Raw genomic sequence first — 57,671 nt, 5'->3', positions numbered from 1 at the left:
TGTGCGCCAAGGAGAGCGGTTCGCTGGCGTATTTGCCGTCCGAGGACGAGCTTTATCTTGCGGCCTATTATGCGGGGGACCGCGAGGCGCTGGCCGGCTGCCTCGACCGGCTCGCCGCGTCGATGGCGGGCACCCGGTCTTACGCGGAGCTGGCCCGGTGGATCGAGCCGCTGCTGGCGGCGATCCGCGCGGGGCGGACCTGGGATGCCGAGGCGGATATTCGAACGAAATGGCGGGTAAGCCGATAGACTTGCGGGAGCGCTCCAAGAGGGGGCGCTTTTCTGCTATAATGGAGCTCTGGTGTTTAACGCACGATTAATCGATATAGGAGGGGCCGCATGACTGCATACACCCCCATGATCCAACAATATTTGGCCATCAAGGAAGGCGCGCGGGACGCGATTCTCTTCTTCCGGCTCGGCGATTTCTACGAAATGTTCTTCGATGACGCCATCAACGCGTCCCGCGAGCTGGAGATTACGCTGACCGGCCGCGAGGGCGGCGGCGAGAAGAAAATTCCGATGTGCGGCGTGCCGTACCATTCGGCTGAAGGATACATAGCAAGATTGATAGAGAAAGGTTTCAAGGTGGCGATATGCGAGCAGGTCGAGGACCCGTCCGCGGCCAAAGGCGTCGTTCGCCGCGAAATCATCCGCGTCGTGACGCCGGGCACCGTCATGGAATCGAAGTCGCTCGCGGAGAAAGCGAACAATTTCATCGTCTCCGTGTCGGAGCTGGGCGACAATTACGGCGTCGCCGCCTGCGACCTGACGACCGGCGAGCTGTACGTGACTTCCTTTGCCGCGGCGGCGGAATCGCTGGCGGACGAGATCAACGTGTACCATCCGTCGGAGATCGTCGGCGATGCCGCCGTCCTCGAACGGCTGCGCGCGGCGGCTTCGGGCTGGAACCGGCCCGTGCTGTTCACGGACCGCGAGCCGATGGACGACGACCTGCTTCGGCGGCAATTCGGCCAGCTGGAGCTGGAGTCCCTGGCACCGGCCAGGCACCGGGCGGTCAGCCTGCTCACGGGCTACCTCGACGAGACGCAGAAGCGTTCGCTCGGCCATGTACGCCGGATTTCGGTCTACGAGCCGAATCAGTTCATGATCTTGGATCCGTTCACGCGCCGCAACCTGGAATTGACGGAAACGGTGCGCGACCGCAGCAAGAAGGGCTCGCTGCTGTGGCTGCTCGACCGCACGCGCACGTCGATGGGCGCGCGCTTGCTTCGCAGGTGGATCGACAAGCCGCTGCTGTCCAAAGCGCAGATCGACGAACGGCTGGAAGCAGTCGAGCAGCTGTACCTCAGCTTCATTCTTCGGGACGAGCTGCGCGGCGAGCTGAGCGAAATCTACGATCTGGAGCGTCTCGTGGGCAGAGTCGCGTACGGCAGCGCCAACGGGCGCGACCTCAATGCGCTGAAGACGTCGCTGCAGCACGTCCCGGCGCTGACGGCGCTGTGCGCGGAATCGGATTCGGCCACGCTGCGCAAGCTGGTCGCCGGCTTGGACGACTGCTCCGACCTGGCGGGGATGATCGGGACGGTCATCGTGGACGAGCCGCCGGTTTCCGTGCGCGAGGGCGGGTTGATCCGGGCGGGCTACGATGCGTATCTCGATGAGCTGCGCGAAGCCAGCGTCAACGGGAAGAAATGGCTGGCCGAGCTGGAGCGCAAGGAACGGGAAGCGACCGGGATCAAGTCGCTCAAGATCGGGTACAACAAAGTGTTCGGCTATTACCTGGAAGTGTCCAAGGCGAACATCGGCAGCTTGCCCGAGGGCCGTTACGAACGGAAGCAGACGCTTACGAACGCGGAACGTTACGTCACGCCGGAGCTCAAGGAGAAGGAGACGCTCATCCTGGAAGCCGAGGACAAGATGGTCGATCTGGAATACGCCAAGTTCGTCGAGCTGCGCGATCATCTGACCGCGCATCTGCACCGGCTGCAGAAGCTGGCCGAGGTGATCGCCGCGCTGGACGTGTACCAATCGCTCGCCACGGTGAGCGGGGAGCGGCGCTACGTGAAGCCGATTGTGACGGAAGGCTACGATTTCGTCGCCGCGGAAGGCCGCCATCCCGTCGTGGAAGCGGTCATGGACGGCGCGGCCTTTATCGCGAACGAGACGAAGCTGGTGAAGGAAGGTTCCTCCATGCTGCTGATCACCGGACCGAACATGGCCGGCAAAAGCACGTACATGCGCCAGGTGGCGCTGATCAGCATCATGGCGCAGATCGGCTGCTTCGTTCCGGCCAAGCAGGCGGAAGTGCCGCTCGTCGACCGGATCTTCACGCGCATCGGCGCCGCGGACGACCTGATCGGCGGGCAGAGCACGTTCATGGTGGAGATGAAGGACATCCAGGTCATGACGGAGAAAGCGACCGCGCAAAGCCTGGTCATCATCGACGAGCTCGGCCGGGGAACGTCGACGGGCGAGGGGATGGCGATCGCGCAGGCGGTCATCGAATATGTTCATCACGAAGTGGGCTGCAAGGCGCTCGTCTCGACGCATTTCCACGAGCTGGCGCATCTCGGCGACACGCTGCCGCATCTTGCGAACGCATGCATGGCGGTACAGGAGACGGGCGACAATGTCACGTTCCTGCGCAAACTGGTGCCGGGCGCGGCGGGCAGCAGCTACGGCATCTACTGCGCGCAGCTTGCCGGGCTGCCGGGAAGCATCATCGAGCGCGCCTATTCGCTGCTCGACTTGCATGAACAGCACGAGACCGCCGCGGCCACGGCAGAACTGCCGTATATGCGTGCTGCGCTTGAATCCGGAGCAGCAGCCGCGTTCAACGGCGGCGGGAAGGCGGCGGGCCGCACGGGAGATTTGGCACAGCTGGCCAGTGCAACCGCCGGCGCTGCCGAGACGGCGGCCGCCTATGGCGCCCCGGCAATCGAGAAGGTGACGTCCGCGCCGCCCGCCGCAGCCGGCGTCGTGCAGCTCTCGATCTTCGAGGAGCCGGCACCGGCAGCCGCGGCCGCGGAGACCGGCAAAGCGCGCAAGGCCAGCCCGCGCGCGGAGCAGCTGGCCGACCAGCTGCGCAAGCTCGATCTGTTCAACCTGACGCCGATGCAGGCGATGCAGTGGCTGAACGAGATGAAGCTGAAACTAAACGAATAGCGGCAGGTCGAACCGGGTCATGCATGCTTGCGTGCTTGCCCGTTCTAATGCCGGCAACATATCGATCAAGAAAGTAAGGAGGGTTCGGCTACATGAGCAAAATCCGCATATTGGACGAGCAGCTGGCCAACCAGATCGCCGCGGGCGAGGTCGTGGAGCGGCCATCCTCCGTCGTCAAGGAGCTGGTCGAGAACGCCGTGGACGCCGGCAGCTCCACGATCGACATCGTCATCGAGGAAGGCGGCTTGTCGCTGATCCGCGTCACGGATAACGGCAGCGGCATCGACGGGGACGATATCGAGACGGCGTTTTATCGCCACGCGACAAGCAAGATAGCATCGAGCAAGGATTTGTTTCGCATCGCCAGCCTCGGCTTCCGCGGCGAAGCGCTGCCGAGCATCGCGGCGGTCGCCAAGGTAACGTGCATCTCCGCGCCGGACAACGGCGGCCTCGGCCGCAGGCTGGTCATCGAGGGCGGCACGATCGCGGCGAACGAAGAGACGAATGCGCCCCAAGGCACGGACGTCACCGTGCGGGAGCTTTTCTATAACACCCCCGCGCGACTTAAGTACATGAAGACCATTCAAACGGAGACCGGCCATATCGCCGATTACGTGAACCGTCTGGCGCTGGCGCATCCCGGCATCGCCTTCACGCTCAAGCATAACGGCAGCACGCTGCTGCGCACGCTCGGCAGCGGCGACCGGCTTCAGACGTTCGCCGCCATTTACGGCTCGGCGACTGCGAAAGCGATGCTGCCCGTGGAGGGCGAGCATCCGGACTACGAGCTGCGCGGCTGCATCTCGAAGCCGGAGCAGACGCGCTCCAACCGCAATGGCATCACCATCGTCGTGAATGGACGCTATATCAAGAGCTTCGTCCTGAACCAGGCGATGATGCAGGCTTACCATACGCTGCTGCCGATCAACCGGTTTCCGCTTGCGGTGCTGGAGCTCGGCATGCATCCGTCCTTGCTGGACGTAAACGTGCATCCGTCCAAGATGGAGGTTCGCTTCAGCAAAGAGGCGGAGCTGCGCGAATTCGTCGAGGACGCGATCCGGCGCGCGCTCGGCAAGCAGCGCCATATTCCGGGCCCCGCCGAGCCTGCCGAACGGTCGAAACCGGCGTTCGTCCAGGACCGGATCTCGTTCCATCAGCCGGAGCCGGTGCAGGGACCGGGCATGGAGATGTCCGCGGCGAGACGGATGCTTCAAGAAGAAACGGGGATCAATCGCGGTCGGACCGAGTCCAGTCAACCGTCCGGCGGTACGTTCGGCTCGGGTCAAGCCGCTCCCGGACGGGGCTTGTCCGCCTCGGAAGTGGCCGCCGCGCTGGACAAAGCGGAGCAGAGCTTCGGCGGCCATGCAGCGGCTAAGCCGTGGGAGAACGCGCCGCGCAGCTCGAACTCCCCTGCTTCGGCATGGTCCAATGCCGAGAAGACGGCCATTCCGCGGGATGCGACGGAACGGCTGTACGCGCCGCCTTCTTCGCAGCGGGAGCCGTGGCGCGATGCGGATCGCGCGGGTAGCGGCGCTGTATCATCCGCGCATTCGGACGACGCGGAGCGAGATGCCGCCGGCGGTTTATCGGCTGCAGGGGAGATGCAGGCAAGCAACGGTAGTTCTGTGATTTCGGATGAGCCCATGAAATCTGATGCACAGGCATCGGCAGCGGGTCTCTTCAGAGAGCCCGAAGCCGAGTACCGGACAGACGCCGCCGCGAGGACGTCCGGCGGCGCGTCCGCTTCCGAGACCCATTCGCCGGTTCCGGCGACTCCGGCTTTCCCCGAGCTATATTGGATCGGGCAGCTGCACGGCACGTACATCGTCGCCCAGAACGAGGAGGGGCTCTTCCTCATCGACCAGCATGCGGCCCACGAACGGATCAACTACGAGTATTATTTGGATAAATTCGGCCGTCCGGAGCAGGCGAGCCAGCAGCTGCTCGTGCCGCTGACGCTGGAATTCACGGCGACCGAGGCCGGGGCCTTGCGGGGCAAGCTGCATCTGCTGGAGGAAGCGGGCGTCGAGCTGGAGCCGTTCGGCGCCAATACGTTCCTCGTGAGAGCTTATCCGGAATGGCTGCCCGCGGGCGAGGAAGGGGACGTCATCGAAGAGATGGCGGAGTGGCTGCTGCAGGAGCGCGGCTCCGTCGATATCGGCAAGCTGCGGGAGAAGTCGGCGATCATGTGCTCGTGCAAGGCGTCGATCAAAGCGAACGATAGGCTGACCCGCGAAGAAGGCGAAGGCCTGCTGCGCCGGCTCGGATCGTGCTCGCAGCCCTATACTTGCCCGCACGGCCGGCCGATCGTCGTCCATATGACGACGTACCAGTTGGAGAAAATGTTCAAGCGGGTGATGTCATGATCGTCACCACGCCGCAGAAGCCAACGTCCGGGCAGACGGCATACGCGGAGGCGATCGCGGAAGAGCTCGGCGGCCGCTTCGTGCCGCGGAAGCAGGATTCCCTCCAGCTGCTGCGGCACAAATACGCGGACGCCCGCCTCCTTGTTGCAGACGATCGTGGACTGCGCTATTATGAGGAATCGGAGGAGCCGTTGTATTTTCATCCCAGCATGGCTTACGTCCGCGTGAAGCGGATGCGCAAAGGAGAACGCGATCCGTTGATCGCGCTCGCCGACTGCCGCCCGGGCGACTCGGTGGTCGACTGCACCGCCGGCCTGGGATCGGACGCCCTCGTATTCTCTTATGCGGTCGGGCCAGAAGGCACGGTCACCGCGCTGGAGAGCGAGCGCATGCTGTACACGGTCGTACGCGAAGGGTTGCGAACGTACCATACGGAGCACGAGGACGTGAACGACGCGCTGCGCCGCATCCGGATGCGGTGCGCCGATCATCTCGCGTATCTGCGCGCTCAGCCCGACAAGAGCGTCGACATCGTGTATTTCGACCCCATGTTCCGCCATCCGCTTCACGACTCGTCGGCTCTCGCGCCTTTGAGAGGACTGGCCAACGGCTCGGCGCTCGGGGAGGAATCGGTCCGCCAAGCGGTCCGCGTCGCCCGCAAACGCGTCGTGCTCAAGGAGCACGGCGGCAGCGGCGAATTCGAACGGCTCGGCTTCGAGCGCCGGCACCGCAACAAAATCGCATACGGAGTGATTATTCCATCATGAGTCCAGCATTCCAAGCGCCCGCGAAACCGAAGCTGCTCGTGCTGGTCGGGCCGACCGCGGTCGGCAAGACGCGGATGAGCCTGGACATCGCCAAAGCCTGGAACGCCGAGATCATCTCCGGCGATTCCATACAAGTGTACAAGGGCATGGACATCGGCACGGCCAAGATCAAGCCGGAGGAGCAAGAAGGCGTTCCTCATCATCTGATCGATATTAGCGATCCCCTGCATCCTTTCAGCGTCGCGGAGTTCCAAGATCGCTGCGCGGCGCTGATCCCGGAGATCGGGCGGCGCGGCAAGCTGCCGTTCATCGTCGGCGGGACCGGTCTGTACGTGGAGTCCGTGGCTTACGGCTACGACTTCGCCGAAGTCGGATCCGACGATGCGTTCCGCGAAGAAATGGCCCGGTACGCGCTGGATAACGGCGCGGAGGCGCTCCATGACAAGCTGCGAGCGGTCGACCCGGAAGCCGCGGAGCGCCTCCATCCGAACGATCAACGGCGCGTCATCCGGGCGCTCGAGGTGCATCGCCTGACGGGCATGACCTTCACCGAGCAGCAGGAAGGACAGAAAAAAACGTCGCCGTTCGAACTGTGTATTATCGGTTTGACGATGGACCGCGCCGTGCTCTACGCCCGCATCAACGAGCGGGTCGACAAGATGATCGAGGAAGGGCTCGTCGAGGAAGTTCGCGGGCTGCTGGACCGAGGCATCCCGGCCGACGCCGTTTCCATGCACGGCTTGGGCTACAAGGAGATCGCGCTATACGTGCAGGGGCATCTTACGCTAGCCGAGGCGATCGAGCTCCTGAAGCGCGATACGCGTCATTTTGCCAAGCGGCAGCTGTCCTGGTTCAGGCATATGAAAGACATTATTTGGATCGATGCAGGTGAAAATTTTAACAAGAATTTGCAAGCAATACATGCTATAATAGCAGGAAAGTTTAGGATAGAACTTGAATATACTTTTAACCAACCTTTTGACGATGGGGGTAACGCGCAATGAACAAATCTATCAACATTCAGGATACGTTTCTGAATCAACTTCGCAAAGACAGCGTGCCGGTGACCGTGTACCTGACGAACGGTTTCCAGATCCGCGGTGTCATTAAGGCATTCGACAACTTTACGATCGTCATCGATAGCGAAGGCCGCCAACAAATGGTGTACAAGCATGCCATCTCGACGTTTACCCCGCAGCGCAACGTATCGCTTATGCAGGTTCAGGACAACGAAGCTTAAGGAGTCGGCTGGGATGTTTTGAAACCTTTTCCTTACACGCATCGTTTAATTGGATATCGGCACGAAAGAGCAGCCTTGCGCACGTGCGGGGCTGCTCTTTAATTTGAAGGATTTTCAAGTTTCAGTCCATCCGTTGCCGTTTACACATATAGGGTATAAATAGAGAGAAGCGGCTGACTCGCGATTCGAATTGGAGGGGAACCTGGCTCATGGCAGAAGGACCACGCAGCAAGAAAGGCAGCACGAAAGAGAAGAAAGGGAAGGTAAAAAAGAAACGCAACAAGCGCAAACTCGCGGTCTGGTTGTTCTTTACCGCGGCCATCGCCGTCGTTTGCGGCATCATCGGATATATGCTGATCATACTGAACGGGGAGCGGATACTCGCCGACAATCAAGATAAATTCATTCTTCCCGAAGCCTCCACGATCTACGACGACAAAGGGAAAGAGGTCGTGAAGCTCGGCGCGAACCGCGAGAACGTGGATTTCGCCGACATCCCCGAGCAGATGCGGGATGCCGTCATCGCGACGGAGGACCAGCGGTTCGAGAAGCATTCCGGCATCGATCTCTGGTCGATCGGCCGCGCGCTCGCCAAGGACGTCGTCGCCCGCAGCGCCGTCGAGGGCGGAAGCACGATCACGCAGCAGCTCGCCAAGAACTTATTCCTCACGCAGGACAAGACGTTTTTCCGGAAAGCGACGGAAGCCTCCATCGCCGTCGCGATCGAGCACAAAATGACCAAAGACGAGATTATCACGATGTACCTGAACCGGATTTATTTCGGCAAGGGCGCCTACGGGGTGAAAGCCGCCGCGGACTATTATTTTAACGCCGAACTGAAAGATTTGAAGCTCTGGCAGGTCGCGACGCTCGCGGCGATTCCCAAAGCGCCGTCCACCTACAATCCGATCAACAATCCGGACAAATCGAAGGAACGGCGATCCGTCGTGCTGCAGCTGATGTTCGATCAGGGCTACATCACGAAGGAAGAGATGGATCAAGCCAAAGCCGTCGATTACAAGCCGGTGGAGCATTCCAAATCGACCGAGACGTACCAGGCTTTCGTGGATTACGTCATCGACGAGGCCGAGAAGGTCAGCGGCATCACGGAAGAGCAGCTCCGCATCGCCGGCTACAAGATCTACACGACGCTGAACACGCAGGCGCAATCGGTGATGGAGAAGGAATTCGAAGACGACGGCAACTTCGAGAAAAGCGTCGACGAACAGAAGGAACAAGCCGCGATGATCATCGTGGATCACAGGAACGGCGAGATCCAAGGTCTCGTCGGCGGCCGGGATTACGTGAACAAAGGCTTGAACCGCGTGTTGGTGCCGCGGCAGCCGGGCTCGTCGTTCAAGCCGATCGCGGTCTACGGGCCTGCGATCGATTCCGGGGATTGGTTCCCGTGGTCGACGCTGCAGGACGTGAAGACGTGTTACGGTTCGTACTGCCCGTCCGACTCCAACAAGGTCAAATACATCGGACCCGTCAGCATGCGGCAATCGATCAAGGAATCCCGCAACGCCTCGGCCGTGTGGCTGCTGAATCAGATCGGGGTGAAGGCAGGCCTGGATTTCGCCAAGGACCTCGGCTTCGAGCTGGACAGCGCGAAAGACCGTAACCTTGCGATCGGACTCGGCGGTCTGACGTACGGCGTAACGCCGTTCCAGATGGCGAAAGCCTATAGCGCCTTCGCGAACGGCGGGAAAACCGTCGATCCCCATGCGCTGGTCAAAATCACCGACCAAGCGGATGAGCCGGTCTATACCTATAGCGCGCCCGCAGCCGAGCAGGTGATGAAGCCTGCGACGGCCGCTTACTTGACGGACGTCCTGCAGGGCGTGTTGGAGAAGGGCGGCACCGGAGTCAATGCGCGCATCGACCGTCCGGTCGCCGGCAAAACCGGAACGACGCAGAACGGGATTAAGGGCCTAAGCAACGGCTATAACCGCGATGCTTGGTTCGCGGGCTATACGCCCGAATGGACAGCCGTCGTCTGGATGGGGTATGATCGTACCGATAAGGATCACATGATCAAGAAAAGCAGCGAGCAGTCCGCCGCGATGTTCGGGAAGGTCATGGGCGAAGCGATGAAGGGCGTGGCGAAGGGCAGCTTCACGAAACCGGCCGAGGAGCACGAAGAGAAACCGCCGGTCGGCATCGCGAACTTCAGCGCCGTTTATAACGAGCAGAAGGCCGCCGTTCAGCTGGCATGGTCGCCGGTCGATGGCCAAGGCATGCAGTACCGCATCTACCGCAAAGCGACGGGCGAAGCGGAGTTTGCGAAGGCATTCGACTCCTTGACGACGACGGGCGTGGACGATATGGCGATCGCGCCGGGTTTAAGTTACGAATATTACGTGACGGCATACGATCCGGCGAAAGAAATGGAAGGTACGCCGTCAAGCACCGTGAAGGTCGATATTCCCGAAGCCGAGTTGGATCCCGCGGATCCCTCGAATCCGGATAACGGGGGTACGCCGGGTGACGAAAACGGCAACGACGGCGGCGATAACGGCGGAGGCGACGAGAACCCGCCGGACGACGGACCGGGCGGACCGGACAATGGGGGAACGCCGCCGGACGATGGCGGAACACCGCCGGACGATGGCGGCGGCACGCCGGACGATGGCGGCGGCACGCCGGATAACGGCGGGCAGACGCCGGGAGATGGCGGTCAAACGCCAGGCAACGGCGATCAATCGCCGGGCAACGGCAATCAAACGCCGGGCAACGGCAGTCAAACGCCGGCTAACGGCGGTCAAACGCCGGACAACGGCGGGCAAACGCCGGGCAACGGCGTTACCGCGCCTCCTGACGGCGATAACGGCGCAGGAACCGGCGACGGCACGAGCGCCGGGGATAACGCTGATGGAACGAATACGGGTTCCGGCAACGGATCCGGCGGCAATAACGGAAACAACGTTTTGCCGCTGAATTCCGGCGTTCCCGATTCGAATCCTTGAGGCGGCCGACCCGTATAAGATAAGAAGGCTTTTCGCGCCGCGGCTAGGCAGGCTGCAGCCAGATGCAACAAACAACAGATTGCGGAGGTATTATCGAAGATGAATATGAAGAATCGGACAGCGCTGACCGTTGTCCTGTCCGCCATGCTGCTCGTAGCGGCCGCATGCGGAAACAAACCAGACGATACGGCAAACAATAACGCAGTCAATCAAGGGACGCAGACCGAAACGACGGCCGGCGGCGGATCGAACGGCTCCGGCGGCTCGGGCAATGCCGGCAACGATGCGGGAGCGCCGAAACAATGGACCGAGAAACCGAAGATGTCTATCGACACGGGCAAATCGTACAGCGCCACGTTCAGCACGAACAAAGGCGATTTTACCGTCGAGCTGTACGCCAAGGATGCGCCGGAAACCGTCAACAACTTCGTCTTCCTGTCCAAGGAGAAGTTCTATGACGGCGTCAAATTCCATCGGATCATCCAGAGCTTCATGATTCAAAGCGGCGATCCGACCGGCACGGGAGCCGGAGGACCGGGCTACAACATTCCGGATGAGCTGGGCAAAGGCTACAAGTACGACGAGGGCGTCATCGCGATGGCGAACACGGGCCAGCCGAATTCCGGCGGCAGCCAATTCTTCATCTGCACGGGCGCGGATGCCGCGAATTTGAACGGCATGCCGAACTATACGATTTTCGGCAAAGTGTCCGAAGGCATGGACGTCGTGAAGGCCATCGCGGCCACGCCGGTCGCCGAGAACCCGGATTCGGGCGAGGCGAGCGCGCCGACCGAGGACGTCATTATCAAGTCCATCTCCATTTCGGAGAAATAAGCTTGGCAAACGGGGAGAACGGCAATTGGCCGTTCTCCCTTTGCGCGCGGCGGCCGTTTGTCCGACTTTCGGCGGGACAAGGCGGGGCTTGGTTTATTTTCGGGGGTTGCTGGAGATGGACGTTAAGTTGTGGTACTCTTTTTTTAAACGATACAAAAGGGTATTCTTACCTACACTCTGCTTGTCTCCCTGAATGAAGCCGGCGTAGCTGCCGACGGCGGCTTCGGTCGTATCCCTTCAGGGGAAAATCCACCTTGTTGCTTGTTTGCGTTCCGCGCAGCGCTCGAAGCGAGATCCCAACGGAAAGGTCGTTCCGTATGAAGCGAAAATTTTCTGACCGAGCCAATTGGCGCCGCATTCTGCGTAGAAGCTACACCTGCTTGACGATGGACGGGGATGAATTCAAGGGACTGGTGACGTTCTACCGGATCCATGAATTGCGCGAACCGCTGTGGAAAGAATACAACGGGCGCAAATTATGCCTCGCCGACCGCGGTTATTTGTGGATGCAGCACTTTCCCCGCGGCGAACACTTTGTCGTGACGACGATGTTCGATGACAAGAACCGCGTCGTTCAATGGTATATCGATATTTGCAAGACGCAAGGACTGACCGACCAGCAGGTTCCCTGGTTCGACGATTTGTATCTCGACGTGGTCGTCCTTCCGAGCGGGGAAGTGTTTCTGCTGGACGAGGATGAGCTGGAGGAAGCGGTCATGCAGGGCGCGGTGACGAACAAGGATGCCGCTTTGGCCCGCAAGACGGCAGGAAGGCTCTTGTCCACGATACGAAACGGACGGTTTCGCTATTTCACCCTCAGCCTGAAGCATCGCAAGACGCTTGCGCAAAGCGGGGAGCTCAGCGAATCATGAAGCCGGCTTCCGTATCGAAACGATCGCCCAAACGCAAATCCCGCAGGAAATTCCGTCCATTCCTGTTCTTCCTGCGGATCTGCGCATGGATTGCGGCGCTTGGCGTATTCTGGTGCGCGTACCTGCTGTGGGTGATCTCGAGTTACGAGTTGCCGAAGCAGATTCCGAAGTCGGATGCCGCCATCGTCCTCGGCGCGGCGCTTTGGAGCGACAAGCCAAGCCCCGGCTTGCAGGAGCGGCTCGATTACGCCTACGATTTGTACAAGCAGGGGACGGTCAAGCACATGATTTTGACCGGCGGCCTCGATCATAACGGCTCGACGATGACCGAAGCCGAGGGCATGAGGAAGTATTTGGCGGGCAAAGGCGTTCCCGGCGCTGCCATGGTGCTCGAGAACGACGCCAGAAGCACCTATGAGAATCTTCTGTTCAGCAAGCCGCTGGCCGCCAAACGGGGCTGGACGAAGCTGCTCCTTGTCACGCACGACTTTCATGCGCCGCGTTCCGAGGATATTGCCGGCTACTTGGATTACCCTGCCGATACGGTGGCCGTCGGACGCAAGTCCAAGGTGCTGAATATCACCTACAATTACGGCCGGGAAGTGCTGGCGTTCACCAAATGGAAGGTCGACGAGCAATTGATGCGCATGGGCGTGCGGCTGCCCGATTCCTTTTGACACCTTGCCCGAAGCCGCTCCGGAGCTCGGCTGAAATCTGTTAATATGGCTCAAATCACTAGAATACAATGGATTATATGTGCGGCAGATGCCAACGATCCAGTGAAGGATAGGTGATGGAGCAACTATGGACGATCGAGTCGTTACTTCGGGCGGCAGCGGGAGCGGGAGACCCGCCCGCCAAATCAATGTGGTCCTTCGCACCAGCGAGCCGTATGCGTTGACCGGCAGTTCGCCGCCGCAGCTGGAGAGCGAGCTGCCGCCCGCGGCAAGACCGCTGACGCCAGGCGATCCTTTTCTCGATATTCAGCGCGAGCTCGATCCGATGGTGGGACTGGAGAACGTGAAGCTGCTGGTCTACGAGATCTACGCGCTGCTCCAGATCAGCCGGATGCGTTCGGATGCCGGATTGTCCGGCGGTTCGCACGTGTATCATATGATTTTCACCGGCAATCCCGGCACGGGCAAGACGACCATCGCGCGCATCGTCGCGAAGCTGTTCCAGAAGATGGGCGTGCTCTCCAAGGGACATATGATCGAAGTGGAGCGGGCGGATCTCGTCGGCGAATATATCGGCCATACCGCGCAGAAAACGCGGGATTTGGTGCGCAAGGCACTCGGCGGCGTGCTGTTTGTGGACGAAGCGTACAGCCTTGCGCGGGGCGGGGAGAAGGATTTCGGCAAAGAAGCCATCGATACGCTGGTCAAGGCGATGGAGGATTACCGCAACCAGTTTGTGTTAATACTGGCTGGATATCCGCTCGAAATCGAGCAATTTCTGCTGACGAACCCGGGATTGCCCTCGCGATTCCCGATCCAGATCGAATTTCCCGATTACTCGGTCGACCAGCTGATCCAAATCGCCGAATTGATGGCCAAGGACCGGGACTATACGCTGATGCCGCAGTCGCTGTTCAAGCTTCGCCAGCACTTGATGCTGGAGAAGACGATGTCGATGTTCGCGTTCAGCAACGCGCGTTATGTGCGCAACGTGATCGAGAAGGCGTTTCGCCATCAGGCGGTTCGTTTAATGAACCAATATCCCTCCGGATCCCCGGGCAAGCAGGAGCTGATGGCCGTGCGGCCCGAGGATCTGAAGTGGGAGAAATAGCAGTCACCGATCCAGAAGGAGCTGTACACGACAGATGCGGCAAACAACCTACGACACCGATACGGATTTGAAAGACCGGGCGATTCTCGTCAGCTTGGTCACGCCGGATATCAAACGGAGCTCCGGGGATCCGGAGCAGTCGCTGCAAGAGCTCGTCAGCCTCGCGGAAACCGCCGGCGTCGAAGTACTGACGCTCGTCACGCAGAATAAGGAGAAAGTCGATACGAAATGGTTTATCGGCAAAGGGAAGGTGCAGGAGCTGCGCGCGGCTGCGGATGAGCTCGGGGCGACGACGGCGATCTTTGATCAAGAGCTGTCCGGCGCGCAGGTACGCAACCTCGAAGAAGCGCTGGACCTGAAGATCATCGACCGCACGCAGCTTATCCTGGATATTTTTGCCCAGCGTGCCAAGACCAGGGAGGGCATCATCCAGGTCGAACTGGCGCAGCTCAGCTATTTGCTTCCGAGGCTGTCCGGGCACGGGAAGAACCTATCCCGCCTCGGCGGGGGCATCGGGACTAGAGGCCCCGGCGAGTCGAAGCTGGAGACCGACCGCCGCCACATTCGCGGTCGAATCACGGATCTGAAGCATACGCTCGCGGAGCTCGTCCGCCACCGTACGTTGCATCGCGAGCGCAGGAGGAAAGCCGGCGTTCAGCAGGTTGCGCTGGTCGGCTATACGAATGCCGGGAAATCGACGCTGCTGCGCGAGCTGACCCAGGCGGACGTCTACGTCGAGAACCAGTTGTTCGCCACGCTCGACCCGACTTCGCGGAACTGGAAGCTGCCGAGCGGCATGGAAGTCGTGCTGACCGACACGGTCGGGTTCATACAGAATCTGCCGCATGATCTGATCGCGGCCTTCCGCGCGACGCTCGAGGAGGTCAACGAAGCCGATCTCGTGCTGCACGTCATCGATAGCGCGTCCGAGATGCGCGAGGAGCAGATCTCGGTCGTGGACCGGATTCTGCAGGAGCTCGGCGCCGGAGGCAAACCGCAGTTGAAGATCTATAACAAGATCGATTTGTGCGGCATGGGCGGTCCGCAGCTGGTCCCGGCGAACGGACCGGGCACGCTTGCCATCAGCGCTTATAACGGCAGTGACCTGGAGCGGCTGCGTCAAGCCGTTCAGGACAAGCTGACGGGCGACACGCGGACCTTCCTGCTGCCGGCGGAGCGCGGCGATCTGATCGCGCTGGCTTACCGGACGGGCGAAGTGCTCGAGCAATCCGTCGAAGGCGAAGCCATGATCTTGAAGGTGTTGTTGAACAAACAGGATTACGAGGTGCACGGGCATAAGCTCGACGCGTACGTCCTGAATCATTAAGCGTGCCGCTAACATGAGGAGAGACCGGACATTGAGACAGCAAGGACAGGATTGGCAAATGTTGACGATGTGGGCGGAGGCTGCCGAACGGCAGGCCGCCCCTGTTTTTCGTTCGCTCGACGGCATCGCGGAGCGGAATCAGTGGAAGGTCATCGACGCCTTCCAGAAGCATCGGGTAAGCGATTTTCATTTTAACGGCTCGACCGGCTACGGCTACAACGACCGGGGAAGAGAAGTGCTCGACCTCGTCTACGCGGAAATCATGGGCGCCGAGGCGGCGTTAGTCCGGCCGCATTTCGTATCCGGCACGCACACGATCAGCTGCGCGCTGTTCGGGCTGCTTCGCCCGGGAGACGAGCTGCTCTACATCACGGGCCGTCCTTACGATACCCTTCATAAAGTAATCGGGAAGCCGGGCGACGGCAAAGGCTCGCTGCAGGACTTCGGCATCGGCTACGGGGAAGTCGCGCCCCTCGCGGACGGCGGGATCGATTGGGATGGCGTCGCCGCGCGAATAACGGAACGCACGCGCGTGATCGGCATTCAGCGCTCGCGCGGTTACGATTGGCGGGCATCCTACACGGTCGCGCAGATCGGCGAGATGGTGCAGCGCGTCAAAGCACTGAAACCCGACGTCAAAGTGTTCGTAGATAACTGTTACGGGGAGTTCACCGAGGAATTGGAGCCGACGCAGGTCGGCGTCGATCTGATGGCGGGTTCCTTGATTAAAAATCCCGGCGGCGGACTCGCGCCGACGGGCGGTTACGTTGCCGGCACGCAGGAAGCGGTGGAGCTCACCGCGTACAGGCTGACGGCGCCGGGCATCGGCGGGGAAGTCGGCGCCACGCTCGGGACGCTTCGCGCCATGTATCAGGGCTTGTTTCTCGCGCCGCATCTCGTGGGACAAGCGCTCAAGGGCAGCGTCTTCGGCGCGGCCATGTTCGAACTGCTCGGCTTCGAAAGCAATCCGCGCTTTGATGCGCCCAGGACCGATCTGATTCAAGCGATCCGCTTCGAGCACGCCGATCAACTGATCGCGTTTGTACAGGGCGTGCAGCGTGCCTCGGCGGTGGATGCCCATGTCGTGCCCGAGCCGTGGGACATGCCCGGCTACGAGCATCCCGTCATAATGGCGGCGGGAACATTCATGCAGGGCGGCAGCCTGGAGTTGTCGGCGGATGCGCCTATCCGCGAGCCTTATATCGCTTATATGCAAGGCGGGCTTACGTATGCCCATGTCAAATACGGTGTTCTGAATGCGTTGTCCGTGCTAGCCGAACGAGAGTTGATTGTAATTAAACCTTACATAAAACCTCACACAACTTGACATGTATTTGGCATGGCGGTACAATGAGAGCATATATCAGATACTGGAAGGTTGATGCGACATGGGTGACGAAATACGCAGAAATATGGCGCTTTTTCCGATCGGCATCGTAATGAAGCTGACCGACTTGACCGCCCGCCAAATCCGCTACTACGAGCAGCACGAGTTGATCGTACCCGCGCGCACGAGCGGCAACCAGCGATTGTTCTCGTTCAACGACGTGGAGCGACTGTTGGAGATCAAGTCGCTGATCGAGAAAGGCGTGAATATTGCCGGCATCAAGCAGGTGATGAACCCGGTGTCCAAGGAATCGGAGGACGCCACCGTCGTCAGCGAGTTGTCGGAAGTGAAGAGACGCGAGTTGTCCGACGCACAGCTTCACCGCCTGCTGAAACAGCAGCTGCTTGAGAAGAGACCGGGCAAGGCCTCTTTGATCCAAGGCCAGTTGTCCCGTTTCTATAACAAGAAATAACGACAACGCAAGTAATCCTTACACCACCATAACAGAGGAGCTGATTCCGTGAGCTACACCAAAGATGACATCAGACGCATCGCGAAAGAACAAAATGTTCGTTTTATCCGCCTTCAGTTCACCGACTTGCTGGGCACGATCAAGAACGTCGAAATTCCCGTCAGCCAGCTCGAGAAAGCGTTGGACAATAAAATGATGTTTGACGGCTCATCCATCGAAGGATACGTGCGCATCGAAGAATCCGATATGTACCTCTATCCGGATCTGGACACATGGGTTGTATTCCCTTGGATAGCGGAAGACCGCATCGCCCGCCTGATCTGCGATGTGTACATGCCGGACGGCACGCCGTTCGCCGGCGACCCGCGCGGTATCCTGAAACGCGTGCTAAAGGAAGCCGAAGAGCTTGGCTTCACGTCCATGAACGTCGGTCCCGAACCGGAATTCTTCCTGTTCAAGACGGATGCCAACGGCAACCCGACGACGGAGCTGAACGATCAGGGCGGTTACTTCGACCTGGCGCCGATGGACCTTGGCGAGAACTGCCGCCGCGAAATCGTGCTGACGCTCGAAGAAATGGGCTTCGAGATCGAAGCTTCCCATCATGAAGTGGCACCGGGGCAGCACGAGATCGACTTCAAATACGCGGATGCGATCAAAGCAGCCGATCAGATCCAAACGTTCAAGCTGGTCGTCAAAACCATCGCCCGCCAGCACGGCCTTCATGCTTCGTTCATGCCGAAGCCTTTATTCGGCGTCAACGGTTCGGGGATGCACTGCCATCAGTCCCTGTTCCGCGGCAGCGAGAACGCCTTCTACGACGAGAGCGACAAGCTTGGCCTAAGCCAAGTCGCGCGTTATTACATGGCCGGCTTGCTGCGCCATGCCCGCGCGTTCGCGGCAATCACGAATCCGACGGTCAACTCGTACAAGCGTCTCGTACCGGGATATGAAGCGCCTGTCTACGTAGCCTGGTCCGCCAGCAACCGCAGCCCGATGATCCGCATCCCTGCTTCCCGCGGCCTCAGCACGCGTGTCGAGATGCGCAGCCCGGATCCGGCAGCTAACCCGTACCTCGCACTGGCGGTCATGCTCAAAGCAGGTTTGGACGGCATCCGCAACAAGCTTCCGCTGCCGGCTCCGACGGATCGCAACATCTACGTCATGACCGAGGAAGAGCGGATCGACGAAGGCATCCCGAGCTTGCCGGACGATCTGAAAGAAGCCTTGACCGAACTGCTTCGCAGCGAAGTCATCTGCGATGCGTTGGGCGATCATGCGCTGGCACATTTCTACGAGCTGAAAGAAATCGAGTGGGACATGTACCGCACGCAAGTCCACGAGTGGGAGAGAGACCAATACCTGGCGCTCTACTAGAGCAATCCAAACCCTTGGCATTTACATGCCAAGGGTTTTTTGCGTTTAAGGGAGCGGGAATGAGTTGCCGACGGGATATTGGCAAGGCGGAGACGGCAACTGCGACATGGGCTGCCAGTTGCCGAGGCGTGCTGTTTGTTGTCCTGTCGTCCCTTGTTCGCGGAGCGGAGGAGTGATCGAAGGAACAGGTTTTCGCTCCCGGGCGTCTCCCGGCTCTTGACTGCATAGAGGCGAACCTGCCGCCGTCTCCGCACTCGTACGCTCGCGCCGGCATATAATGCCATACTAAAAGTTACCGAAAGGGTGTGGCGGGAATGGCAGGGAAACCGGAAGCCAAGGGCGGGGCGTTTAAGCTGACCGGTCCGATTCTATCCCATGTGGCTGCCATCATGATTCCCTTCTATAAGAAAATCGCGCGCGATCGCAACTATGCGCTGCGATGGTCGAAAGCGGTCAGGCAAGGCGATCTGGACACGCTGATCGCGCTGTTCAAAGCGGTGACGAAGCCGGCCAAGCTGGATGGCTTTTCTACCAACGGCATCGGATATTTTATTGATTTCGCGTTCCCGGCGCCGGTTCTTCAATATTCGAATGGCACGACCATTCCGCCGGGTTCCACGCAGTTTACTTTCTCGACGCCGATCCATCGGGCGATCGCCAGGGACGTTCTTCCGTTCTACAAGGCAATGGCGGGCTCGAAGGCATACGCGGCCGCTCTGGCAGCCGCGGTGAATGCGAAGGATGTTGCGCGCGTACGCTGCCTCGTTCGACGGAAGGTGAAGACCTGTGCGCTCAAGTCGATCGCGATCCGCTTTTCGGGCGTTGAACTCAATTTTAAATTCAAGAGCAGCCGATTTACGTACCGCAATTTGCTGTTTCGGGAAATCGGGTCCTAGGTACCCGAAGCGCAGGGGACGGAAGAGCATGGGAAAAGGGCAGTCACAACGCTTGGAAAGCGGTGACTGCCCTTTTAACGTACGAATTAATGAATATCGCGGAAGAGTCCGATGACCTTGCCGAGAATGCTGACGTTGCGGAGGCGAATCGGCTCCATGGTGGAGTTCTCCGGTTGAAGCCGGATATGATCCTTCTCTTTATAGAAGGTCTTGACGGTCGCTTCGTCGTCTTCCGTCATCGCGACCACGATGTCGCCGTTGATCGCGCTCTGCTGCTGGCGGACGATGACGTAATCGCCGTCGTGAATGCCTGCTTCGATCATGCTTTCCCCGATAACGCTAAGGATGAAGACGTTATCGTCGCCGACTTTATCGGCTGGAAGAGGAAAATATTCCTCGATATTCTCGGTTGCGGTAATCGGAACGCCGGCGGTGACTTTACCGACGACCGGTACCTTGGCTATGGCCAGCGGGAACGGAATTTCGTTGTCGTCCCCATCCAATATTTCGATCGCGCGGGGCTTGGTCGGGTCGCGGCGGATCAGGCCTTTCTTCTCCAAACGGTCCAGGTGGCCGTGGACGGTCGAGCTGGAAGCAAGTCCAACCGCTTCGCCGATCTCGCGTACGGAAGGTGGATAGCCTTTCTCCCGGACTTCCATCTTAATGAATTCAAGTATCGCCTGCTGGCGGTTTGAAAGTTTCGACACCGAAATCACTCCAAAGGTTCATTTGTGTAAAATTATAGCACAGAACCGGAGTTCGTACAAACATAAGTTCGAGAAACACAAGTTCGCATTTTGCGGCGAACAAATGTTCTAAAATCTGTTGACTGCAAACGGATGTTCGTGTTATTCTGATTTCACAAGAACAGAACAAACGTTTGGGGTGCTGATCATGATGCAAACAATATCGACATACTCGACTGCTTATAATGATAAACCGGTGACTCCGCGATCGGTTCGCGGCGTACGAAGGGAACGCGCAACCGAACGGCTGCTCATCAGATTGGCGGCCGCTTCTCTATTCTTTTTGCTCTTGTTCGTCGGATTCTCCTTATTGACCGGACATGCGGACAGCGAGCAGCCCTCCGTACCGACAGCATCGGAACAAGTCATCATTGTCGGTTCGGGAGATACGCTATGGGAAATCGCCAGCAGCGTAAGAACGGAAGACGAGGATATTCGCAGAACCGTGTACGATCTGCAGAAACGGAATAATTTAAGCTCCAGCGAATTGAGAGCGGGACAAAAGCTTATCGTCCCTGCCGATCGCTGAGCCGTCATCCGTCTATAGATGGATCGAAGACCGAACGCATGCGTTCGGTCTTTTTCTATTTTATCATAAGTTCCGAACAGCTTGACGAAAGGCCGCTTCGCCTTGACAATGGATGATTAAAAATGTCAAAGTAAAGGATGTGATGTTGGCCTGAAAGACGAGAGGAGAAACGCAGAATGGAGAAGATCATCGCTCGCATCAACGAGCTTTCGAGAAAGAATAAAACGGTCGGCTTGACGCCGGAAGAGCTGGCGGAGCGAGATGAGCTGCGCCGCATGTACCTGGATAACTTCAAACGGAATTTCCGCAACCAGCTGGACACGATCAAATGGGCGGAGGACGAGGAAGAAAACGGGGGAACGATCAAGCATTAATCATCTGCCATTTCGAGGAGGGGAAACCGAATGCAATATCGGCTATTAGGTCGCAGCGGGCTTGCGGTCTCGGAATTATGTCTCGGTACGATGTCCTTCGGCAATACGACGAACGAATCGGATTCCATTACGATGACGCACGACTTTTTGGACCGCGGCGGCAATTTCCTGGACACGGCGAACGTGTATGTCCAGGGCAGATCGGAAGAGATCGTGGGCAAAGCGATAAAAGGCCGGCGCAGCGAAGTCGTGCTCGCTACGAAAGTACGGTTCATGACAGGCGAGCATCCGAACAGCGGCGGCGTCTCCCGCAAGCACATCATGGACGCGGCGGAAGCCAGCTTGACACGGCTCGATACCGATTATATCGATCTCTATCAAGTGCATGTCTGGGATCATGCCACGCCGATCGAAGAGACGCTGCGCGCGCTGGACGATCTGATCTCGGCGGGAAAAGTGCGCTATATCGGCTGTTCCAACTTTTTTGCATGGCAGTTGATGAAGTCGCTTGCAACGAGCGACCGAGAACGGTACGCCCGGTTCATATCGATCCAGCCGCAATACAGCCTCGTCAGCCGGGAAATGGATCGCGAGATGCTGTCCCTCTGCTTGGAGGAAAATATCGGCATCATTCCTTGGGCGCCGCTCGGAGGCGGCTTCCTGACGGGCCGCTATACGCGCGAAGAACCGACCAGCGGACGCTTGACGTCGAAGTTGGGCGAGAGCTCCTGGGCGCTTCGGGCGTCGGATAAAAATTTCGCCGTTCTCGATGCCGTTCGGTCCGCGGCCGCGGAACTGGATAAAACGCCGTCGCAGATCGCGCTTGCTTGGCTGCTGCAGCGCAAAGGCATCACCTCGCCGATCTTCGGCGCAAGCACGTTGGAGCAGTACCAGGACAACATGGGCGCCATCGGCTGGACCATGCCGGATTCGGTATGGCATGCGCTCGACGAAGCGAGCGCGCTTCCGAGCGAATACCCGAACCGCTTTATCGCCAAATTCGCCCGGCCGTACTAATCGGCCGCCAAACCAGAGAATGTTTGAAGATTGCTAAGGGGGATCATCCGTGTCAAGATCGTGGCAGCGTAAAGTACAAAAGAATCAAGAGCAAATCAACAAGCAGCGCAAGAAACACGGACAAGCTCCGCTCATGTCGGCGAAGTCCGGCAAGGCAGGGCTGGATACCTTCAAAGGCCGCAGTTATCTGATGCCGGCGTTCCTGCTGCTTTTCATCCTATTCTATGTGATCGTGACGATCAATTCCGACGCGTTCAAGCAAGCCGACACGATGTTCTGGGTCACGATTGCCTGTTACGTGGTGCTTGCGAGCTTGTTCCTGCTGCGCAGACCGTACCTGTCGGTCGGAAGCGATTTCGTTCGCACCCGCCGTTTCGCCGGAGATCGCAACGTGTACGTCAGCAATATCAAAGCGATCAACACGCAGAAAGGCTATATCGTGATCGAGCAGCATAAGGGCGGCAATTGGGTCTTCTCGCGCGTCATGAACCGATATCCGATTGAACCGATGACGGCGCGATTGAAAGCATTTGCCGAGCAGCACGGAATTCCGTTTACCGAAAAATAACAGAGTGGAGCGCACGAGAAACCATGGCTAAACAAGCAGTTCTGTTCGATTTGGATGATACGCTGCTCTGGGACGACCGCAGCGTGCAGGAGGCGTTCGACGCGACCTGCGAAGCGGCTGCCGCACAGACAGGCGTGAATGCCAAAGCGTTGGAGGAGGCGGTGCGCCGCGAAGCCCGTGCCCTCTATGAATCCTACGAGACGTACCCGTTCACGAAGATGATCGGCATCAACCCGTTCGAAGGGTTGTGGGCGAATTTCCTGGAAGGCGAGCAAACCGAGTTCCGCCAGCTGCAGCAGCTGGCGCCGGGTTATCGCAAGGAAGCGTGGACGCGCGGCCTGAAGGCGCTCGGCATCGATGACGAAGCGCTCGGCGCTCAACTGGCGGAGCGGTTTCCGGCCGAACGCCGGGAACGGCCGTACGTCTATGAAGAGACGTTTGCCGTCTTGGATAAATTGAAAGGCAGCTACAAGCTGCTGCTGCTCACGAACGGTTCCCCCGATCTGCAGCGAGAGAAGCTGGCGGGCGTGCCGAACATCGCGCCTTATTTCGATCACATCATCATTTCTGGCGAATTCGGCAAAGGAAAACCGTCCCCGGACATATTCCGCCACGCGCTCGAACGTCTCGGCATCGAACCGGAACACGGCATCATGGTCGGAGACAAGCTGACGACCGATATACTTGGCGCGAATACCATCGGCATGTCGTCCGTATGGATCAACCGCCACGGCATAACGCGCACGGATGACATCATTCCTACCCATGAAATCAAGCATTTGGAAGAACTGCTGCCGTTGCTGGTCTAAACGGCACGGCGAGCGGATCGGCGGCAAGCAAATTCCGGAATCACAGATGGTTCATCGCCTACAATCGCCGTCGCAACGCGCAGGGAGTTTGTTCGCATTTCTTAATGGAGCTCTTGTCATCAAGCAAAGAAAAAGGAGACCAATCCGCGGAAAGGTCTCCTTTTTCTTTGTTTTGTTTTAGAGAGCGAAAAACATCGCGAATAAATAGTGACCGAAGGTCGGTATGGAGTTGAAGCAGCGTCAGCGGTCGCCTTTGTAGTCTGATTTCAACCTCTAATCTCTTACATAATCAAAAAAAATCAGAACTACAACAGCGAGCGGAAACCCATACCGACCGCAGGTCATGCTTTAAATGAACGCTTTTAAGCGAACGTCGGATCTTCGATATTGTTCGCGATCCAGCCGTCCTTCTCGATGAACAGGCGAACGGCGATGATCTCGCGGTTATCCATCAGCGTGAAGAAATGCGCTTTGTTCTCCGGAACGGAGATGACGTCGCCGGCTTCGAGCTCAACGTCGAAGTAACCGGTGTTTTCGTCGCCCTTGATGATGAAGATGCCGCGTCCGGATACGATGCCGCGGATTTCGTCCTCGGTATGCGTGTGGATTTGCTCGAATTTTTTCAGCAGCTCTTCGATGTTCGGCGTTGCGTCCGACAGGGAGATGACATCCCAGATTTGATAGCCGCGGCGAGCGGCCAAGTCGCGGATCTCGGAATCGAACGTGGAGAGGATCGTCGCTTTCTCTTCGTCGCTCAGTACGAATTTGTTATGAAGTTCGGCCGGAAGCTTGGAAGCGTCCCAATGCTCGTACAAGACTTCTTGTTTGTCCAAAAACGCGCGGACGTTCTCTTCGCCGCTGATGCGTTCGTTCGTGCCGCGTACGCGGATCTCTGCCATGCGAATCCCTCGTTTCAAATAATAATCGTATTTCCGATAAGAATAATTATAAAACATATTGGCAGCCCTGTCGACCGAGTCGGGGACCCATATGAAAACGGGCGTTCATGCCTTTTCACAAGGTTGGAATTCTGGTAGAGTATAAGGAAATGACTTTTTGCCGAACCGTGGGGCGAGCCTTGCTTCCGGTCGGCGATGAGCGGCAGCTTCGGAAGGGAAGTGCATCAATGACGAAACCGACGATACAGGACATGCTGGCGAAACGCATCCTTATACTGGACGGCGCGATGGGCACGATGATTCAGCAGCGCGACCTCGGTCCGGCCGACTTCGGCGGCGAAGAGCTGGAGGGCTGCAACGAGATGCTCGTGCTGACCCGTCCGGACGTCATCCGGGACATCCACGAGGAATATTTGGCCGCGGGCGCGGATATTCTCGAGACGAATACATTCGGCGCGACGGGCGTCGTGCTGGCGGAATACGATATCCCGGAGAAAGCACGGGAGATCAACCTGGCCGCGGCTAAGCTCGCGCGCGAGGCGGCGGATAAATATTCGACGCCGGACAAGCCGCGTTTCGTCGCGGGCGCGCTCGGACCGACGACCAAGACGCTGTCCGTCACGGGCGGCGTGACGTTCGATCAGCTGGTCGACGACTATTGCGAACAAGCGCTGGCCTTGATCGAAGGCGGCGTGGACGCGATGCTGTTGGAGACGTCGCAGGATACGCTGAACGTCAAGGCCGGCACGATCGGCATCCATAAAGCCTACGAGGCAACCGGCATCGTGCTGCCGCTGATGATATCGGGTACGATCGAGCCGATGGGCACGACGCTGGCGGGACAAAACATCGAATCGTTCTATATCTCGCTTGAGCATATGAATCCGATTTCCATCGGCCTGAACTGCGCCACCGGTCCGGAATTCATGCGCGATCACATTCGGTCGCTCTCGGAAATCGCGCGTACCGCGGTCAGCTGCTACCCCAATGCAGGACTCCCGGACGAGAACGGAAACTATCACGAATCGCCGGCGTCGCTGGCGAAGAAGATCGCGGATTTCGCCGAGCACGGCTGGCTGAACATCGCCGGCGGCTGCTGCGGAACGACCCCCGACCATATTCGCGCGCTGGCCGAGACGCTGGCCAACTACGCGCCGCGGAAGCAGTACGGCGATCATCCGCCGGCGGTGTCCGGGATCGAGACGGTGTTCATCGAAGAGGATAACCGGCCGATCATGATCGGGGAACGGACCAACATTTCCGGCTCGCGCAAATTCAAGCGCCTGATCAAGGAAGAGAAGTTCGATGAAGCATCGGAGATCGCGCGCGCCCAAGTGAAGGGCGGCGCGCATGTCATCGACATCAACCTGCAGGACACCGACATCGACGAATCGTACGCGGTGCACCGGTTTCTGCCGGAAGTCGTGAAGAAGATCAAAGTGCCGCTCATGCTCGATTCGACCTATGACCACATCATCGAGCTGGGGCTCAAATACTCGCAGGGCAAAGCGATCATCAACTCCATCAACCTGGAGGACGGCGAATCGAAGTTCGAGAAGATTCTCCCGCTGATCCACCGTTACGGCGCGGCGGTCGTATGCATCCTGATCGACGAGCGCGGACAAGCGGTCTCGCGCGAAGCCAAGATGGAAGTGGCCACGCGCTCGTACGAGCTCCTCACGGAGAAGTACGGCATGCAGCCGGAGGACATCATATTCGATCCGAACATGTTCCCGGTCGGCTCCGGCGATCCGCAGTACATCGGCTCCGCCGTGGAGACGATCGAAGGGATCAAGATGATCAAAGCCAAATACCCGCGGGCCAAGACGATTCTCGGCCTTAGCAACATCTCGTTCGGGCTGCCGGACGCGGGCCGCGAGGTGTTGAATTCGGTCTATCTGTATCACACGACCAAGGCCGGCCTCGACTATGCGATCGTCAATACGGAGAAGCTGGAACGGTACGCGTCGATTCCGGAAGAAGAACGCCGCTTGGCGGAAGAACTGATCTACAATACGAACGACGATACGCTTGCCGCATTCGTGGCTGCCTTCCGCGAGAAGAAGGTCGTGAAGAAAGAGAAGATCTCGACGTTGACGCTGGAGGAACGGCTCGCTTCCTACGTCGTGGAAGGCACGAAGGAAGGACTCTATCCGGATCTTGACCTCGCCATGCAGAAGTACGCGCCGCTCGACATCATCAACGGCGCGCTCATGCGGGGCATGGAAGAGGTCGGCCGGCTGTTCAACAACAACGAGCTGATCGTCGCGGAAGTGCTGCAGAGCGCCGAGGTCATGAAGGCCTCCGTCACCTACCTCGAGCCGCATATGGAGAAGACGGAATCCGCGGTCAAAGGGAAGATCATTCTCGCGACCGTCAAGGGCGACGTGCACGATATCGGCAAGAATCTGGTCGAGATCATCCTGTCGAACAACGGATACAAGATAATCAACCTCGGCATCAAGGTTCCGCCCGAGCAGCTGATCGAAGCCTATCGCAAGGAACCGGTCGACGCGATCGGACTGTCCGGCCTGCTCGTCAAGTCTGCGCAGCAGATGGTCGTGACGGCGCAGGATTTGCGCAATGCCGGCATCGATGCGCCGATCCTGGTCGGCGGCGCCGCGCTGACGCGGAAGTTCACCAAGACGCGGATCGGCCCGGAATACGACGGCCTCGTGCTGTATGCCAAGGACGCGATGGACGGGCTGGATATCGCGAACAAGCTCATGAATACCGATCATCGCCGGGTCTACGAGGAAGAAATGGCCGCGTTCAAAGCATCCGGCGGCCTGGAAGAGGAAGTGAAGAAGCCGCTGCCGGAACTGACCCGCGCGGTGAAATCGAACATTTCGCCGGATGCGCCGGTCTATATCCCGCCGGATCTGGAGCGCCATGTCCTGCGCAACGTGCCGATTCCGCATATCGTGCCTTACGTCAACATGCAGATGCTGCTCGGTCATCACCTTGGCCTCAAGGGCAACGTCGATCAGCTGCTGAAGGAAGGCAACGAGAAGGCGGTTAATCTGAAGGAGACGGTCGACACCCTCTTGGACGAGGCGGCGAAAGGGCTGCTTCAAGCGCATGGGATGTACCGCTTCTTCCCGGCGCAGTCATCGGGCAACGACATTATCGTCTATGATCCGCAGCAACCGGGCGTGGAGATCAAGCGCTTCTCTTTCCCGAGGCAGCAGGTGGAGCCGTATCTGTGCCTGGCGGATTTCCTCAAGTCCGTGGAGAGCGGCGTCATGGATTATGTCGGCTTCCTCGTCGTAACGGCAGGCGAAGGCGTGCGCGAGAAAGCCGGCGAGTTGAAGGATAACGGCGATTATCTGCGTTCCCATGCGCTGCAGTCGGTAGCCCTCGAGGTCGCGGAAGCGATGGCCGAGCGCGTTCACCACCTGATGCGCGACACGTGGGGCTTCCCGGATCCGCCGGAGATGACGATGAAGCAGCGCCACGGCGCGCGGTATCAAGGCATCCGCGTATCGTTCGGATACCCGGCGTGTCCGAACCTGGAAGACCAAGAACCGCTGTTCGAGCTCATGCATCCCGAGGACATCGGCGTGCTGCTGACGGAAGGCTTTATGATGGAGCCGGAGGCCTCGGTATCCGCGATGGTGTTCGCGCATCCCGAAGCGCAGTATTTTAACGTCGAGAAAGTATAAGCCGAATGATGGCGTACCCTCCGAAGCATGGTATGAACCCTGCCTCCCGGAGGGTATTTTATAAGGATGGGTAATGGCGGAAGAAATGGAGGGAACAGCTTGCAGCTAACGTTTCTCGGTACCAGCGCGGGGAGGCCGACCCGAACGCGCAACGTCACGTCGATCGCCCTGTCGCTGCCGGAGCCGCAATGCGGCTTCTGGTTGTTCGACGTCGGAGAGGGCACGCAGCACCGGATGCTCGGCAGCCGATTCAAATTGAACAAGCTGGAACGGATCTTCGTCACGCATCTGCATGGGGATCATATTTACGGGTTGCCCGGCCTGCTCAGCAGCCGCGGGTATTTCGAAGGCGCGGGTCCGCTGACCATTTACGGTCCGACCGGGCTGCGCCAATATTTGGCCGGCATCTTCGAGCTGACCGGCGTTCATTTGGGCTACGAGTTGAACGTCATTGAAATCGCCGAAGGCGAGGTCGTCTCGGACGACCGTTACGTCGTCGAAGCGGCCGAATTGCAGCATCGCCTGCCGTGTTTCGGTTATAGGGTCACGGAACGCCCGCAAACGGGGCAATTGAATCTGAAGCGGCTCGGCGAGCTGGGCGTGCCGGCGGGTCCGCTCTACGGCAAGCTGAAGCGCGGCGAGGATATTACGCTGGAATGCGGCCGCAGCATCGCCGCTTCGGACGTCGTCGGGACTCCGCAGCCGGGCCGCGTCGTGACGATTCTCGGGGATACCCGACCCTGCGACAATGCGGTGAGGCTTGCCCGCAACGCCGATCTGCTCGTGCACGAAGCCACGTTTGCCGGCGGACTCGAGGAGAAGGCGGCCGCCTACGGCCACTCGACGTTCACGCAAGCCGCCGAGATCGCCCGGGATGCCGGAGCGAAACGGCTGGTAGTCACGCATTTCAGCTCCCGATACGACGATGAGGCCGTGGCGGAGCTTGCGAACGGGGTGAAGGATATTTTCGCGGAGATCGAGCCCGCCGTCGAGATGACCGATATTCTCATTCCGAGGCCGCCCCTTACAAATTCGTAAAAATACGCAAACGCTCCCTTGACAGTCCGCTGATACGATGTTGGCGAAGACCGACGACGATACAGCAGACGAAGGGACGATGATGCATGGATACCGGAAGTCATCTCTTGTTTGGCGTTACGCTTGCAGGCTTGGCCATTGCGAATCCCGTCGTTGCGGCTCATCCGGAGCTGCAGCATGCCGTGCTCGCGGCGACGTTGATCGGCAGCCACGCCCCGGATTTCGACTCCGTCATGCGGCTGCGCGGGCCTTCCGCGTACATTAGGCATCACCGGGGCTTGACGCATTCCCTGCCTGCGCCTTTCCTATGGGCTCCGTTGCTCGGATTGCCCATCGCGTGGTTGTTCGGCGCGCAAGCATGGAGCGGGACCGTCGTCCTGTGGACCTTGATCGCTGTTTTTTTTCATATCGTCCTGGATCTGTTCAACGCGTACGGCGTGCAATGCTTAAGGCCGTTCACACAAAAATGGCTGCACCTCGACGCGCTTAGTTTATTCGATCCCTATCTGTTCGCGGCGCACGGGACGGCAGCTTTGTTATGGCTGTTCGGCTACCCGCATGCCGTGCTCGTATTCCAGCTCGTCTATGGGTTAACTGCCGTTTATCTGGCCTGGCGTCTCGCGGTGTACCGAAGCGTCGTCGGCAAGCTGAGCGCGAAATACCAGCTCGAAGACAGGCGCATCACGATGCTCCCGACGCTGCTCGGCGCATCTTGGCAATTCGTGGCTGACCTGGGTGACGAATATTTGACGGGGTATTACCGCAACGGCCGGGTGAACGAGGTCGCCTGTCTCTCGAAAGCGAAGCCGGAAAATCTCGCGGAAGCGGCAAAAGCGACGATGGGCGCCGACGGCGTGCGCGCGTTCCACCATTTCTCGAACCGTATCCACGTGAAAGTGCAGGAGAAGGTCGACGGTTACCTCGTTACATGGAGCGACGTTCGGTTCTGGCATCATCACGGCATGCCGTTCAGCGCGGCCGTCACGCTGGACCGCAACATGAACGTGCTCAGCGAGCATATCGGTTGGAACAAGAAGTCGTGGCAGCCGCCTTTCGTGTAAACGCGGCTATCGCATGAAGCCGTTGTTAGAATAATGCCCTTGGAAGGGTTGCTGAAGCTTGTCCGGCGTCCGTTGAAAAGCTGTTCAACGCTGCCGCATGCTTCGGCCCTTCCGAGGGTTTTTTGCGTTTGCGGCAGACGCCGGCTCTCCGACCGCGGCATTTTATTGCGAAATCGGGCATCTGCTCGCCCTGTCCGAACCCCTCTGATTCGGCGATTCGAGCCTGATTCCACTTCTCCCTAGTCAAGCGAACAGATATTCGCTAAAATGGTGCATATAAAGAGGTGAGCCCTTCATGTTGAACAGGAAAACGTTGCCAGAACTGATCGAAGATTTGCGCGAGAACGACAATGTCATCAACTGGCATGAAATAGAACCGCAGGAAGCGAAAGCGAGACCGATTCCCGAAAGCGTGGACGTCCGCATTCGGGATGCGCTGGTCCGGCGAGGCATACAGGAGCTGTACACGCACCAGCATTCCGCGTACGAAGCGGTAAACAAAGGCGAAAATATCGTCGCCGTCACGCCGACCGCGTCGGGCAAGACGATGTGCTACAACTTGCCGGTGCTGCAGGCCATCGCAACGGACGAGACGAGCCGGGCGCTCTACGTCTTCCCGACGAAAGCGCTGGCCCAGGACCAGAAAAGCGAATTGAACGAGATCATCGCCGAAATGGGCGTCGATATCAAAAGCTATACCTACGACGGCGATACGTCGCCGACGATTCGGCAGGCCGTGCGCAAAGCGGGCCATATCGTCATCACGAACCCGGATATGCTCCATTCGGGGATTTTGCCGCATCACACCAAATGGGTGAGCCTGTTCGAGAATTTGAAATTCATCGTCATCGACGAGCTGCATACCTACCGGGGGGTATTCGGCAGCCATGTCGCGAACGTCATTCGCCGGCTGAAGCGGATCTGCAGATTCTACGGCAGCGATCCCGTCTTCATCTGCACATCGGCGACGATCGCGAACCCGAAGGAACTGGCCGAGCGGCTGACGGGCAATCCGATGCGTTTGATCGACGATAACGGCGCCCCTCGCGGCCGGAAGCATTTCGTCTTCTATAACCCGCCGATCGTCAATCAACCGCTCAACATCCGGAAAAGCGCGACCGTAGAGGTCAACCGGCTGGCGCGCGATTTTCTGCGAAACAAGATCCAAACGATCGTATTCGCCCGCAGCCGGGTGCGCGTGGAGCTGATCTTAAGCCATATCCAAGAGCTCGTTCGCAACGAATTGGGCTCGAAGTCGATTCGCGGCTATCGGGGAGGTTATCTGCCGAAGCAGCGGCGGGAGATCGAGAAAGGACTTCGGGACGGAGACATTCTCGGCGTCGTCAGCACGAACGCGCTCGAGCTCGGCGTCGATATCGGGCAATTGCAGGTCTGCATCATGACCGGCTACCCCGGAAGCATCGCCAGTACGTGGCAGCAGGCGGGGCGGGCAGGCCGCAGGCACGGCGAAGCGCTGATCGTCATGGTTGCCGGCTCGACCCCGATCGACCAGTACATCGTTCAAAATCCCGAGTACTTTTTCGATCGCACCCCGGAGTACGCGCGGATCAACCCGGAAAACCTGCTCATTCTCGTCGACCATTTGAAATGCGCGGCTTACGAGCTGCCCTTCAAGGAAACGGAAGCCTTCGGTCCGCTGGACGTGAAAGACATCATGGAATACCTGGTGGAGGAACGGGTGCTGAACCGCAACAAGGATACCTACTATTGGGCGAATCTGGCCTTCCCGGCAAGCAACGTCAGTTTGCGGTCCGCGTCGCAGGAGAACGTCGTCATCATCGACCAATCCGTCACGGGAGACGTGAAGATCATCGGCGAGATGGACCGGTTCAGCGCGATGACGCTGCTGCACGACGAAGCGATTTATTTGCACCAGGGCGTCCAATTCCAAGTCGAGAAGCTGGACTGGGACCATCGAAAGGCGTACGTGCGCGAAGTGGACGTCGAGTATTACACGGATGCCAACCTGGCCGTACATACCAAGGTCCTCGAGATCGACAGGACCGACGCCCGGAAGACCGGAACGATCCATTACGGCGATGTCAGCGTTACCGCAATTCCTACCATTTATAAAAAAATCCGTTTATCGACGGGCGAAAATATCGGCTCGGGTCCGATCCATCTCCCGGAGCAAGAGCTGCACACGAGCGCGGCCTGGCTGGAAATAAGCGAAGCCGACCCGCAGCTGGGGACGAAGACGCTGGAACAGCTGCTGCTCGGCATCGCGAACGTGTTCAACCATATCGTGCCGGTGCTCGTCATGTGCGATCGCAGCGACGTCCACGTCGTGTCGCAAATCAAAGCCGACCATACCGGGCTTCCCACGATCTTCATATACGATCATTATCCGGGCGGTATCGGGCTTGCCGATGACGTGTACAAACGATTCGACGAGGTCAAATCCGCCGCGATCGACCTGATACGCAAATGCCCGTGCGAGGACGGCTGCCCGTCGTGCATCAGTTCGGAAATCGAAGGCATGAACGCGAAGAAGAAGAGCCTTCAGCTATTGGAGGGGTTATAAGATGAACGTTTTCGCATCCGATATAACGAATGAATCGGTCCCTAACTCGCATGCGCAGGCGGCCATCGAGGAAGCGGGCGTGTCGTCATGAGCGGGCTGAGAGACCGGCTGCTCCGGCTGCGCAGCTCGCAGGCCGCGCAGGCGGAGCGGTTGGCGGGGATGGTGGAACGACCGGCGGAAGCTGCGGCACAGGACGAACGCGTCGATCGTTACGTATCTGCTCATGAGCACGGTCTTAACCCGCAGAGCGGCGGGGGGGACGAAGCCGGAGCGATGCCGCGGGCTGTCGATGCCGCCGAACCCGAGCAAGAATCCAGAAGCGCCTCCTTCTCCCCGATGTCTCCGGATAAGGCAGATCTCCCTGACGAAGCGTCCGTCTCCAACCTTGGGGATGCAGATAACGCACACGGACTATCACCGGAATGGGATCAGATCGGCGTTCGTGTCGTCGCTTCCATGGCAGGGGAGTTTCTCGTCCGGAAAACCCGATATCCGCTGGCGCATCGCCATGGGGTGCATCAGCTCGCCGAATTGCCGATCGCGCAACGGGCATTGAACGCCTTCGATCAAGCGAAAAGCGTCGATCCCGACGGCGCGAACCTGCTTTTCCTCGATTTGGAGACGACAGGACTCGGCGTCGGAGCTGGCAACGTGCCCTTCATGGTCGGATTGGCCTATCTGCAGGAGGAGGCGTTCGTCGTCGAGCAGATGCTGATTCGCCATCCGGCCGAAGAGCGGGCGATGATCGGTTATTTGTGCGCCATGCTGCCGAGCTTTACGCATCTCGTGACGTACAACGGCCGGACGTTCGATTGGCCGGTTCTGTACAATCGCTTCGTTTTGCACGGCTTTCGGACGTTCGAATGGGAGCCGGTGCACATCGATTTGCTCCATCCTTCGCGGTCGATATGGCGAAATACGCTTGTTTCCTGCAAGCTCAGCCACGTGGAGGAGGAACGGCTCGGCATCACGCGAAGCGACGACGTGCCGGGTTCGCTTGCGCCCGCGATCTATTTTCAATACCTTGCGGACGGGGATCCGGAGCCGCTGCTCGGCGTATTTCAGCATAACGAGACCGATATGCTCTCGCTGGCCGCGCTTGCGATCCGTTTCGGCCATTTCCTTGGCGGCGGCTTAGGCACCCGCCTTCCCGTGCCGAATGAAGCCGAGGAGCTGCTTCGCACGGGATTGTGGCTGGAACGCATGGGGAAGAGGGAGCTTGCCGAGCCGCTGTATGTCCGATTCGCCGAGCACTCGGGCGCGTCCGCGAAAACGTTGTGCCTGCTGGCGGAACGCGACAAGAAATGTGGAAATTGGAACCGCGCTGTGTTATTGTGGCAGAAGGCTGTGCGCGCGTCGGAGGATGCGGTATGGCCGAACTATGATGCGCATATCGAGCTTGCGATGTATTACGAACATAAGACCAAGGAGCTGGAGCAAGCGCTGCTGCTGGCGGAACGGGCTTTCGAGCTGGCGGATGGCCGCCATGGCGCTCTGAGGCCGCAAGGCAAGCGCAGAACCGAGCTTGACTTGATTCGCAAGCGAATCGACCGCTTGCGCTTGAAACGATCGAAGGGGTGAACGGCATGGGACTCGGCGCGACACGCCTTCGGGGGTTGTTAATCGATTTGGATGGTACGCTGTATCACGGGGGCAACATGATTCCCGGCGCGGATGAATTCATCCAGCTGCTGCGCAAGGAAGATATACGGTATTTGTTCGTCACGAACAATTCGTCCGCTTCGCCGGATACGGTGGCGGAAAGGCTGAACGGCATGGGCATTCCGGCGGATCCGTCGGACGTATGCACGTCCGCGCAGGCGGCGGCCGCATACATCGCGGAACGTCAGCCCGGTGCCCGCGTGCATGCGGTGGGCGAGTCCGGACTGCTCGCCGCGCTGCGGGAAGCCGGCCTGCGCCTGACGGACGACGAACCGGAGCTGGTCGTGCAGGGCATCGACCGGGCGCTGACCTACGAGAAGGCGGCGGCTGCCGTCAAGCATATCCGCGGCGGAGCGCAATACATATTGACGAATCCCGACCTGCTGCTGCCTTCGGAGCATGGGCTGATTCCCGGCGCGGGATCGATTTCCGCCATGCTGCGGGCGGCTTCGGGCGTCCAGCCGATCGTGATCGGCAAGCCATCCGCCATTCAGATGCATTTTGCTTTGAAGCGGTTAGGCTTGGCGCCGGCCGAGACTTGGGTCGTCGGAGATAACCCGGCAACCGACATCGCGGCGGGAAAAGCCGTAGGTTGTCCGTCGGCCTTGGTATTAACCGGGCTGGCAACAGCCGACAATTATAAAGCGCTGCTGTCGTCGGCGGACTGCGAGGCCAACGAGGTCTTCGAAGATTTGTACCGCTTGCAGTCGTGGCTGACAAGCCGGCTGGAACAGCAGAGACAGAGCCGATAGGAAGGAAGTCTTAGCATGCCGGAATATCCGGAAATGGAACATTACCGCAGGCTGCTGGCGGAACGCGTCGCCGGCCAGCCCATTACGAACGTAATCGTCACAAGGCCCAAGTCTATCAACGTCCCGGTGGAAACCTTCGAGCGCGAGCTCATCGGAAGAACCGTCTGGTTCGTGGAACGGCGGGGCAAGATGCTGCTCTTCCACCTCGACAACGGCAAGCGGCTGCTCCTGCATCTTATGCTGGGCGGCCTCATTCGTTATGAATCCCATGCGCCGACGGCGGAAGGCCTGCCGCAGGAGCGGCCGGATCGTTCCGTGCAGGTCACGATCGGGTTTCCGGACGCGGACCTGTGCTTCATCGGATTGCGGCTGGGCTATATCCATCTGCTCACGGTCAAAGAAGCGCTAGCCCGTCTCGCCGACTTGGGTCCGGAGCCGTTCGACAGCCGACTGACGCTGGAAGGCTTCAAGGCGCGCTTCAAGGGAAAACGCGGCTCGCTCAAGACGGCCTTCGTCGAGCAGCGCGTCATTGCGGGCATCGGCAACTGCTATGCGGACGAGATCGCGTTCGAGGCCGGCATCCGGCCCGATGCCAAGCTCGCCGAGATCGAACCGGAATCCTGGGAGCGAATCTATAACGCGATGCACGCCGTGCTGAAGGATGCCGTCGCCAAGGGCGGCTACATGGAGCTTCCGCTGACCAATGACGATACGGTGACCGGCGGGTATAACGAGCATTGCCGCGTCTATGACCGCGGCGGCGAGACCTGCCCGCGATGCGGCGGCACGATCGTGCAGACGGAGCTGAACGCGCGCAAGCTGTTCTATTGCCCGTCCTGCCAGAAGGACCGGTGATCCCGCGTGCGCGCCGGCGTTCACGTTTCCACGAGGGGCGGCTACCGCGAAGCGGCGAAGCGGGCGGCTGCGTACGGCGCGGAAGCGTATCAATATTTCCCCAAAAATCCGCGCAGCCTGACGGTCAAGCCGTTTGACCGCGGCGAGGCAAGCCGATGCGCGGAGTATTGCGCGGCGCACGGCATCGTATCGATTGCCCATTCGCCGTACCCGACGAATATCGCCTCCGAGGATGCCGATCATCGCGAGCGGACGGCGTTGTCGCTGCTCAACGACCTGGATATCGCCGAAGCCTGCGGCTCGTTGGGCGTCGTCGTTCATTTCGGCGTTTACAAAGGACCGGATCCGCTGGAAGGCTACCGGAACGCGGTCTTGACGCTCAGTGCGGTCGCGCGCCAGTGGAACGGCAAGGCGAAGCTGCTGATCGAGAACCAGGCCGGCGAGCATACGTTCATGGGTACGACGATGGAAGAAATGGCGCAAATTCGGAGCTTATGCGCGGATAACGACAAAATCGGCTTCTGCCTCGATACCTGCCACCTGTTCGCAAGCGGAGTCTGGGACGGTCGTCCGGACGCGCCATGGATGGACAAGGCGATCGAACTCGGGGTAATCGGGCACCTGAACGCCGTTCATCTGAACGACTCGCTCTATCCGAGCGGGGAGAAGCGGGACAGGCACGCGGTCATCGGAGAAGGCTGCATCGGGGAAGCGGGCTTAACATGGCTGCTGGGGCATCCGTTGCTCGCGATCACGCCGTTCGTATTGGAAACGCCTTCGGGGGCAGACGGCACGCATCAAGGACAATTGGAACTTATTCGGCGCATGGGAGGATCATAATCGCATGATCAACGTCTATTTGGATGATTACAGGCCATGTCCGCCAGGCTTCGTGCTCGCGAAATCGGCGGCGGAATGCATCCTGCTGTTGGAACACGAAGAAGTAGACGTGCTCTCGCTGGACTTCGAGCTGGGCTGGGGGCAGCCGAACGGCTTGGCCGTCGTGCAGTTCATCGTGGACAGCGGGCGTTATCCGCGAAGCTGTTACTTCCATACGTCGAGCGCCGCGGGACGCATCGGCATGATTCATCTGCTGACGCAGCATGCGCCGGCGGATGTGGCCATCCATCACGGACCGATGAAGGCGTAATAATTGGGGGAGGGAAATGGCGATGATTTCCTTGAAGGACATCACGTTCCGTCGCGGGGACAGGCAAATATTGAACGGCATCAATTTACATATGAACGACGGGGAGCATTGGGTCATCCTCGGCCGCAACGGCTGCGGCAAGACGACGCTGCTCGAGATGATGACGGGCTATGAATTTCCGACCTCCGGCACGGTAGACGTGCTTGGCAACCGCTACGGGGAGTGCGACGTGCGCGAGGTGCGCAAACAAATCGGCTATATCAGCCAATCGGTCATGGAGAAATTGACCCTGCGCGATCCGGTATGGGAAGTCGTGGCGACCGGCGAATACGCCTTTCTCCGGTTCTATCAGGAGATCGAGGAAGGCGTGCGGCTCAAGGCGTTGTCGCTGCTCGCGGAAATCGGGCTGCTCCACACCGCCGAGCAATCGCTCGGTTCGCTGTCGCAAGGGGAACGGAAGAAAGTGATGCTCGCCCGCGCGCTGATGCTCGATCCGAAGCTCCTGATCATGGACGAGCCGTGCGCGGGACTCGATCTCTACGAGCGCGAGAAGCTGCTCATCGATCTCGGACGCCTCGGCCGGCGAGACATGACGATCGTCTACGTAACGCATCACATGGAAGAGATCATTCAGTTGTTCACGCATGTCGCGCTCGTCCAAAACGGTGAAATCGCGGCGGCGGGGCCGAAGAAAGAAGTGCTGAGCGCCGAATCGCTGAGCGCCGCATACGACTGGCCCGTGGACGTGCATTGGGCAGATGACCGTCCGTGGATACGGGCATTACCGGGAGGAAGAACGCAGTGACAGAATGGATTGGAACCGCGAATCACGGCTTCGCCTCGCTTGCGATGGAAGAGCTTCGCAGAATGATAAAGGAAATTAAATTTACGCAGCTCATCGCCGGCGAAGTATTTCGGATCGAAGTTCCGCTAAACAGCGAGGCCATGTTCGATCTGCTCCGGACGAACGAGCCGATATTTCTGCGGCATATCCAGCCGATCGACCGCATCCTGCCGATTCAAGGCAGCGCCGACGATCTTCAAGCGCTGTCCGAGCTGGTGCGGCACGCCAGGATGCGCTGCGAGAAAGGCTCGACCGCCGTCCATCTCAGACGGGCCGAGGGCACGCGGTTCCCGTATTCGGCAGCGGATACGAAAGCGGTGCTGGATGCGGTCATCATGGAGCTGGGCGCCGAAACGACCATGCAGTCGCCCGATCAGATCTTATCCATCTTCGCCGGCGCGGACGAGCTGTACGTCGGCTGGGGAACGCCCGCGGAGCAGCTGTCCGACTGGCCGGGCGGCGCCGTCCGGTTCCAGCGCGAGGACGGTCAGATATCGCGCGCGAAGTTCAAGCTGCTGGAAGCCGAACGGGCATTCAAGCTGTACTTGGAGAATTTCCGGGAAGCGCTCGACATCGGCGCCGCGCCCGGCGGGTGGACGCAGCTGCTGCTCGAGCGGGGACTTCGCGTCACGTCCGTCGATCCGGCGGACCTGCATCCGAAGCTGTCGGCTTACCCGCGCTTGACGGCGCTTAAGAAAAACGCATCGGATGTTCGTTTCGCGCCGGACACGTTCGATCTGCTCGTCTGCGACATGAGCTGGAGCCCGATGCAGATGGCGAAGCTGGTGCTGGAGAAGACCGATGCGCTGCGGCAGGGAGCTGCGGCGGTGATCACCGTCAAGCTGATGCACAAGAAGCCGCTGCAGACGATCAAGGACGTCATCGCGAAGCTGGAGACGGCGTTCGAGCTGCGCAAAGCGAAACAATTGTTTCACAATCGCGACGAAATTACGCTATACTTGGTGAAAAGATAATGGAACCGGATCGTTGATCCGATTCAATATGCGCGCGGGAAAGCATCCCGGACTTGCAGGCCTATGGTCTGCGCGTTCGGGGTGCTTTTTTGCATTACGCGGGAGGCTGGCATTCATGGAACAGGGCAATAACGAGATTTTCGAGAGCGGGACGCTGATCGGCGGCCGTTACCGCATCCACGGCCTGATCGGCAGAGGCGGCATGGGAGAAGTGTACGCGGCGGAGGATTTGCGCCTGCAGGGCAAGATTCGCGCCCTGAAGGTGAATCGTTCCTCGGTGGGAACGGGGCTGCGCAGCGCGGAGGAGGCAGGGCTGCTGATGCGGCTCAACCATCCGCATTTGCCGTTGATCGTGGATTATTTTCCGCCATCGGGCAGCGAGGCGATCGAGCTGATGGTGATGGATTATATCGACGGCATCACGCTGCAGGCTTATATGGAACAGCACGGCGGACTTGTATCTGCGGCGCGGGTCATTGAAATCGGGATGCAGCTGGCCGAGGCGCTTCGCTACCTGCACGGCCAACAGCCCGCCATCATTCATCGGGATTTGAAGCCGACGAACGTCATGATCGACCGCAGCGGCTTCGTGCGCCTGATCGATTTCGGAATCGCCCGCGAGTTCAAGCCGGGACAGGTGAAGGACACGGTGACCTTGGGCACGCCCGGCTTTGCGGCGCCGGAGCAGGAAGGAGACCGACAGAGCGATGCGAGGACGGACGTGTTCGGGCTTGGCGCGCTGCTGTATTATCTGCTTGCAGGGGGCACATCGAAGATAAGCGGCAGCAGGAGCCGAGGCGGGTTCGAGGCAACGGCCGGTCAAGCCGGGCTCGACGGAGCATGGCTGCTCGGCGGGTCGCCCGCGTTGGCAGCCGTTATCGGACGCATGACCGATCCCGTTCCCGCCTTGCGTTACGAATCGATGGAAGAAGCGCGCAAGGCGCTCGAGGGCTGCTTGTACGGCGATGCCGAGAACGGCAGGGGATCGCATGCCCGTCCTCCGGTATCCCGCATACCGGCCGCGCGGCGCCGACAATCCGTCGTGGTCGCCTCTTTGTCTCCCGGCGCCGGCGGGACTTTCACGGCCATTACGCTGGCGCATCTGCTGGAGCGGCCGGGAGGCCCGGCGATCGCGGCCGTCGAGCACCCCGCCCTCGAACCGGAATGGCATGCCCTGCTGCCCGCGGCCGGGAAACAGCCATCTCATGGCAAAGCGTCGCCTGACCGCCGTTACGTCATCATGACTTCGCCGTCCGCAAGCTTGGCATGGTACCGGCTGGATCCGTCGATTTCTGCCGCGGCTTCGCAGGAAGCGGAGCTGCAGCTGAAACATCGCTTGATGCTGCAAGCCATCCAAGCTTCGGTCGTCGTCACCGACGTGTCCAGCCGCTGGCTGTCGCCGGAGATGGAGCGGGAGCTCGCGGCCTGCGACTGCCTGCTGTTCGTCGTCGATCCTTTTCCGTCGAAATGGACGATTCAGCGTTTGGCCGCGGCGAAGCGGATCTGCTTCGAGCGGGAAGCCGCCGGCAAAGGCACCTATTGGGTCGCCAACAAGGACGGCAAATTCGGCGCCCGCGGCGCGTGGCTCGCCGCGATGCCGGCCAGGCCGAGCTGTTCGATCCCGCTGCTTCCTGCCGATGAATGGACCGATCAGATGTGGTCCGGCAAATGGGCCACGTCGAACCGGCGATGGCTCCCGCTGCTCGAACGCGCGCTTCAGCCCGTCGTGAACGCGATCTTGGTGCCGTTATAACGCCAAAGACGGCGATTCTGTGCTACAATGATGTGCGTGCGGGCGAGGCGAATGGCATTTCCAAGGCTTGGTTGCGCGCTTCCGGCGCGAAGGCGGGGGCCGGCCGCATGCTTGCATTGGCGGACATGCTTAATTATGATTATGGGAACGGGTCCGCCGGGATCCGCAATAAGACTAGAGCAAGGTAGGTGCAAAACGAGTATGAACGAACGCATTCTTGTCATCGAGGATGAAGACGGCATTGCGCGGATTCTCCAGCTTGAACTGGAGCATGAGGGTTATTTCGTCGGCCGCGCATCCGAAGGCAGGAGCGGATTGGAGCAGGCCATGAACGGCGAGTGGGACCTGCTGCTGCTTGACGTCATGCTGCCCGGCTTGAACGGCATCGAAGTGCTGCGGCGCATTCGGCAGGCTGGCAATTCGATTCCGATTATGCTGATTACGGCGCGCGACACGATTCCGGATAAAGTGAGCGGGTTCGAGCACGGCGCCAATGACTATATAACGAAGCCATTCGCGATGGAGGAGCTTCTCGCGCGCGTGCGCAATCTGCTTCGCATCTTCCAGCAGCAGCCGAAGGAGCCCGAGAGCCCGGACGTGCTGAAAGCGGCGGATCTCTCGATCGAGCTCCGGACGCGCAAGGTGTTTCGCAAGGACCTGCCGATCGAGCTGACGCCGCGGGAATTCGAGCTGCTCGTTTATTTGGCGGAGCATCGGAACGAGGAGAAGTCCCGCGAGGATATTTTATCCGAGGTGTGGGGCTACGACTTTATCGGCGAAACGAATCTGGTCGACGTGTATATCCGTTACTTGAGGCAGAAGGTCGACAAAGGTTACCGGCACAAGCTCATTCATACCGTCCGCGGCGTCGGTTACATGCTTAAGGAGCCGGATGCATGACGCTGCGCCGAAGATTCACGTTCTTTACCATTTTTTGGCTCATCTTCATCTTGATTTTGTTTAATATTTTCGTATATCTATTCGTGATCAAGATTACCATTCGCAGCGAAGACCAGCTCCTGACGAACAAAGTGAACATCCTGCTCGAGGATCCCCGGATCAATGACCCCAGTCAGCTCGCCAACAGCGATTTGCTGCGCGATTATTACAATGTCAGCGAACTCATGCGCGTCGTGGACAGCAGCGGCAAGGTGGTCAACACGCAGGGCTCCGACCCGGAGCTCCTCGCCCTTAAGCCGGATTTCTCCACGCGTCATGACACGGGCATGTTCTTTATCGAAGGACGGCGCGTGCTGTACATGAAGGTGCCGCTCTTTCACGATAACGAGGTCATCGGAACGCTCGAGCTGTACCGGAAGCTTACCCTGCTCGACAGTTACTTGAAGGTATTGGTCATTGCGCTGACGATTACGAGCATCGGGGCGATACTTTTTGCGATTTTCGGCACTTATTGGTTCACGTCGCGCCTGACTTCGCCGATTCAACATATGGTGCAGACGATGCGGGAAATCGACCGGAGCGGGAAGCTGCGCAAAATCGAGCTTTCCCAGCGGGATCAATCCGCCGAGCTGCTGCAGCTTGCCAGGGCGTTCAACCAAATGATCGACCGTCTCGACCGGACATTCGAGCGCCAGAAACAGTTCGTCGCCGACGCTTCGCATGAGCTGAAGACCCCGATTACGGTCATCACCAGCTATGCGGGGATGCTGAAGGGTTGGGGCCGCGACGACGTGAATATCCGCGAAGAGGCGATCGAAGCGATCAGCAAAGAATCGCAACGGCTGCAAAACCTGACGAAGTCCATGCTGCAGCTGGCGCAGGCGGAGCAGGAGGATTGGCTGAAGCTGGAGACGTTCAATCTCGTGCAGCTGGCCGACGAGACGGCGGATATGCTGCATATGACGTTCCAGCGGCTGATCCGCGTCCACACGACCGGCAAGCAGGACGTGCGGCTTAGCGCGGACAAAGAGAAAATCCGTCAATTGCTCGTCATCTTGCTCGATAATGCCATTAAATACAGCAAGGACCCGATCGACATCAACATTTCCATGCACAAGAACGTCGTGCGTCTGGCGGTGGCGGACAAAGGCATCGGGATTCCCGAGGACGAGATGCCGTATTTGTTCGAGCGGTTTTATCGGGTGGACGGGGCCAGAAGCCGCGCTACGGGCGGCGTCGGGCTCGGTTTGTCCATCGCGAAGCGGATCGTGGACATGCACGAAGGCCAGATCGACGTGTTCAGCAAGCCGGAGCAGGGAACGACGATCTCGATCGCGCTTCCGCAGAAAAAATAACGATAAAGCCAAGGGGAGAGGACCATGAGCGGTTTACGCGTATGCGCGGTGCAGTATAAGCTCGCCGACATTGAGAGCTTCGATCAATTCGCTTTTCAAGTGCGGCACTACGTCAGGAACGCCTCGGAGTACGGCGTGCACGCGATATTGTTTCCGGAATTTTTCACGACGCAGTTGCTCTCGATCGGGGATGCGAACGGCGCAGCGCTCACCATCGATAAGCTGCCGGACTTTACGGCTGCGTACGTGGCGCTGTTTCAGTCGCTGGCGGCGGAATACCGCGTCCATATCGTCGGCGGCACGCATGTCGTCGCGTTGGAAGACGGCAAGTTGAATAATACGGCGCATTTGTTCTATCCGGACGGCCGCGTGGAGAAGCAGGCGAAGCTGCATATGACCCCGACGGAACGCGAGGAATGGAACATGTCGCCCGGCGACGGACTGCAGGTCTTCGACACGGAATTCGGAACGATCGCGATGCTGACCTGCTACGACATCGAATTCCCGGAAATCGTCCGGATGGCAAGGGCCAAAGGCGCGGACATTATCTTCTGTCCGTCCTGCACCGACGACCGCCACGGCTTCTATCGCGTTCGCTATTGCTGCCATGCCAGAGCCGTGGAGAATCAAGTTTACATCGTGACGACCGGCACGGTAGGATCGCTTCGGAAGGTCGACTTCATGCGCGCGAATTACGGGCAGGCGGCCGTCCTCTCGCCGAACGACATTCCGTTTCCTCCCGCCGGCATCATGACCGAAGGCATCGTCAACGACGACATGCTCGTCGTCGCGGACGTGAACGTCGGGCTGCTGCACGACGTCCGGGCGGCAGGCTCGGTTACGACATGGCGGGACCGCCGCGTCGATCTGTACGGCGACTGGTCTTAATCGGGCGCCCTCTCGAAGGAGGTAAGGTCGACATGCGCAAGCAAATGATCGTGTACTCGGACGGCAAGCCGATCGAGATCGTCATCCGCAATTATACGTTTTCCGATTTCCCCGGCATGATCGCCATTCAGCGGGAGAGCTTTCCGCCGCCGTTTCCGTCCGAGCTGTGGTGGAACGAAGCGCAGCTTCGCGAGCATGTCATGCGATTCCCGGAGGGGGCCTTATGCGCAGAGACGAACGGACGGCTTATCGGGTCCGTCACGGGACTCAAGGTCGGAGACGCGCTGCTGCATGCCGACCACAGCTGGGCGTCCGTCACGGACGGCGGCTATATCCGCAATCACGATCCGCTAGGGGACACCTTGTATATCGTGGATATTTGCGTCATACCCGAGATGCGCAAGGCCGGCATCGGCAAATGGCTGCTGCAGAGCATGTACGAAACGGTCGTCCATCTGCGGCTGAAGCGGCTGCTGGGCGGCGGGCGCATGCCGGGCTACCACCGCGTCGCGGAGGACGTGACGCCGGAAGCATACGTGGCAGGCGTATTGTCCGGCAGGTACAACGATCCCGTCATCACGTTTCTCCTGCGCTGCGGACGGTTGCCCGTCGGCCTCGTGCCCAATTACTTGGAAGACGAGGAGTCCCGCAATCATGCCGCCCTCATGGAGTGGCGGAATCCTTTTCTGTCTTAAACATTCATAGCGTTAAAGGAGCGAAAACAAATGGAGTACATACGCATTCAATCGATCGATCATCCGCTGTTCGCGAAAATGCATGCTTTGATGAAGACCGTATTTCCGCCCGAAGAAGTACTGGCGTTCGAGAAATGGCGCGCGCCGCTGGAAGACGAGGGCATCCATGTCTACGTTGCCGTTCATGACGGCGAAGTGGTCGGCACGACCGAGTATCGGTATTACCCGGCGCTTCGGGTAGCCATGACGGACTTTACGATCGTCGGTCGCCCGGGTCTTGGCATCGGCCGCTTCCTGCTCCGCAACCGCGCGCGTGATCTGCAGCGGCTGGCGGCGGAGAGCGGAACGGTCTCTCTCGGCATGTTCGCGGAGATCTACGATCCCGCGCAGGCGACCTATGAATTCGGCGGTATTTATCCCATGAACCCTTATGTCCGGCGCGAAGTACTCTCGCATATCGGTTACCAGCGCTTGGATTTTCCTTACGTGCACCCTTCCTGGGAAGAAGACGGATCGGCTGTCGGCGGCCTCAATCTCAGCTTCCTGCCGGCCGACGAGGACCTTGCGGAACTGCCTGCCTCGCTCGTCACGGCTTTCCTGACCCAATATTACTCCGCGCTGCCGAACAAACCGGATGAGTGGCACGCGATGATGGAGCAGTTGAAGTCGACCGAGAAATTACGGCTGCTGCCGTTGTAACATTACGAACACGCAACATCGAAGGGAGGCGCGGCAGCTTGTTCATCACGTTTTGGGGGACGGGAGACGCCCTTGGCGTCCCGCGCGTCTACTGTTCTTGCAGGGTTTGCGAAGAGGCCAGGAACGGCGGGGAGAACCGGAGGTTCCGTTCGTTGGTGCAGCTCTCGGACGACGCGTTCGGTACGCTGCTCATCGATTGCGGTCCGGACTGGCGAACCGGCATGGAGGCGGCAAAGCTGCGGCATATCGACGGCTTGCTGATTACCCATGCGCATTTCGACCACATCGCGGGGCTGCCGGAATACGCGGACATGTGCAGGTGGATGGGCCGCAAAGGCAGGGCTTATGCGATGCCGGACGTAATCGACGAGATCCTCGTCCGTTATCCGTGGCTGAACGCGCATATCGAATTCGTGCCGTTTGCCGGCGAGATGAAGTTCGGCGGTTGGCAGGCATCCTGCTGGAAGGTCAACCACGGCAGGAACGGCTTCGCCTACGCGTTTCGCTTCACGGATGCGGCTGGCGGTCGCAGCTTCGCGTACTGCTCGGATTCGATCGCCTTGCAGGGCGAGGAGCTTGATCCGATGCGCGAAGTGGATGTGCTCATTCTCGGGACGAGCTTTTACGAGGAGCCTTATCCGTTCGAGACGCGTTCCGTGTATGACGTAAAGGAAGCAATCGAGCTCGTCGATCGGCTAAAGCCCGGTAAAACGTATTTTACGCATATGTCGCATGATATCGACGTTACCCGCGACTACGGGCTTCCGGCCGGCTCGGCATTCGCGCGAACCGGCCTGACGGTTATCGTTTAGGCGACGGCCGCTTGACTTTTGCGGCGGGCAGCCGCTAAGATAGAAGTAACTTTATGCAGCAAGGGGAAATTTTGATGAGTGTCGGTGTTCTTAACTTCTAAAATTGGATAAATCCTGGGACGCTTATCGTCTCCAGGGACGGAACCGAATGTGAGTACAAGATGGCTTGCCCGTTATGGCGCAGGTTTATCTCGTTACGCCGGATTCGGATCACCCGTCGCCAATGAGTTAAGAACATGACGATTTCCCGCCTGCTGGACGGTGAAAAAGCGTGCTCTTCGAGCACGCTTTTTTCATGCTATGCGGCCTTTCTCCGCCAATCGGAGGGGGCTGCATGTGCATGCAATACCGTGTCCGCCAACAGGAACGGAAGGCGTTTATGCGCTTTCCGTTCCTGTTTTTTTGCGTTCCGAAAATCGAATCGAAAAACAAAACGAATAGGATGGATGCCGCAATGAATCAAACGACGATGAATGCCTTGGAATACCAAAAGATCAAAGCCATGCTGGTTTCGTATACCGTATCGGACGCCGGCAAGACGCTGGCGGAGCGGCTCGAGCCGAGCTATCGGCACCGTCAGGTCGCGGCCTGGTTAAAGGAAACGGAGGAAGCGGCGGCTTTGCTCGCGACGGGGGCCAGCGTGCCGCTCTCCGCGATGGAAGGCATCGGACCGTTCTTGTCGCTGCTCGGGAAAGGCAAACTATTCGCCGAACAGGAGCTTGGCCAGCTTGCCGTGTGGCTGACCTCCGTGGCGCAGATGAAGCGTTATATGGACAACAAGCGCATGGCGGCTCCGACCATCAGCAGCTATGCCGATTCCATGCAGGAATGTCCGGAGCTCGTCCGGGAGCTCGCGCGCTGCATCCGTCATGGCGCGCTGACGGACCAAGCGAGTCCCGAACTCGCGGATATCCGGCGCCATATCGCGGCCGCCGAGGATCGGATCGAACGGAAGCTGAATCAGCTGCTCGGCAAATACAAGAGCGCGCTTCAGGAGCAGCTGGTCAGCAAACGGAACGGCCGATTCGTCATTCCCGTGAAGCGCGATCTGCGCAGGCAGGTGCCGGGAACCGTATGGGACGAATCCGCCAGCGGCCAAACGTTGTTCGTCGAGCCTGCCGACGTGTCCGATTTGCAGGCGGAGCTGCAGCTGTGGAAAAGCGAGGAGGAGCGTGAACGGATGCTGATTCTGGCGGGGCTGTCGGACTTGGCGGAAGCGCATGCCGATGCCTTCCGTTGGAATGCCGAGGCGATGGCGACGTTCGATTTTATTTTCGCGCGGGGAAAGCTCGGGCGGACGTACGCGGGGATCGCCCCGCAGCTCGCGGACCGTCCCTTCGTTCGCTTGGAGGGCGCGCGGCATCCCCTGCTCGGAAAGAAGGCCGTGCCCTTGTCCGTCGAGATCGGCGGCGATTGGCGGCAATTGATCATCACGGGACCGAACACCGGCGGCAAAACGGTCGCGCTCAAGACGCTGGGCCTTTTCGCTCTGATGTGCCAGTCGGGCTTGCTCCTGCCGGCGGAACGGGGAACGGAAATGGGACTGTTCGAGGTCATACTCGCCGATGTTGGCGACGGGCAAAGCATCGAGCAGTCGCTCAGCACCTTCTCCGCGCATATGGCATGCCTCAGCGAAATGCTGAAGGCCGCAAACGGCAGATCGCTCATCCTGCTCGACGAACTTGCCGCGGGGACGGACCCCGGCGAAGGGATCGCCTTGTCGATCGCGGTGCTGGAAGAACTGCTGCAGCGGGGATCGCTCGTGGCGGCGACGACGCATTTTAACGAGATTAAACGGTTTGCTTCCGCTACGGACGGCTGCACGAATGCGCGGATGGCTTTCGACGCCGGCACGCTGATGCCGCTCTACCGATTGGAGATCGGCGAGGCCGGGGACAGCTACGCCTTCGCCATCGCGAGGCGGTTCGGCTTGCCGGATCGGGTCGTGACCCGCGCGGAACAGCGAGCTGGACAATCGGTTCGCGAGCTGGCCGGGGAGGAGCCGCTACCGGCGGAATCGGGATCTGTCGCGAGGCCGTCCGCGGAACGGCAAGCGAGCCCGCGAAGTCGGAGCAAGGCTGCGACCGAACATGCCGATTCGCGCGAAGCGGAAGAACGGAAGGCGAAGCGTCCTTTCGAGGTCGGGGACTGCGTATGGATCTATCCGCTTCGGAGGACGGGGATCGTCTACCGCGCGGCCGACGAGCGGGGGGAGGTCGTCGTTCAAGTGCAGGGGAACAAGCTGGCGTTCAACCGCAAACGGCTGTCGCTCTATATTGCCGGATCGGAGATGTATCCGGAGGGAGACTATGACATGGATATCGTATTCGAGTCGAAAGAAAACCGGAAAAAACGCAGGCTGATGGGACGGAAGCACGCGCCGGGCATTACGATCGTAACGCCTGGCGAAGATGCGGATAAGTAATGCGCAACGCGATTCGCTGCGAATGCGCCTACGGCAATTTAGACCCAGCCGAGGGATTGAACAAGCGCGTCGGCAGCGGCTCTCAGTCCCGGCTCTCGATGACGAGCAGCAATCCGTCTCTAAGGACGATCTTCCCTTCTTCGGCCAGCAATTTGTTGCTGATGCCGATGGATTGTCCGATCTCGATGGTCGCCTCGCGGAGCGGGTATTGAAAGCCGGTCAGCGTAATTCCCGTTACGGTTTCGGTCAGCGGCAGCAGGGAGATATATGCGAATTCCCCGTTCTTGAGCCGCAGTTCTCCGGACGCGAGCCGGATTCGGTTGTGTTCGTCCGCCAAGAAGGCCGGAACGCCTTCCCGCGCCGCGAAGCGAAGCAGGTGCACGTTCGCGAGCGTGTGGTCGAAGCGCGTTCCGAGCGCCCCGACCATCATGATTTCGCGCGGCCCCTTGGCAACAGCGAGACGCCAGGCGAGCTCGGTGTCGGTATAGTCCTTGTCCACGGGGTCGTAATCATGCGTTTCTGCGCTGTTCCGGCGGATCCATTCGAATTCCTTCGGGGTGACGGAATCGAAATCGCCGAGCGCGATGTCGGGCCGAATCCCGTGACGGACCAGGAATAAGGCGCCCGCGTCGGCCCCGATGATATAATCGGTGTCGGGATCGATCAAGGGAAGCGCCCAATCCCCCAGCCGACCGCCCGTCACGATGACGATGCGTTTATCCTTCATGTTCGTTGTTGCCGCCTTTCGATGGTATGGATGCTGCGATGTGCACGCCATGTGATGCATGCTGTGTCTCTTCTGCATAAATGCCGTGTTCTCATCGTAATGGCACGGCATTCGTACGCAGCCCGTATTGTACGCCTGGACCTGCTTTAGCCAGTATACGTCCGCCTGACGCCGTTGACCAGACGCCATGCAGCAAATTACGCTTGAAGATTGCGGCGCCCGCGGCTAAAATAGAAAGGATTTAAGAATAGTGCGGAGTTCTCGGAGGCAACATGAGATGAATGCAGCGATGAATATGGAAATTTTTACGGTATTCAGCATTATCGGCACGATTGCGTTTGCTGTCAGCGGCGCGATCGTGGCCATGGAAGAGGAGTACGATATTCTGGGCGTCTACGTGCTCGGACTCGTCACGGCATTCGGCGGCGGCATCATCCGGAATCTTTTGATCGGCATGCCGATCACGACGATTTGGACGCAGGGCATGCTGCTCAAGACGGCCGTCATTGCCATGACCGTCGCGTTCGTCCTCCCGCTCAAATGGATCCAAACCTGGAAAAAGAGCGAAGCGTTCTTCGACGCCATCGGGCTGTCGGCTTTCGCGATACAAGGCGCCTTGTATGCGACGGGCAAATATCCGATCAGCGCGGTCATCGTAGCCGCGATGCTGACGGGCATCGGCGGCGGCATGATCCGCGACGTGCTCGCCGGCCGAAAGCCGCTCGTGCTGCGGGACGAGATTTACGCGGTCTGGGCCATGTGCGCCGGCGCCGCCATCGGTCTCGGCTGGTTCAAATCGCCGGTGCAGTTGTTCGTGCTGTTCGTGATCGTGATCGCTTTCCGCATGCTGTCGGTGCATCACGGATGGCGGCTGCCGAGACGTTCGCTGAAATACGCGCTGTCGCAGTCGGTGTTCGCGGAAGAAGAACGCGCGGCGGCCGCGAAGAACGAACATAAGGAAGGAGATCGGCCATGATTCGGGTATTGTTTGTATGTCTCGGCAATATATGCCGTTCGCCGATGGCGGAAGCGGTATTCCGGCATCAGCTGCAAGCGGGCGGACTGGAAGACCGGATCGAGGTCGATTCCGCGGGAACGGGGGACTGGCATCTGTGCAAGCCTCCCCACGAAGGGACGCGCGCCTTGCTGGACCGGTACGGCATCTCGTACGAAGGAATCCGCGCCCGGCAGGTGCTGCTGGACGATTTCAATAATTTCGACTATATCGTCTGCATGGACAGCGCCAACGAGCGCGACGTCAGAAAAGTGTTCGGCAGCAAGGCGGACGGCAGCGCGAAGGTGTTCAAATTCATGGATCTCGTGCCTGGCAAATCAAGCAACGACGTCCCGGATCCGTATTATACCGGAAATTTCGATGAAGTGTACGCGCTGGTGGAAGAAGGGTGCAAAAACTTGCTGGCGAAAATCCGGCAAGAACGAGGCTAACGAATTTCCGTATAGCGCGGCAACGACAAAAACCGGAAGTCCCGCTTTGGGAGCTTCCGGTTTTTCATGCGCGCGCCGCCAAGGACGAGCTTCAACTTTCCATGCGCAGAAACGTACGCAGCGCCTCGGGTATGAATTGCTGCCAGAAGCCCCAGATGTGATCGCCGTCATGCTCGCCGTAGATGGTCGAAGCGCCCTTGTTCTCGAGAATCTGCCGCATCTCGCGGTTCAACTCGACGAAATTAAAGATACCGTGGTCGGATTTGAAAGCCGTCTCCTGCAGGCCGACGATCATATAGAGCGCGAGCGGACTGAGATCCCCGGCCTGTTCGGCGATTTCCAGCGAGGCGGGATAAAAGGCGCCCGAGAAGGAAATAATTTGATGGAACAATTTGGGATAAGCCAGCGCGATATGAAAGCTGACCGATCCGCCGAGCGAATCGCCCGCCAGTATGCGCGACTCCGACTCTTGCCGGATCGGATATTTGCCTTCTATGAACGGAATCAGCTCTTCGCCGAAAAACGATACGTACGCATGATGCCTGTCGCCGTCCGGAGCATACTCCGCCGTACGGAGCTTCAGGTCGACGTCGACGCCGACGATGATAAAGGGCTCGATGCCCTCGTCAAGTATGAGCTGGTTCGCGATCGTCGCGATCCGGCCGAAATTGAAAAATTGTTCGCCGTCCTGGCAATAGACGACGGGGTAGCTCAGCAGTTCGCTGTAGCCCGGCGGCAAATAAACGCGGAGGTTGCGGGATTCTTCCGGCAAATAGCGGCTGGTTACGACTTCTTTCACGACCGTTCGTTTTAAATAGCGTTGATCCGTCATGAGATGAAATCTCCTTTCGATTGTTCGAATGTTCGATGTTCGAATATTCGAAACAGCTTGTTTGAAGGCGTCGTTTGGTAAACGATTGCTGAATCGCATTGCATGGATTAGGAACAGTTTGGGTAAACAATAGGGAGGCTAACCAAGGTTGTCCAATGGGAATTTCTGCTGTTGTATTATGCTGTACTATGAATAATTCACATCTGTTACATATACAATTTAGCAGGTTTATAGAGAAAATATTGGCGAGTACAGCGGATTTTAGTGCTTTATGCTTTGACCATTTCGGTTAAACAGGTTTATAATCATTCTATAACAGAGCTACATGTTTTTTCAAATATTCAACTGAGGTGAACAATATGAGCAAGCTGCCTTACGAAGTTCATTCGGAGCCGGTAACCCCGCTTTCCGTCTTGTCTCCTGAAGGAGAAGTCGTTAACGAGGCGTACATGCCGAATTTGACGGACGAGCAACTGAAAGAAATAATGTACCGCATGGTTTTCACCCGCACGTGGGATGAGCGTGCCGTCAACCTGGGCCGTCAAGGACGCCTGGGCTTCTATGCCCCCGTTTCCGGTCAAGAAGCATCCATGGTAGGCAGCGAATATGCCCTGAACAAAGACGATTTCGTCTGCCCGGGCTACCGCGACATGCCGCAAATCGTATGGCACGGCCTCCCGCTGTACCAAGCGTTCCTCTACTCCCGCGGCCATCAGCATGGCGGCCAAGTTCCCGAGGGCGTTCACGTTCTTATGCCGCAAATCATCATCGGCGCACAGATTCTGCATGCTACGGGCGTTGCGATGGCCTTTAAGAAGAAAGGCGAGAAACGCGTAGCCATCACGTATACGGGCGACGGCGGTTCCTCCGAGGGCGATTTCTACGAAGGCTTGAACTTCGCGGGCGCTTTCAAGCTTCCCGTCATTTACGTCGTGCAAAACAACGGCTATGCCATCACGACGCCGTTCGCGAAACAAACGGCAGCCCAATCCATCGCGCACAAAGCGCTTGCAGCCGGCGTTCGCGGCGTGCAAGTCGACGGCATGGACGTTCTGGCCGTCTATAAAGCGGTATCAGAAGCCGCCGAGCGCGGCCGCAACGGCGAAGGCGCGACGTTGATCGAAATGATCACGTACCGCTTCCGTCCGCATTCCATGGCGGATGACACGACGAAATACCGCACGAAGGACGAAGAAGGCGAATGGAGCTTGAAGGATCCGATCGCGCGTTTCGCCAAATTCCTCGAGAAGAAAGGCCTGTGGACGGACGAAGACACGGCCCGCGTGAAAGAGGAAGCGAAAGCGTCCGTCAACGAGAACATCAAAAAGGCGGAAGCGACGGAGAAAATGACGGTCGGCGGTTTGATCGACTCCATGTTCGAAACGACGCCGGCTCACCTGGAAGCGCAAAAAGCCGATTTTCAATAATGGGATGCATATAGAAGCAAGCTAAGGAGGAACTCGCGACAATGGCTCAAATGAACATGAAAGAAGCGATCCGCGATGCAATGCGCGTGGAGCTTAAGAACGATCCGAACGTAATCGTTTTCGGTGAAGACGTCGGTAAAGTCGGCGGAGTTTTCCGCGCGACGGAAGGCCTGCAAGGGGAATTCGGGGAAGAGCGCGTATTCGATACGCCGCTGGCGGAATCCGCGATCGCGGGCATGGCGGTCGGCATGGGGATCCAAGGCTTCCGTCCCGTGGCGGAAATCCAATTCGTGGGCTTTATCTATGAGGCCCTTGACCAAATGTTCGTACAGGCGGCGCGCATGCGTTACCGTTCCGGCGGACGCTACAATGCGCCGATCGTATTCCGCACGCCGTTCGGCGGCGGCGTGAAAGCGGCCGAGCTCCACACCGACTCGTTGGAAGGCTTGGCGATCCAAACGCCGGGCATCAAAGTCATCGTGCCTTCTAACCCGTACGACGCCAAAGGCCTTCTCGTCGCGGCGATCCGGGATAACGATCCCGTGTTCTTCATGGAACACTTGAACCTGTACCATGCGTTCCGCGCGGAAGTGCCGGAAGAAGCGTATACGGTCGAGATCGGCAAAGCGAACGTCGTTCGCGAAGGCGCCGACGTGACGATCATCGCATACGGCCTGATGGTCCACACGGCTCAAAAAGCAGCCGACGAGCTCGAGAAAAACGGCGTCAAGGCCGAGGTCATCGACCTTCGCACGCTGCTTCCGCTCGATATCGAGACGATCGTCGCTTCCATTCAGAAAACGAATCGCGCCATCGTGGTGCAGGAAGCGCAAAAAACGTCAGGCGCCGCTGCCGAGATCATCGCGCAAATCAACGAGCATGCCATCCTTCACCTGGAAGCGCCGGTCCTTCGCGTCGCGGGTCCGGATACGGTGTATCCGTTCGCTCAAATCGAAGACAGCTGGCTGCCCAACGTGGATCGCATCGTGAAGGCCGCTAACCAAGTTCTGAACTTTTAAAGCACCGCTAGACGACAAAGACAGGTCGTGAGACCTGGAAGGAGGTCACGGGACGTGGCAAAGTTTGAATATCGTTTCCCGGAGTTGGGCGAAGGCCTGCATGAAGGCGAAATCGTAAAAATGCATATCAAGCCCGGCGATACGGTAACGGACGAAGATATCATCATGGAAGTGCAGAACGACAAGGCGATCGTCGAGGTTCCTTGTCCTGTAAACGGCAAAGTGCTGGAAGTCCTCGTGAAAGACGGCCAGGTTTGCCACGTAGGCGATATCGTAGCCGTTATCGACGCCGAAGGCGAAGTGCCTGAACAGGCCGCTCCGGCAGGCGGCAACGACAGCGCTCCCGCACCGGCTGCGGAAGCGCCGAAAACCGAAGCGCCTGCGCCGGAAGCTCCGAAGGCGGCATCGCCTGCGGCAGTCCCGGCAGCGGCTCCGGCCTCGAAACCGGCGGGCGGTCTCGTTCTGGCGACGCCGAGCGTACGCAAATTCTCCCGCGAGCAAGGCGTGGATATCTCGACCGTAGCGGGCTCGGGCAAGAACGGCCGCATCACGCGCGAAGATATCACGGCGTTTGCTTCGGGCGGCGGCGCTGCTAGCGCGCCTGCATCCCAAGATGCGGCGGCGGCGGCACCTGCAGCGGAGACGAAATCGGCTCCGGCAGCGGCAGCGCCTATCGGCGACCGCACGGAAGAGCGCGTTCCGTTCAAAGGCATTCGCAAAGCGATCGCGAACGCGATGGTCAAATCCGTTTACACGGCTCCGCATGTGACGATCATGGACGAAGTGGACGTGACGGCGCTTGTCGAGCTTCGCGCGAAAGCGAAGCCGCTCGCCGAGAAGAAGGGCGTCAAGCTGACGTACCTGCCGTTCATCGTGAAGGCGCTCGTCGCGGCCTGCAGAGAGTTCCCGATCGTGAACGCGATGCTCGACGAAGAGAAGCAAGAAATCGTGTACAAGAAATACTACAATATCGGTATCGCAACCGATACGGATAACGGTCTGGTCGTTCCGGTCATTCCGGATGCCGATCGCAAGAATGTATGGATGGTTGCCGACGCGATTCGCGATCTCGCGGTCAAAGCGCGCGACGGCAAGCTGAGCGCGCAAGAAATGCGCGGCAGCACGATCAGCATCACGAATATCGGTTCCGCGGGCGGCATGTTCTTCACCCCGGTCATCAATTTCCCTGAAGTCGCGATTCTCGGCACGGGCCGCATCTCCGAGAAGCCGGTCGTCAAGAACGGCGAGATCGTTATTGGCCAAGTCATGGCGCTGTCCCTTAGCTTTGACCACCGTCTGATTGACGGCGCGACAGCTCAACACTTCATGAATTACATCAAACAGCTGCTTGCTGATCCGCAATTACTAGTAATGGAGGTCTAAAACTATGGTCGTGGGCGATGCTACACTCGATATCGATTTGCTTGTCATTGGTGCTGGACCAGGGGGCTACGTTGCGGCGATCCGCGCGGCGCAGCTCGGTCAAAACGTGCTTGTCGTAGATAAACAATATGTCGGCGGCGTGTGCTTGAACGTCGGATGCATTCCATCCAAGGCGCTCATCTCCGCTTCCCATCAATACGAATCCATCAGCCACGCTTCCGAGTTCGGCATCACGGCATCCGACGTAAAGGTGGAATGGAGCAAGGTGCAGGAGTTCAAGAACGGCGTCGTCAAGAAATTGACGGGCGGCGTCGCTTCGCTCCTCAAAGCGAACAAAATCCAATACTTTGCCGGTGAAGTGATGTTCATCAGCGAGAACGAAGCCCGCGTCTTCAACGAGCAGGAAGCGCCTCGTTACCGGTTCAAGAACTGCATCATCGCGACCGGTTCCCGTCCGATCGAGCTGAAAGCATTCCCTTACGGCGGACGCATCGTGTCTTCGACAGAAGCGCTGTCGCTGCCGGAAATTCCGAAGAGCCTCGTCGTGATCGGCGGCGGCTACATCGGTATCGAACTTGGCCAAATGTACTCGAAATTCGGGACGCAAGTGACGATCATCGAGGGTTCCGATACGATCCTGCCAGGCTTCGATTCCGATATGTCCTCGCTTGTCGCCAAGAAACTCAAAGGCGCCAAAGCCGAGATCGTGACCGGCGCGCAAGCGAAGAGCGCGGAGCAAACGGACAAAGACGTCACCGTGACTTACACGGTCGGCGGCGAAGACAAGCAAGTCACGGCAGACTACCTGCTCGTAACGGTCGGACGCCGTCCGAACACCGACGGCGAGCTTGGCCTTGACCTGATCAACCTCAAGATGTCGGACCGCGGTCTGATCGAGGTTGACGACCAATGCCGGACAAGCATTCCGCATATCTATGCGATCGGCGACATCATTCCGGGTCCGGCGCTTGCGCACAAAGCGATGTACGAAGGCCGCGTCGCGGCTGAAGCCATTGCAGGACAGCCTAGCAAAATCGACTACAAATGCATCCCGCTCGTCGTCTTCTCCGATCCGGAATGCTCCAGCGTCGGCTACAGCGAGAAGGAAGCGAAGGAAAAAGGCTATAATGTCAAAGCGGGCAAATTCCCGTTCAACATCAACGGACGCGCATTGTCGCTTGGCGTAAACGAAGGCTTCGTCAAAATCATCGCGGATGCGGATAACGGCATCGTCCTCGGCGCGCAAATCGCCGGCATCGAAGCGTCCAACATGATCGCGGAGCTCGGCTTGGCCATCGAAATGGGTGCGACCCTCGAAGACATCGCGCTTACGATACATGCGCATCCGACGCTCGGCGAGATCGTTTTGGATGCCGTGGAAGTCGCGCTTGGCCACCCGATTCACGCCATCGCGAAGAAATAATCACGCATACCGGAACAATCGCATAGCTTATTACGGATAAGAGCGAAGAGGTCACGCCGCAGTTGTTCTGCGGCGGGCCTCTTTTTACATAGCCGAGCCTCGGTTTGGCAGCAGAACAGAAGGAGTGGTGACCGGCATGTCCGAAAACAGCAAACCGACCAGCGAATCCCGATCCACCATGATGCAGCTGATTTTTCCGTCCGATACGAATTATCACGGCACGATGTTCGGCGGCAAGGTCATGGAGTATATGGACAAGATCGCGGCGATTACCAGCATGCGGCATGCCAGAGGGCCGGTCGTGACCGCGTCGACGGACAGCCTGGATTTCGTTGCGCCGATCCGGGTGGGCGACGTGATCGACGTCGAGGCGTACGTAACTTGGACGCACCGAAGCTCCATGGAAATTTACGTGAAGGTGGAGACGGAGAACCTCTACACCGGGGAACGCAAAACGGCGGTTACCGCGTTCTTCTCGTTCGTCGCGCTGGACGAGAACGGCAAGCCGAAGCCGGTCGCGGCCGTGATTCCGGAGACGGACGAAGAACGGGCGCTTCACGGCTCGGCGCCTGCCCGATATGAGCTTCGCATGCAGCGAAAGCGGGACAGAACCGACATAAAGTGATAAAATAACAGAAATAGCATTCGGCGTCATTCGCTGAGGAACGGGAGTGGAATGAGGTTGAGTACAAGCGAACAGCAATACTTGGATTTGCTTCGGCATGTGTTGAAGCATGGCGCGCGGAAGGAAGACCGGACCGGAACGGGGACGCTGTCGGTCTTCGGCTACCAGATGCGCTTTGATTTGAAAGCGGGCTTTCCGCTTCTGACGACCAAGCGGGTGCCGCTTCGCTTGATCGCGAGCGAACTCCTGTGGTTCATGAAGGGCGATACGAATATTCGTTACCTGCTTCAGCATCGGAACCATATATGGAACGAGTGGGCATTCAAGAAATGGGTCGAGAGCGACGCCTATGAAGGGCCGGACATGACGAACTTCGGCTTGCGTTCGCAGCAGGACGAAGAGTTCAATCGG

At 58.9% G+C, this 57,671-nt stretch carries 52 protein-coding genes (2 of these 52 running past the window's edge); 48 read left to right on the top strand and 4 right to left on the bottom strand.

What is annotated here, in order from left to right; genetic code table 11:
* The 16 genes from AC50YL_RS11340 to AC50YL_RS11265 form a co-directional block, all read left to right on the top strand.
* On the top strand, positions 1-248 hold the final stretch of the coding sequence (locus tag AC50YL_RS11340; protein ID WP_494831967.1) for a putative amidoligase domain-containing protein. Its footprint begins 1,153 nt before the window's first position; only the last 248 of its 1,401 coding nucleotides appear in the window; the start codon falls outside the window, past its left edge; it ends in the stop codon at positions 246-248.
* Between the two features lie 90 nt (positions 249-338).
* Complete coding sequence (mutS, locus tag AC50YL_RS11335; RefSeq protein WP_494831965.1) at positions 339-3,128, top strand: DNA mismatch repair protein MutS; 2,790 nt, start codon at positions 339-341, stop codon at positions 3,126-3,128.
* 92 nt (positions 3,129-3,220) lie between these two features.
* Positions 3,221-5,494 (top strand): DNA mismatch repair endonuclease MutL, encoded by a 2,274-nt coding sequence (mutL, locus tag AC50YL_RS11330; RefSeq protein ID WP_494831963.1) that lies wholly within the window; start codon positions 3,221-3,223, stop codon positions 5,492-5,494.
* The gene (locus tag AC50YL_RS11325) at positions 5,491-6,261 is read left to right on the top strand and encodes a class I SAM-dependent methyltransferase (RefSeq protein WP_494831961.1); all 771 of its coding nucleotides are present in this window, start codon (positions 5,491-5,493) and stop codon (positions 6,259-6,261) included. Before mutL ends, AC50YL_RS11325 begins: the two co-directional genes overlap by 4 nt.
* On the top strand, positions 6,258-7,265 hold the full coding sequence (miaA, locus tag AC50YL_RS11320) for a tRNA (adenosine(37)-N6)-dimethylallyltransferase MiaA (RefSeq protein ID WP_494831959.1): 1,008 nt from the start codon (positions 6,258-6,260) through the stop codon (positions 7,263-7,265). Before AC50YL_RS11325 ends, miaA begins: the two co-directional genes overlap by 4 nt.
* Positions 7,262-7,501: an RNA chaperone Hfq gene (hfq, locus tag AC50YL_RS11315; protein ID WP_090635997.1), complete on the top strand. Its 240-nt coding sequence runs from the start codon at positions 7,262-7,264 to the stop codon at positions 7,499-7,501. The genes miaA and hfq overlap by 4 nt, the downstream gene beginning before the upstream one ends.
* Positions 7,502-7,710: 209 nt before the next feature.
* Positions 7,711-10,470, top strand: coding sequence for a PBP1A family penicillin-binding protein (locus AC50YL_RS11310; RefSeq protein ID WP_494831957.1), 2,760 nt, complete (start codon positions 7,711-7,713; stop codon positions 10,468-10,470).
* Between the two features lie 99 nt (positions 10,471-10,569).
* Positions 10,570-11,304 (top strand): peptidylprolyl isomerase, encoded by a 735-nt coding sequence (locus AC50YL_RS11305; RefSeq protein ID WP_494831955.1) that lies wholly within the window; start codon positions 10,570-10,572, stop codon positions 11,302-11,304.
* 317 nt (positions 11,305-11,621) lie between these two features.
* Positions 11,622-12,176 carry a ribonuclease FAU-1 family protein gene (locus AC50YL_RS11300; RefSeq protein ID WP_161694488.1) on the top strand — a complete coding sequence of 185 codons (555 nt, stop codon included), beginning with the start codon at positions 11,622-11,624 and terminating at the stop codon, positions 12,174-12,176.
* Complete coding sequence (locus AC50YL_RS11295) at positions 12,173-12,853, top strand: YdcF family protein (RefSeq protein ID WP_494831953.1); 681 nt, start codon at positions 12,173-12,175, stop codon at positions 12,851-12,853. Before AC50YL_RS11300 ends, AC50YL_RS11295 begins: the two co-directional genes overlap by 4 nt.
* Positions 12,854-12,980: 127 nt before the next feature.
* Positions 12,981-13,964 carry an AAA family ATPase gene (locus AC50YL_RS11290; RefSeq protein ID WP_494831951.1) on the top strand — a complete coding sequence of 328 codons (984 nt, stop codon included), beginning with the start codon at positions 12,981-12,983 and terminating at the stop codon, positions 13,962-13,964.
* Between the two features lie 34 nt (positions 13,965-13,998).
* On the top strand, positions 13,999-15,291 hold the full coding sequence (gene hflX / locus AC50YL_RS11285) for a GTPase HflX (protein ID WP_494831949.1): 1,293 nt from the start codon (positions 13,999-14,001) through the stop codon (positions 15,289-15,291).
* A 58-nt stretch (positions 15,292-15,349) separates the two neighbouring features.
* On the top strand, positions 15,350-16,618 hold the full coding sequence (locus AC50YL_RS11280; protein ID WP_494832544.1) for a methionine gamma-lyase family protein: 1,269 nt from the start codon (positions 15,350-15,352) through the stop codon (positions 16,616-16,618).
* A gap of 61 nt (positions 16,619-16,679) precedes the next feature.
* Positions 16,680-17,090, top strand: coding sequence for a MerR family transcriptional regulator (locus tag AC50YL_RS11275; protein ID WP_161741990.1), 411 nt, complete (start codon positions 16,680-16,682; stop codon positions 17,088-17,090).
* A 48-nt stretch (positions 17,091-17,138) separates the two neighbouring features.
* Positions 17,139-18,467, top strand: coding sequence for a type I glutamate--ammonia ligase (gene glnA, locus AC50YL_RS11270; protein WP_494831947.1), 1,329 nt, complete (start codon positions 17,139-17,141; stop codon positions 18,465-18,467).
* A gap of 314 nt (positions 18,468-18,781) precedes the next feature.
* On the top strand, positions 18,782-19,363 hold the full coding sequence (locus tag AC50YL_RS11265; protein WP_494831945.1) for a hypothetical protein: 582 nt from the start codon (positions 18,782-18,784) through the stop codon (positions 19,361-19,363).
* Positions 19,364-19,449: 86 nt separating this feature from the next.
* Here the strand turns inward: AC50YL_RS11265 and lexA are convergent, their stop codons facing one another.
* On the bottom strand, positions 19,450-20,070 hold the full coding sequence (gene lexA, locus AC50YL_RS11260) for a transcriptional repressor LexA (RefSeq protein WP_494831943.1): 621 nt from the start codon (positions 20,068-20,070) through the stop codon (positions 19,450-19,452).
* A 187-nt stretch (positions 20,071-20,257) separates the two neighbouring features.
* Here lexA and AC50YL_RS11255 point away from each other — a divergent pair, with 187 nt between their 5' ends.
* From AC50YL_RS11255 to AC50YL_RS11235, 5 genes are all read left to right on the top strand, one after another.
* Complete coding sequence (locus AC50YL_RS11255; RefSeq protein WP_494831941.1) at positions 20,258-20,638, top strand: LysM peptidoglycan-binding domain-containing protein; 381 nt, start codon at positions 20,258-20,260, stop codon at positions 20,636-20,638.
* Positions 20,639-20,814: 176 nt separating this feature from the next.
* Entirely contained in the window at positions 20,815-21,012 is a 198-nt protein-coding gene (locus tag AC50YL_RS11250; RefSeq protein ID WP_494831940.1) for a DUF896 domain-containing protein, read from the top strand.
* A 30-nt stretch (positions 21,013-21,042) separates the two neighbouring features.
* A complete protein-coding gene (locus AC50YL_RS11245; protein ID WP_494831938.1) occupies positions 21,043-22,029 on the top strand; it encodes an aldo/keto reductase in 987 nt (328 codons plus the stop codon).
* A 49-nt stretch (positions 22,030-22,078) separates the two neighbouring features.
* On the top strand, positions 22,079-22,597 hold the full coding sequence (locus AC50YL_RS11240; RefSeq protein WP_494831936.1) for a hypothetical protein: 519 nt from the start codon (positions 22,079-22,081) through the stop codon (positions 22,595-22,597).
* 23 nt (positions 22,598-22,620) lie between these two features.
* Positions 22,621-23,406: an HAD family hydrolase gene (locus AC50YL_RS11235; RefSeq protein ID WP_494831935.1), complete on the top strand. Its 786-nt coding sequence runs from the start codon at positions 22,621-22,623 to the stop codon at positions 23,404-23,406.
* Positions 23,407-23,768: 362 nt separating this feature from the next.
* Here AC50YL_RS11235 and AC50YL_RS11230 read toward each other — a convergent pair whose 3' ends face one another.
* Complete coding sequence (locus AC50YL_RS11230) at positions 23,769-24,305, bottom strand: 1,2-dihydroxy-3-keto-5-methylthiopentene dioxygenase (RefSeq protein WP_494831933.1); 537 nt, start codon at positions 24,303-24,305, stop codon at positions 23,769-23,771.
* A gap of 227 nt (positions 24,306-24,532) precedes the next feature.
* Here AC50YL_RS11230 and metH point away from each other — a divergent pair, with 227 nt between their 5' ends.
* From metH to AC50YL_RS11135, 19 genes are all read left to right on the top strand, one after another.
* Complete coding sequence (metH, locus tag AC50YL_RS11225; protein ID WP_494831930.1) at positions 24,533-27,970, top strand: methionine synthase; 3,438 nt, start codon at positions 24,533-24,535, stop codon at positions 27,968-27,970.
* Positions 27,971-28,069: 99 nt separating this feature from the next.
* Complete coding sequence (gene rnz / locus AC50YL_RS11220) at positions 28,070-29,008, top strand: ribonuclease Z (RefSeq protein WP_494831928.1); 939 nt, start codon at positions 28,070-28,072, stop codon at positions 29,006-29,008.
* 86 nt (positions 29,009-29,094) lie between these two features.
* Positions 29,095-30,069 carry a metal-dependent hydrolase gene (locus AC50YL_RS11215; RefSeq protein ID WP_494831926.1) on the top strand — a complete coding sequence of 325 codons (975 nt, stop codon included), beginning with the start codon at positions 29,095-29,097 and terminating at the stop codon, positions 30,067-30,069.
* Between the two features lie 295 nt (positions 30,070-30,364).
* Positions 30,365-32,614 (top strand): DEAD/DEAH box helicase, encoded by a 2,250-nt coding sequence (locus AC50YL_RS11210; RefSeq protein WP_494831924.1) that lies wholly within the window; start codon positions 30,365-30,367, stop codon positions 32,612-32,614.
* An 87-nt stretch (positions 32,615-32,701) separates the two neighbouring features.
* Complete coding sequence (locus AC50YL_RS11205) at positions 32,702-34,195, top strand: ribonuclease H-like domain-containing protein (protein ID WP_494831922.1); 1,494 nt, start codon at positions 32,702-32,704, stop codon at positions 34,193-34,195.
* A 5-nt stretch (positions 34,196-34,200) separates the two neighbouring features.
* Positions 34,201-35,028, top strand: coding sequence for a TIGR01457 family HAD-type hydrolase (locus AC50YL_RS11200; protein ID WP_494831920.1), 828 nt, complete (start codon positions 34,201-34,203; stop codon positions 35,026-35,028).
* A 15-nt stretch (positions 35,029-35,043) separates the two neighbouring features.
* Complete coding sequence (locus AC50YL_RS11195) at positions 35,044-35,883, top strand: Fpg/Nei family DNA glycosylase (protein WP_494831918.1); 840 nt, start codon at positions 35,044-35,046, stop codon at positions 35,881-35,883.
* A 6-nt stretch (positions 35,884-35,889) separates the two neighbouring features.
* On the top strand, positions 35,890-36,723 hold the full coding sequence (locus AC50YL_RS11190) for a deoxyribonuclease IV (protein WP_494831916.1): 834 nt from the start codon (positions 35,890-35,892) through the stop codon (positions 36,721-36,723).
* 4 nt (positions 36,724-36,727) lie between these two features.
* Positions 36,728-37,033, top strand: a complete 306-nt coding sequence (locus AC50YL_RS11185; protein ID WP_494831914.1) for a cyclic-phosphate processing receiver domain-containing protein — start codon at positions 36,728-36,730, stop codon at positions 37,031-37,033.
* 22 nt (positions 37,034-37,055) lie between these two features.
* Positions 37,056-37,838 (top strand): ABC transporter ATP-binding protein, encoded by a 783-nt coding sequence (locus AC50YL_RS11180; protein WP_494831912.1) that lies wholly within the window; start codon positions 37,056-37,058, stop codon positions 37,836-37,838.
* On the top strand, positions 37,835-38,851 hold the full coding sequence (locus tag AC50YL_RS11175) for an SAM-dependent methyltransferase (protein ID WP_494831910.1): 1,017 nt from the start codon (positions 37,835-37,837) through the stop codon (positions 38,849-38,851). The genes AC50YL_RS11180 and AC50YL_RS11175 overlap by 4 nt, the downstream gene beginning before the upstream one ends.
* Positions 38,852-38,966: 115 nt before the next feature.
* The gene (locus AC50YL_RS11170; protein WP_494831908.1) at positions 38,967-40,604 is read left to right on the top strand and encodes a serine/threonine protein kinase; all 1,638 of its coding nucleotides are present in this window, start codon (positions 38,967-38,969) and stop codon (positions 40,602-40,604) included.
* A 201-nt stretch (positions 40,605-40,805) separates the two neighbouring features.
* Positions 40,806-41,504, top strand: a complete 699-nt coding sequence (locus AC50YL_RS11165; protein WP_494831906.1) for a response regulator transcription factor — start codon at positions 40,806-40,808, stop codon at positions 41,502-41,504.
* Positions 41,501-42,859, top strand: coding sequence for a HAMP domain-containing sensor histidine kinase (locus tag AC50YL_RS11160; protein WP_161741949.1), 1,359 nt, complete (start codon positions 41,501-41,503; stop codon positions 42,857-42,859). The genes AC50YL_RS11165 and AC50YL_RS11160 overlap by 4 nt, the downstream gene beginning before the upstream one ends.
* A gap of 24 nt (positions 42,860-42,883) precedes the next feature.
* Complete coding sequence (locus tag AC50YL_RS11155; protein ID WP_494831904.1) at positions 42,884-43,747, top strand: carbon-nitrogen hydrolase family protein; 864 nt, start codon at positions 42,884-42,886, stop codon at positions 43,745-43,747.
* Between the two features lie 32 nt (positions 43,748-43,779).
* A complete protein-coding gene (locus AC50YL_RS11150; RefSeq protein WP_494831902.1) occupies positions 43,780-44,442 on the top strand; it encodes a GNAT family N-acetyltransferase in 663 nt (220 codons plus the stop codon).
* 30 nt (positions 44,443-44,472) lie between these two features.
* Positions 44,473-45,141, top strand: a complete 669-nt coding sequence (locus AC50YL_RS11145; RefSeq protein WP_494831900.1) for a GNAT family N-acetyltransferase — start codon at positions 44,473-44,475, stop codon at positions 45,139-45,141.
* A 38-nt stretch (positions 45,142-45,179) separates the two neighbouring features.
* Positions 45,180-45,953, top strand: a complete 774-nt coding sequence (locus AC50YL_RS11140) for an MBL fold metallo-hydrolase (RefSeq protein ID WP_494831899.1) — start codon at positions 45,180-45,182, stop codon at positions 45,951-45,953.
* Between the two features lie 454 nt (positions 45,954-46,407).
* Positions 46,408-48,378 carry an endonuclease MutS2 gene (locus AC50YL_RS11135; RefSeq protein ID WP_494831897.1) on the top strand — a complete coding sequence of 657 codons (1,971 nt, stop codon included), beginning with the start codon at positions 46,408-46,410 and terminating at the stop codon, positions 48,376-48,378.
* A gap of 82 nt (positions 48,379-48,460) precedes the next feature.
* Here the strand turns inward: AC50YL_RS11135 and AC50YL_RS11130 are convergent, their stop codons facing one another.
* On the bottom strand, positions 48,461-49,105 hold the full coding sequence (locus tag AC50YL_RS11130; RefSeq protein ID WP_494831895.1) for a thiamine diphosphokinase: 645 nt from the start codon (positions 49,103-49,105) through the stop codon (positions 48,461-48,463).
* 295 nt (positions 49,106-49,400) lie between these two features.
* On the opposite strand from AC50YL_RS11130, the gene AC50YL_RS11125 reads away from it, so the two are divergent.
* Together AC50YL_RS11125 and AC50YL_RS11120 are read left to right on the top strand one after the other, a co-directional pair.
* Positions 49,401-50,081 (top strand): trimeric intracellular cation channel family protein, encoded by a 681-nt coding sequence (locus tag AC50YL_RS11125; protein ID WP_494832542.1) that lies wholly within the window; start codon positions 49,401-49,403, stop codon positions 50,079-50,081.
* Positions 50,078-50,551 (top strand): low molecular weight protein-tyrosine-phosphatase, encoded by a 474-nt coding sequence (locus AC50YL_RS11120; RefSeq protein WP_494831894.1) that lies wholly within the window; start codon positions 50,078-50,080, stop codon positions 50,549-50,551. The genes AC50YL_RS11125 and AC50YL_RS11120 overlap by 4 nt, the downstream gene beginning before the upstream one ends.
* Before the next feature lie 91 nt (positions 50,552-50,642).
* On the opposite strand, the gene AC50YL_RS11115 is transcribed toward AC50YL_RS11120, so the two are convergent.
* A complete protein-coding gene (locus AC50YL_RS11115; RefSeq protein WP_494831893.1) occupies positions 50,643-51,383 on the bottom strand; it encodes an alpha/beta hydrolase in 741 nt (246 codons plus the stop codon).
* A 359-nt stretch (positions 51,384-51,742) separates the two neighbouring features.
* Between AC50YL_RS11115 and pdhA the strand changes: the two genes are divergently transcribed.
* The 6 genes from pdhA to AC50YL_RS11085 all read left to right on the top strand — a co-directional run.
* Entirely contained in the window at positions 51,743-52,810 is a 1,068-nt protein-coding gene (gene pdhA, locus AC50YL_RS11110) for a pyruvate dehydrogenase (acetyl-transferring) E1 component subunit alpha (protein ID WP_494831892.1), read from the top strand.
* Positions 52,811-52,851: 41 nt separating this feature from the next.
* Entirely contained in the window at positions 52,852-53,829 is a 978-nt protein-coding gene (locus tag AC50YL_RS11105) for an alpha-ketoacid dehydrogenase subunit beta (RefSeq protein ID WP_494831891.1), read from the top strand.
* A 54-nt stretch (positions 53,830-53,883) separates the two neighbouring features.
* The gene (locus tag AC50YL_RS11100; RefSeq protein WP_494831889.1) at positions 53,884-55,212 is read left to right on the top strand and encodes a dihydrolipoamide acetyltransferase family protein; all 1,329 of its coding nucleotides are present in this window, start codon (positions 53,884-53,886) and stop codon (positions 55,210-55,212) included.
* A 4-nt stretch (positions 55,213-55,216) separates the two neighbouring features.
* Positions 55,217-56,635: a dihydrolipoyl dehydrogenase gene (gene lpdA, locus AC50YL_RS11095; protein WP_494831887.1), complete on the top strand. Its 1,419-nt coding sequence runs from the start codon at positions 55,217-55,219 to the stop codon at positions 56,633-56,635.
* A 136-nt stretch (positions 56,636-56,771) separates the two neighbouring features.
* Positions 56,772-57,260: an acyl-CoA thioesterase gene (locus AC50YL_RS11090; RefSeq protein ID WP_494831886.1), complete on the top strand. Its 489-nt coding sequence runs from the start codon at positions 56,772-56,774 to the stop codon at positions 57,258-57,260.
* A 57-nt stretch (positions 57,261-57,317) separates the two neighbouring features.
* Positions 57,318-57,671, top strand: the start of a protein-coding gene (locus tag AC50YL_RS11085; protein ID WP_494831884.1) for a thymidylate synthase. The gene runs 609 nt beyond the window's last position; only the first 354 of its 963 coding nucleotides appear in the window; it begins with the start codon at positions 57,318-57,320; its stop codon lies beyond the right edge, outside the window.

It is taken from the genome of Paenibacillus sp. J22P277 (assembly GCF_059383675.1).
This window is presented reverse-complemented; position numbering and strand designations above follow the sequence as displayed.

Excerpts from the sequence above, each read along its gene's own strand:
- mutS (WP_494831965.1), top strand. The coding sequence starts at position 339 with ATGACTGCATACACCCCCATGATCCAACAATATTTGGCCATCAAGGAA.
- mutL (WP_494831963.1), top strand. The coding sequence starts at position 3,221 with ATGAGCAAAATCCGCATATTGGACGAGCAGCTGGCCAACCAGATCGCC.
- AC50YL_RS11325 (WP_494831961.1), top strand. The coding sequence starts at position 5,491 with ATGATCGTCACCACGCCGCAGAAGCCAACGTCCGGGCAGACGGCATAC.
- miaA (WP_494831959.1), top strand. The coding sequence starts at position 6,258 with ATGAGTCCAGCATTCCAAGCGCCCGCGAAACCGAAGCTGCTCGTGCTG.
- hfq (WP_090635997.1), top strand. The coding sequence starts at position 7,262 with ATGAACAAATCTATCAACATTCAGGATACGTTTCTGAATCAACTTCGC.
- AC50YL_RS11310 (WP_494831957.1), top strand. The coding sequence starts at position 7,711 with ATGGCAGAAGGACCACGCAGCAAGAAAGGCAGCACGAAAGAGAAGAAA.
- AC50YL_RS11305 (WP_494831955.1), top strand. The coding sequence starts at position 10,570 with ATGAATATGAAGAATCGGACAGCGCTGACCGTTGTCCTGTCCGCCATG.
- AC50YL_RS11300 (WP_161694488.1), top strand. The coding sequence starts at position 11,622 with ATGAAGCGAAAATTTTCTGACCGAGCCAATTGGCGCCGCATTCTGCGT.
- AC50YL_RS11295 (WP_494831953.1), top strand. The coding sequence starts at position 12,173 with ATGAAGCCGGCTTCCGTATCGAAACGATCGCCCAAACGCAAATCCCGC.
- AC50YL_RS11290 (WP_494831951.1), top strand. The coding sequence starts at position 12,981 with ATGGACGATCGAGTCGTTACTTCGGGCGGCAGCGGGAGCGGGAGACCC.
- hflX (WP_494831949.1), top strand. The coding sequence starts at position 13,999 with ATGCGGCAAACAACCTACGACACCGATACGGATTTGAAAGACCGGGCG.
- AC50YL_RS11280 (WP_494832544.1), top strand. The coding sequence starts at position 15,350 with ATGTTGACGATGTGGGCGGAGGCTGCCGAACGGCAGGCCGCCCCTGTT.
- AC50YL_RS11275 (WP_161741990.1), top strand. The coding sequence starts at position 16,680 with ATGGGTGACGAAATACGCAGAAATATGGCGCTTTTTCCGATCGGCATC.
- AC50YL_RS11265 (WP_494831945.1), top strand. The coding sequence starts at position 18,782 with ATGGCAGGGAAACCGGAAGCCAAGGGCGGGGCGTTTAAGCTGACCGGT.
- AC50YL_RS11255 (WP_494831941.1), top strand. The coding sequence starts at position 20,258 with ATGATGCAAACAATATCGACATACTCGACTGCTTATAATGATAAACCG.
- AC50YL_RS11250 (WP_494831940.1), top strand. The coding sequence starts at position 20,815 with ATGGAGAAGATCATCGCTCGCATCAACGAGCTTTCGAGAAAGAATAAA.
- AC50YL_RS11245 (WP_494831938.1), top strand. The coding sequence starts at position 21,043 with ATGCAATATCGGCTATTAGGTCGCAGCGGGCTTGCGGTCTCGGAATTA.
- AC50YL_RS11235 (WP_494831935.1), top strand. The coding sequence starts at position 22,621 with ATGGCTAAACAAGCAGTTCTGTTCGATTTGGATGATACGCTGCTCTGG.
- AC50YL_RS11230 (WP_494831933.1), bottom strand. The coding sequence starts at position 24,305 with ATGGCAGAGATCCGCGTACGCGGCACGAACGAACGCATCAGCGGCGAA.
- metH (WP_494831930.1), top strand. The coding sequence starts at position 24,533 with ATGACGAAACCGACGATACAGGACATGCTGGCGAAACGCATCCTTATA.
- AC50YL_RS11215 (WP_494831926.1), top strand. The coding sequence starts at position 29,095 with ATGGATACCGGAAGTCATCTCTTGTTTGGCGTTACGCTTGCAGGCTTG.
- AC50YL_RS11210 (WP_494831924.1), top strand. The coding sequence starts at position 30,365 with ATGTTGAACAGGAAAACGTTGCCAGAACTGATCGAAGATTTGCGCGAG.
- AC50YL_RS11205 (WP_494831922.1), top strand. The coding sequence starts at position 32,702 with ATGAGCGGGCTGAGAGACCGGCTGCTCCGGCTGCGCAGCTCGCAGGCC.
- AC50YL_RS11200 (WP_494831920.1), top strand. The coding sequence starts at position 34,201 with ATGGGACTCGGCGCGACACGCCTTCGGGGGTTGTTAATCGATTTGGAT.
- AC50YL_RS11195 (WP_494831918.1), top strand. The coding sequence starts at position 35,044 with ATGCCGGAATATCCGGAAATGGAACATTACCGCAGGCTGCTGGCGGAA.
- AC50YL_RS11185 (WP_494831914.1), top strand. The coding sequence starts at position 36,728 with ATGATCAACGTCTATTTGGATGATTACAGGCCATGTCCGCCAGGCTTC.
- AC50YL_RS11180 (WP_494831912.1), top strand. The coding sequence starts at position 37,056 with ATGATTTCCTTGAAGGACATCACGTTCCGTCGCGGGGACAGGCAAATA.
- AC50YL_RS11170 (WP_494831908.1), top strand. The coding sequence starts at position 38,967 with ATGGAACAGGGCAATAACGAGATTTTCGAGAGCGGGACGCTGATCGGC.
- AC50YL_RS11165 (WP_494831906.1), top strand. The coding sequence starts at position 40,806 with ATGAACGAACGCATTCTTGTCATCGAGGATGAAGACGGCATTGCGCGG.
- AC50YL_RS11160 (WP_161741949.1), top strand. The coding sequence starts at position 41,501 with ATGACGCTGCGCCGAAGATTCACGTTCTTTACCATTTTTTGGCTCATC.
- AC50YL_RS11155 (WP_494831904.1), top strand. The coding sequence starts at position 42,884 with ATGAGCGGTTTACGCGTATGCGCGGTGCAGTATAAGCTCGCCGACATT.
- AC50YL_RS11150 (WP_494831902.1), top strand. The coding sequence starts at position 43,780 with ATGCGCAAGCAAATGATCGTGTACTCGGACGGCAAGCCGATCGAGATC.
- AC50YL_RS11145 (WP_494831900.1), top strand. The coding sequence starts at position 44,473 with ATGGAGTACATACGCATTCAATCGATCGATCATCCGCTGTTCGCGAAA.
- AC50YL_RS11135 (WP_494831897.1), top strand. The coding sequence starts at position 46,408 with ATGAATCAAACGACGATGAATGCCTTGGAATACCAAAAGATCAAAGCC.
- AC50YL_RS11130 (WP_494831895.1), bottom strand. The coding sequence starts at position 49,105 with ATGAAGGATAAACGCATCGTCATCGTGACGGGCGGTCGGCTGGGGGAT.
- AC50YL_RS11125 (WP_494832542.1), top strand. The coding sequence starts at position 49,401 with ATGGAAATTTTTACGGTATTCAGCATTATCGGCACGATTGCGTTTGCT.
- AC50YL_RS11120 (WP_494831894.1), top strand. The coding sequence starts at position 50,078 with ATGATTCGGGTATTGTTTGTATGTCTCGGCAATATATGCCGTTCGCCG.
- AC50YL_RS11115 (WP_494831893.1), bottom strand. The coding sequence starts at position 51,383 with ATGACGGATCAACGCTATTTAAAACGAACGGTCGTGAAAGAAGTCGTA.
- pdhA (WP_494831892.1), top strand. The coding sequence starts at position 51,743 with ATGAGCAAGCTGCCTTACGAAGTTCATTCGGAGCCGGTAACCCCGCTT.
- AC50YL_RS11105 (WP_494831891.1), top strand. The coding sequence starts at position 52,852 with ATGGCTCAAATGAACATGAAAGAAGCGATCCGCGATGCAATGCGCGTG.
- lpdA (WP_494831887.1), top strand. The coding sequence starts at position 55,217 with ATGGTCGTGGGCGATGCTACACTCGATATCGATTTGCTTGTCATTGGT.
- AC50YL_RS11090 (WP_494831886.1), top strand. The coding sequence starts at position 56,772 with ATGTCCGAAAACAGCAAACCGACCAGCGAATCCCGATCCACCATGATG.